Below are 57,671 nucleotides of genomic sequence, written 5' to 3'. Positions count from 1 at the left end.
TAATCTTGCCTATTGAGCTTAATATTTAGTAATTAGCTATCATACTGATGTTCCCATATTATTGATGGCTTCTATTTTAAATGGGGCGCTATATCTGATACGTTGGGTATCAAAATGCAGGATCTATTTTAAGGTAGTTGTCACCGTCAAGCCCAATTAAGCCACCTGTAATCTCGTCTCTTGTGGCACTTTTACAGGATTGAATGTCGTCTTTCCTACAGGCTCACAGTTTCTAATATCTTGACACTCTCAACGTATCGGGTTTGTCTCTTTAGCTTGTTGCATCGTCTGCTTACGCTTTGCCAGTACTTGTTTATCCTCACCCGTATGGCGTTGATGAGGCGTCACAAAGTTAAGTCGGCTATGTTTATGCTCATAATTATACCAGCGCGTGAAGCTTAGTACCCATACTCTTGCTTCCTCTGAGCTTTTAAGACTCTCATTGGGCCAATTAAGGCGATACTTACAGGTTTTAAACAACGGCTCTGCAAACGGATTATCGTTACTTACCCTAGGTCTACTGTATGATGTCACAACCCCAAGCTCATACGCTATCCATTATGACATCGATGTCGCGGGCAAAGCTTAGTGTTATTGATAATAAATAAGCTAATTAACCAAACAGAACACTAGGTCGTTATTTCACGTTCTACAACACCGAGCGAAAGCATCAGGCTCTGAATGACAGGACGCCTAATGATGTTCATTATTAATACGCGGCCAAACTAGCTGCTTAACCGTGGAAGACACTTAGCGATCTGTCCGGTTTCCGGGGTACATTTCTCTGTTCGACAACGCCAAGACCATCATGATTGAGCGTGATGCTTACGGCGAATGCCAAGGCTTATTTGTCCGGCGCCGATCACGTCGATGTTGATAATGCTCATAACGCACTCCTTACTTATTGCGCTCAGAAAACCCTTATAAAAATCGGGCGCAAAGAATTCAGAGGCTCCGGTTGGGGGCCTCTGAGCTCGGGAAGGATTTAAAAGGTCGGCTGAACTGTCGGCCTTGTTACATTGGGTTTAAGGCTTCAGTTCTAGCTCGGCGTTAGCGAGGTAATCCGGATTGGGGTTGAACACCTATTCTTTACCGTCGTCGTATTGGTGTACTACTACTTCTTTGGCGAGAGCGCGTGGAGAGAGTTCGGCGCCAAAGTCACGGTAGGCCGAGCGAATCAAGGACGCAGACATGATAATCAGCACTGGTATCATCGGTAGCGCTACCAGGATAGTAGAGCTCTGAACCGCTTTGAGGCCGCCAACGGATAGCAGCCCTATACCAACTAAGGCAAGTATAAGGGTCCATAAGATACGATTCCATCTGGCGGGCTCCTGATAACCGGTGATTTCCTTGGTGCAGGTCGATGCCAGCATGTAGGCGGAGGAATCTACGGTCGTGGCCAGAAACACAAAGCACAGCAATGTGAACAACGGGATGACTAGCCAGGATACCGGCAAGGTTTTCAAGATCGCTACGACTGTCGCCGGTATGCCATCGCTGCTCAAAATCGCCTGCAGATCGACTTCACCACTAAGCTGCAGGTCAAGAGCATAACCGCCCCAGATTGCGAAGAAGGCCCAACAGCCGATGGTGCCCCAGACTACACCGTTTACGATGATTTCCTTGATGGTTCGACCGCGCGAGATACGGGCTACAAACAATCCCATCATAGGTGCGTAAGCGATCCACCAGGCCCAGTAGAAGATGGTCCAGCTCTCGGGGAAGCCGCCCTTTGCTACCGGATCGGTCCAGAAATTAATGTGGAAAAAATTATCTAAGAACAATCCTACACTGTTAGTCCAGAGGTTCAACAGAAAGATAGTTGGCCCCACAATCAAGACGAAAAACAGCAGCAGAAAACCTAGCGCCGCATTGATATTTGATAGCGTCTGAATTCCCTTGTTCAGACCGTTATAAACACTCCAGGCTATCATCGCGGTCCAGGCGGCCAGAATCCCCATCTGCAATCCAAACGAATCTGCCAGTCCGAACATCTCCTGAAAGAGAGCGGAAACCAAGGGTACGGAAAGTCCCAGAGAGGTTCCTACACCACCGACAATCGAGAAGATCACAATGACGTCGATCAGCTTACCGATAGGGCCGTCCACCGCTTTGCCGAGTATGCCGCGGCAGGCTTCGCTGAGGCGTAATACATTGACCTTGCGTACGTACAGAACATAAGCCATAGGCAGGGCAGGCATCAAGTACAGCGCCCAAGGCACTACACCCCAATGGAACATTGGATACATGGCGGCCCATTCGGTCGCCTCGGTGGTGCCTGCCTCAATGCCTAAAGGTGGGCCTGATAGGAAGTAGAGCGGTTCTACAAAGGCCCAGTTACAGATTGAGATGCCGATTCCTGCACAGAACAGCATGGAAATCCAGGGAACGGTTTTGAACTCGGGCTGCTCGTCGGGTGCGCCCATTTTGATCCGTCCCAGAGGGCCAAATGCAAGCCAGACCATGAAAAGGAAACTGCCGATTCCGGTTAGCAGATAGAGCCAGCCGAAGGTGCCGGTGAACGAACTTAACAGTCCATCAACAGCGGCTTTCCCCGCCTCCGGATATAAAACAAGAGGAATGCTTGCAGCTAAAATAGCAATTAGCGCAGTCCAGAAAATTGCTGGGTCGATCGTTAATTTATTGTTTCTTTGAATGGTATCCATTACCTTTACCTCGCACGTAATCCTTTAGGGAGGGTGCCTCAAGTTTTATTTGTTATTGCTTGAGGTGATTATTACCGGCACTGTCAATTATTGATGCCTTGTATTTTCCTAATGTTCAAAAAAGCGGTTCACTAAAAATGTCTGTGAAGCGGTAGAAAAAAGCTACTGTAGCAATCGGACTAAGGCGTCGGCAGCAACTGCACCTTTACCTTTAGGACGCACCATCAAGGGGTTGATATCCAGTTCGGTAACACTGTCCCAGTGATCCATAGCAAAATCGGCTACAGCCATGATGGCATCCACTACGGCTTCCAAGTCACCTTCCGGGCGGCCTCGGAAACCCTGCAGCAACGCGCTGCCTGTAAGTGATAGAACAGCTGTACTAGCGGCTTCGCGGGTAATTGGCAGCAGCAAGGTTGCACTGTCGTTGAGCAGGTTGACTAAAATGCCGCCAGTACCAACAATCAGTGCGAGTCCAAACTGTTCATCTCGTTTGAGGCCAATGATCAGCTCGCCAACAAAGTCTGAAACCATAGGTTCGATCAGAAAGCGGGCATCGGCGAGCCCCTGTTCGGCTAGGCGGCCTGCCATTACCTCAACGGCGCTGGCCACGGCGCTGCCATCTTTAAGATTGAGCATGACGGCCCCGACCTCGGTCTTGTGTGCCAGCCTGTCGCTGACACCTTTCATCACCACCGGGTAGCCAACTTCGTCCGCTGCTTCTACCACATCCGCTTTGTTTACACAGCGACCGCCGGGTAGTTGCAGGCCATAGCGGCCAATCAGTTGCTTAGAGGCCCACTCATCTAGCATCTTGCTCTCGCCTTCCACCAATAAAGGCCCGCGCAGAAGTAATTGCTCAGGGTCATCCATTACGGCCACTTGACGGCGGCGCTCGGCATAATGCACAAGCCGTGCCAACGCTGCAACACCGTCTTTCAGACTTTGCAATGGTGCAATACCAGCTTTCACTAACCGCTGACGGGCGTTCTCCGGCATTAGCTCACTGAGGTTAGAAATCACGGCGCAGGTCTTAAGGTGGTTGGCGTGAGCGGCAATTAAAGAGTCAACCGCCACTTGCCATTCGTGATCGTTACCAATACCCTGTTTGGGGAAGTCCAACGCTAATACGGTAACGTCATAGTCGCCCTCCATCATAATGCCAAATACCTCGGTACAGGCTTCAATGTTGCCCCAAATGGAGGTGTTGTAGTCTAGGGGGTTGGAAAAACTGGCAAAATCGGGCAACCATTCACCTAGTTTTTGTTCCTGTACCTTGGATAAGCTTGGCAGCTGAAGCTTATAATGATCCAGACTATCGGCTAGCATGGCGCTATCACCGCCAGAGCAAGTCAGCACGCCGATACGATCCCCTTTAGGAAGTTCGCACAGAGAGGCAATTTTTAGGGTTTCAAGCAGTTCAGACAAAGAGTGCACACGAAGGATGCCCAGCCTATCGAACATCGCCTGATACATGTCATCAGAGCCCGCTAAGGAGCTGGTATGACTCATGGTCAGTTGGGTGCCGATCTCTGAAGTACCTGCCTTGAGCACTACCAGAGGAATGCCTTTATCCAAAGCCTTCAGGGCAGCGCGGCTGAATGTTTCAATGTCTTTCAGCCCCTCGATATAAAAACCAATCGCAGTTACACGATCGTCTTCGAGCAGTGGTTCGATATAGTCGCCTACGCCTAACACCGCCTGATTGCCAACGCTTATTACATGGGTGATTGGAAGTGAGCGGTCGTGCATGGTCAGATTCAGCGCTACGTTACCGCTTTGGCTGATGATAGCGACGCCTTTATCGGTACGCTCACCACAAAGGCGGTCCGGCCATAACGCGACGCCGTTTGTAAAATTTAGCAAGCCATAGCAGTTGGGGCCCACTAATGCCATATCTCCAGCCGCTTCTATCAGTGAATCTTGCAGTTTATCGCCATTGTTGCCTACCTCAGCAAAGCCAGCGGCGTAACAAACCACGCCGCCGCATCCCTGTTTGTTCAGGTCGGCGACAGCTTGAACCGTCAGCTTAGCGTTGATGGATACGAAAGCTGCGTCAGGAGCACCCGGTAAATCAGCGATACTGTTGAAACAAGGTATACCAGCGATTTCCTCGTACTTAGGATTAACCACCCACATTTCACCATCAAATCCGATGTCTCGAGTATTTTGGATAGGAAGTGCCAGGTTGGAACCACCAATCAACACAATACTGCGCGGTGAAAGCAGTCGTTTAAGATTTTCTTGTTTTGTCATGATTAGAAACCTTATAAGCCCAAAAAAAGAGTTAGGGCGCGCTCGTGCGCGCCCTAGGGGACTTACCAACCAGTGTAAATATCGAGGCCACGCTTCTTAATTTGGCCGCTGATAATAACACGTTGGATTTCTGAAGTGCCTTCCCAGATTCTGTCGACTCGGGTGTCACGCCACAAGCGTTCAACCGCTTGTTCACGCATATAACCGCGACCACCCAGAATTTGTACAGCCTTGTCGCAAACTCGGCCCACCATTTCGGAACAATACAGCTTCAATGCTGCCGCTTTGGCGTGATTAAGCTTGCGATCGCTGGTCTGGTCGATTTCCCAGCTCAGTCGATAGAGCATAGACTTGGCGGCCATGATTTCGACGCCCATATCAGCCAGCATGAATTCGATCGCTTGAAAGTTATTAATCGGTTGGCCAAATTGAATTCGTTCGGCGGCAAACTTGTTTGCTTCTTCAGCGGCTCGAATGGCGCCACCAACGCAACGGGCTGCTATTCCTAGGCGAGCTTCAACAAACCAATCCTTGGTCATATCATAGCCTTGGCCGATTTCGCCTAGAATTTTGTCTTCTCCAACAATCACGTCGTTGAAGATGTACTCAGGGTGCTTGAACGCAAAATGGTGGGTATAAAGCGGTGTGCGTTTGAGCTCTACACCAGGCAAGTTCTTTTCAACAAAAAATACGGTGGGTTTGGTTGAATCACCATCTACGTGAGCGTGTACTAGAATATAATCGGCAATGTCTCCGATGGTTACGAACCACTTCTCACCGTTGATTTTCCAGCCACCCTCGACCTTGTCTGCACGGGTCATGCACTGAGTCGGGTCAGAGCCGGCATCGGCTTCAGTAATGGCGTAGGCGTCGCGACGTTTGCCCTGACAAGTCGGGATTAAATATTCTTCTTTTTGCGCCTGGGTAGCGAAGCGCATGGGATAAGAGGGATACCAAAGTGCATCCCAGATGGCGCCGGTGGCTTTGCCTAGCTGCTCGTTGAGAAGGGTCTGCTCAAAGATACTAAAGCCTTGGCCGCCATCTTCCTTGCTGTGGTTTGGTGCGTTAAAGCCCCACGCCAATGTGGCATCGATAATCTTTTGGTGGGTTTCACGGCTGATGCCATCATTTTCTTCACACTCCATTTCGTGAGGGAAGAGAACGGTTTCGGTAAATTCTTTGGCTTTTGCCTGCAGTTCAAGATGCTCTTTGGAAAGATTAAAATCCATTGTAAAGTCTCCAGGGAATGTTAGTGTTGCTGATTATGTGCCGTTTGTTTACGGGCCTAAACTATTATTTACTCTACGCAGGAGTGCAAAGGTGTGGTTGACCAAAAACGACGTATTAATCGTAAAATACGACAATGAGCGGTGTCGTTTTGTGGCGTAAAATCTGTTCTGTCGTTTTGGCACATTTTTATGACGATTTTGTGCAATGGATATATCGGGCTTTGCGCTAAGGTGGTGGCAATGGAACAACCAATACAAAAACAACAGAGGGATTACACAACATGTCCATGGCTGTACATATCGAACACAGGGGTTCAGCGTTATTAATCACCTTGGATCGCCCCAAAGCTAACGCGATCGATTGCGCCACAAGTCTTGAGCTTTACGAGGCCTTGGCTGAATTTGAGCAGAACCCTTCTCTTCAAGTCGCGATTATTACTGGAGCCGGCCAGCGCTTCTTTTCAGCGGGCTGGGATCTTAAAGGCGCCGCCGCGGGGGAAGCGGTAGATGCTCACCACGGCCCTGGTGGTTTTGCCGGGCTGACCGAACTTTTCAGTCTGACCAAGCCCGTTATTGCCGCCGTTAACGGCATGGCAGTTGGTGGTGGTTTTGAACTGGTTTTGGCCTGCGACTTAATCGTGGCAGCCGACCATGCCCAGTTCTTCCTGCCCGAAGCTCAGATTGGTATTGCTCCCGATTCAGGGGGCGTGTTTCGTCTGCCCAAGCGGTTGCCTCGAGCGGTTGCCATGGAGATGCTACTGACGGGTAGTCGCCTGAGTGCAGAGGAGGCTCTGCGGTGGGGATTAGTGAACGCTGTTGTTGCCCCGGACGAATTGATAGTGACGGCCCTGGCGCTGGCCGAACGAGTCGCTGCAAGTGCTCCCTTAGCTCAACAGGCAATCATGGAACTAGTATCCGCCGGAGAATCAATTTCCGTGCAGCAAGCGTTTGAACTTCAGCGTAGTAGAACGCTGCCGGCTTACAGACGCATGCTTCAATCACAGGATGCCGAAGAAGGCAGCAATGCTTTTGCGGAAGGCCGCCCCCCAATCTGGAAAGGGTGTTAAAAGGAGATAGGTTATGGAAAATATATTTAGATCTGATTTGTTTGCCGGTAAAACGGTTCTGGTAACCGGTGGCGGAAGTGGCATTGGCTTGGCAATCGCTCGCAATTTCGGCACTTTAGGGGCTCGGGTGGTGATTGCGGCTCGAGACCAGGAGCGATTGATTGAAGCGGGACAGAGCCTGCGTGAGGCTGGTGTCGATGCGATCGAACTGGAAGTCAATATCCGTGATAGCGACTCTGTGGCAGGTCTAATTGAACAGATAGAGCTGCAAGGAATTGGTATTGATATATTGATTAATAACGCTGGTGGACAATTTGCTGCGCCTGCCCTAGAGCTCTCTGCTAATGGCTTTCGGTCGGTTGTTGACCTTAACCTCACCGGCACTTTTCTCATGTGTCAGGCTTTTGCCCGGCACTGTATGAACCGCAAGCTCCCCGGATGTATCATTAATATTGTTTTGTGCCAGGCCAACGGGCTGCCCGGTATGGCGCACGCGGGTGCTGCCAGAGAAGGTGTCGTCAACTTAACCCGAACTCTAGCTTGGGAGTGGTCAAATCTTGGTATTCGAGTAAATGCCGTGGCACCGGGCACTATCAAGACTGAAGCATTGGATCAGTATGACCCAGTTGCGCTGCAGGAGGGCATCAATAAGCTACTGATAAAGCGCATGGGCTTACCCGAAGAAGTTGCTCAATCAGTAGCTTATTTGGCATCACCCGCCGCTGGTTTTATCACCGGCACATGTCTCGCCCTGGATGGTGGTGAACACTTGACAGGCGCGTCTCCGCAACGCTAATCAAAGGATGACTTCTATGCCCTGTTATGAGTTTGAAGGTTTGATTCCAGTGGTGCATCCCAGTGCTTATGTTCACCCCACCGCAGTGCTGATCGGTGATGTGATTGTTGGCCCTAATGTTTACATTGCCCCGCTAGCATCTCTGCGTGGAGACTATGGCCGCTTAATCTTAGAGGATGGTTCCAACCTTCAGGACAGTTGTGTGATGCATGGATATTGCGATACTGACACCGTTGTTGAAGCTAACGGCCATATTGGGCACGGCGCAATTCTTCATGGCTGCATAGTAAAGCGTAATGCGCTAGTGGGTATGAATGCGGTAGTGATGGACGGTGCCATTATTGGTGAGGACAGCATAGTTGCCGCCGGCAGTTTTGTTAAGGCCGGCTTTAAAGGGGCATCCCGCCAGTTGTTGGTAGGTTCGCCTGCCAAAGTAATTCGTGAGGTTAGCGAACAGGACTTGCATTGGAAAGGCCTCAATACAAAAGAATATCAGGCGCTGGTCTGGCGCTCAGCCGCGAGCATGAACGTGGTTTCGCCACTGCTGGAGATGGAAGTGGATCGCCCTAGACTCAAAGGAGTGACCGTCGTACAACCCAAAGTATGAGACAGAATCAAAGTGGTATACTCAAAAATTTTTGATGTATGTCAACGGTCTTCACTTGGGCTGCGAGCGAACTGTTTGCGGTAGCTTCGGGTGAAATGGGGAGCTGAATTGAATCCGCAGATAATTCTGATTTCAGAAATGCTTAAGCTGGACTCTTTCAGTAACTGTCGAGATCGTTCCAGCCGCAACTTCATGTAATAACCAGAAGGTGAATCGTTCAGAAAACTGCGAAACAGGCGTTCCATCTGACGAACGGAAATGTGTGCGTATTTTGCCAGCTCTTTGGTGGACAAGGGCGACTCCAGATTTGCTTCCATCTTCTCCAACACGCGCAGAAGGCGTGGATGGTATATTTTGAGACGTGCGGATAAGTCGATGCGTTGCTTGTCCGATTTCTGACGGATACCACTTTTTATAAACTGTTCACAAACCTTGATTGCGAGACTGTGGCCGAGCTCTTCCTGAATGATATAAAGCATCAGATCGATGGCCGAGGTTCCGCCGGCACAGGTGATCAGATTGTGATCTACTTCAAACAGCTCGTTGGTGAGTTCCAGTTCGGGGTAATCTTCCTGAAAGGAAGGTGCTGCTTCCCAGTGCAGGGCTATTTTGTGCTTTTTCAGAAGCCCGGCTGCAGCCAGAAGATAGCAGCCGGTATCCATGGCACCTATTAAAGAGCCTCCCCGGTTGAGTTTTTTAAGCCAAGCAATGGTGTCATCCCGAATATAGTCTTTCGGATTAAAGCTGGAGCAGACAAAAATATTAAGGGGGGCTGCGGCATCACAGATAGCAACCGTTTGTTGCAATGCCAGTAGGTTGCTCGCTGCCACCGGTGGGCCGTCCTCAGAAAGTAATTGCCAACGAAAAATCTCGCGGCCGGCAAAGCGATTGGCTACTCGCAGCGGCTCAATAGCAGACAGTAGGGCGACCATTGCGTATTCAGGTAAAAGCAGAAAGGAAATGGTAAAGGCGCCATCTTTATCAGGCTTTAGGATCATAGTGATAAACCAAGTTTTTACTGAATACTATAACAGACAACAGAATATGTAAGTATCTACACTAGATAAATTTGTCCCCGAACTCAGGTTTTTAGGCTAAGTCGATTCAGTTATTTCCCATCTAGCTTACTCGCCAGAAAACAGTGAGTATTAGAGTTCAGAAATGAGTACAGTCCTTTGTTCGGAGTGCATAGTCTAAACGGAGTTTGTAGCACAGCCAGCTATCAGTACAGTGGATAGTGGGGGAATGGCCAAGGTAGTTTTCTAGTGACACCCCTATTCTTAGGTGGGCATGACTCTCATGAAGGTCTTTTTAAGGCTACACAAGGGGAAGATAGACATGCATAAAATATACATGTACCAATTTATGCGGATCGTACAGCATCAAGAGATGGATTGCATTGTAGGGGACGACCAGTTTTGGACAAAGGAATTTGACGGTTGTCATCGATTGCGCAAGAACTTTTACTCTGAAATATTTAGGATACACGCCGCCCTTGTCGCTTGTTTGTAGTTTCGAACGTTCCAAACCCCACTAAGTTAACCGTGCGAAGCCTTTCAGCAATAAGTTTTTTTAGAATTACCATCAATCTATGATTTTCAAAGAAGCATTTTTAATCATCTGTTCAGAATAAAAAGCAAAATCATGTTCTTCAACAGCAGCTAGATAAGTATTTTTAGAGGGGTATAACCATTTAATATTGTCACTGACAGCTCTAGGTATGTCTTTTTCAGTAATGATTTTGAGGCCCACATCTTTTTGTTCCCAATATCTACGTTCTAACTCTAACTTCTCTATAGTCCTAGCATCATCTAAATCGTTGCTATATTTAGCTTGTAGCGCCAGTTGAGATGTTATTGATTTAAGATCATCTTTCGATATAACATAAAAGTCAGTAGCCGTTGTTTTAAGCTTACCTTTTTGAGATGAATGCTTAATTCCTACACTATCAGCGATCTGCTTGGTTACATTAATATCTAGAGGAAACTGCTCTTGTATGCCTTCAGTATTACTGTGCCACTCGAAAAGTAAGAATACCGCAAGCTCAAGATCAGATGATGTGTTCGTTTAGTCTTATGACCAAAGACACGGTGAGATCTTCCAAGCGAAGATATATCAGCTACTTTGACAAATGGCTAATAATCTTTTGAAGACTTAGTTGGTATTGGGCCTGTCTTATTTTTTTTATTCACAAAAAAAATCCTTCGCCATCTCTTTAATCTAAGATAGCAAAGGATTTAGTATCACACAATAGTATGATACTTTATTACTCAGTATGATACTTTATTACTCGATCACAATAGATACCAGCTAATTAATAAATATTATTCGACTGTTACTGATTTAGCGAGGTTGCGTGGTTGATCGACATCTGTACCGCGCATCACCGCCACATGATAAGACAACAGCTGCACCGGCACGCTATAGACGATAGGGGCAAGCGTCTCGCACACATCAGGCACATAAACCACGTGCATTCTATCTTCTGCAACCATCTTGCTTTCTTCACTGGCGAATACAAACAGCTCACCGTGGCGCGCGTGTACCTCTTGCATGTTGGCTTTTAGCTTATCAAACATACTGTCTTTGGGTGCCAACACCACGATAGGCATGTCTTTATCGACCAATGCCAATGGGCCATGTTTTAGCTCGCCTGCTGCGTAGCCTTCGGCGTGAATATACGAGATTTCTTTCAGCTTTAGCGCCCCTTCTAAGGCGATTGGGAACTGTAAACCACGACCTAAGAACAAGCAGCTTTTCTTATATTCAAAATGCTCACTCATGACTTTGATAGGCGCATCAAGGTTTAAGCTGGCATGTAGTTGACCGGGTAATTGTTGCAGTTGACCTAGTAAGGTCGTTAGGTTTTCGCCAGTCATACGCTCTTGTACGACACCCACTTTTAAGACGAGTAACATCAAAGCGGCAAGCTGAGTAGTGAACGCTTTGGTAGAAGCAACGCCAATCTCTGGGCCTGCAAGCGTGGGTAAAAAGATATCCGTTTCACGTACCAAAGACGATGTTGGTACATTACATAAGGCTAAGCTGACTAACCCTGCTGGCGTGTGCTTTTGAATATCACGTAGCGCTGATAATGTGTCCGCCGTTTCACCAGATTGAGAAATACAAATAACTAGTGTGTTATCGACGACAACCGGATTGCGGTAGCGGAATTCACTAGCAACCTCAACCGAACACGGCACACGAATCAGGCTCTCAAACCAATATTTAGCCACCAAACCTGAGTGATAACTGGTACCACAAGCGATGACTTGGACGTGTTTAATACCTTTTAATTGCGCTTCATGACGCTGTAAAAAGTCGTCGCGTAATTTAGAGGTTGTACCGTTATCAACTGCCATCTCGACGGTTCTTCTGACAGCATCTGGCTGCTCGTAGATTTCTTTGAGCATATAATGCTTAAACTCGCCTTTATCGGCATTATGCTGCGCGGCATCAATTTCATGTATCTCACGCTTTACTTCGACACCATCGGCGTAAACCTGAATGCTACTACGCGTCAATTTGGCGATATCGCCTTCTTCTAGATACATAAAGCGATTGGTGACCGGTAATAGGGCTAATTGGTCAGAGGCGATAAAGTTCTCGCCGATACCCACACCGATGACCAAAGGCGAGCCTAGACGGACGGTAATTAGCTCTTCTGGGCAATCGATATGTACAATACCAAGGGCAAAAGCGCCATGTAATAAAGGAATAACGGCGCGCACCGCTTCTAGTAAATCAGGCGTTGTTTTGTAGATGTCATTGATTAAATGGGCGACAACTTCGGTATCAGTTTGCGAGGTAAACTCGTAGCCTTTGGCAACCAGCTCTTCTTTTAGCTCGGCATAGTTCTCAACGATACCGTTGTGGACGACAGCGATTTTACCTGATACGTGCGGGTGGGCGTTACGTTGAGCAGGTTCGCCATGCGTCGCCCAACGCGTATGCGCAATACCAATATGACCATCGAAAAATTCAGGATTGACTGCGACAGCATCGACCAGCTCTTGCACTTTACCCACTTGACGCTCGCGATGGAGCTCACCATTACGAATGACAACCAAACCAGCGGAATCATAACCACGGTATTCTAGGCGTTTGAGACCCTCAAGTAAGATATTGGCGATATTACGCTCAGCTACTGCTCCAACGATTCCACACATAACTATTCCTTAAATTCGATGTTTCATGTTTTGATTGTTCAATGCTTAGATGCTTAGATGTTTTACGATTATATTCAGTTATCACATAATAGAACTTTACATTAGGTCAGTGCGAGACTTTTGCGCTAACAATCCTGACGCTATAAATATAAGGAAGCAGCATCACAAAGATTGTCATGCTGCTTATTATTATTTAAATTAAATGGTGTCTAAATTAAATAGTGTCTAAATTAAATAGTGTTTAAATGAACAGTTTTCAACGTGCTTTTGACTGACCATTACTATTTTGATTTTTTAGTCGGACGCTGAAAGTCATCTTTCTGGGTTTGGCGTGCTCGCCCAAAGGCTAATGCTTTACTATCAACGTCTTTAGTAATCACTGAGCCTGCGGCAACCGTAGCCGTATCACCAATGGTTACGGGCGCAACCAAACTGGCATTAGAGCCAATAAACGCATTATCTTCGATAATCGTTTGCGATTTATTTACGCCGTCGTAATTACAGGTAATGACACCCGCGCCGATATTGACATCGGTGCCGACCGTTGCATCACCAACGTAGCTTAAGTGGTTAACCTTGCTGCCATGACCGATAGTCGATTTCTTAATTTCGACGAAATTACCAACTTTACTATTATCAGCCAATACCGTTTCAGGACGCAGATGGGCAAAAGGACCAATATCAACGCCAGCACCAATCTCAGCGCGATCAATCACGCAGTAAGGTTTGATATGACAGGCGTTACCAATACGGGCGTTTTTAATCACGCAGCCTGCTTCGATATAAACGTTATTTCCTAAGACGCAATCGCCCTCGAACACTACGCCAACATCAACAAACACATCTTGACCGGCAGTTAAGGTACCACGAATATCAACGCGACTCGGGTCAGCAAATTGCACACCAGCTTCTTGCAGGTCTGCAACCAGTTTGCCCTGCCACGTGCGCTCTAAGCTGGCAAGCTGCTGGCGGTTATTGACGCCTTCAATCTCAAAGGTATGCTCAGGCTCAATCGCAACGATATTAATGCCTTCAGCGACCGCCATTTTAACGATATCCGTCAGATAGTATTCTTGCTGCGCATTGTCATTAGACAGCTTTGGCAGATATTTATGCAATAACGCGTTATCAACGCAGTAAATACCGCTATTAATCTCTTGAATTTTTTGCTCATCGGCGCTGGCATCTTTTTGCTCGACGATGGCTGCGATATTGCCGTCTTCATCACGTTTGATACGACCAAGGCCAAAAGGATTATCGACTGTCAGCGTCAACATGGACATACCGTCAGTATTGGCAGATTTTAATGCCGTTAACGTCTGGCAGCTGACCAATGGCACATCACCATAGAGAATCAGACTTTGTCCTTCTTTTGGCAAATCAGACAGCGTCACTTTTACCGCATGTCCTGTTCCTAACTGCTCAGTTTGGGCAACCCAAGTAATAGGCAGATGCGCATATTGCTCATTAATATCTGCTTGGACTTGCTCGCCACCAAAACCATGAACGATGATGGTGTCATCAACGGTTAATTGATGACAAGTATCAAGGACATGACCCAGTAACGACTTGCCAGCCAGTGTCTGCAGCACTTTTGGCTTGGCCGATTGCATACGCGTGCCTTTGCCCGCCGCGAGGATAATTACCGAAAGAGGAGATGTCATAATAGCCTACAAATGTAACAAAATATAAGTTTGAATTATAGCGTAAATCGTCATTTAACCAAAATGCTATGTCGTGACATCTTTGTAACCTCGATTGCTTGTGATTGGCTTATAAAGTCCTTAGCAATAGGCTAGCGTCAAAAATGCAGCACTAAAAAAGCGGGCAAGTCAAAAAAGACCATGAGCCGTAAACAACGATGGATTATCAAAGAAAATAAGATTTAACAGCGTGGCTAATTGGTTAATTGAAGAATAGTGGTATAAATAATCACCCAAACAGCTGCTGCCATAATACCGGCGATAATGTCATCGAGCATAATACCTAGACCGCCTGCGACTTTCTTATCTGCCCAGCCAATCGGTGGTGGCTTAATAATGTCAAAAAAGCGGAATAATATAAACGCAATAATAATCGCTACAATAGAAGAGGTTTGGGCGATATTTTGCCAGAAATTTCCGTTGGCGATACCCATATAAGACAGCGGCAGTAGGGTGAGCCACATACCGGCCCATTCATCCCAAACAATGTGCGGGTTGTCATGACCGCCCATCAGCTCTGAGGTACGACCGCATATCGAATTACCAAGCAAACAAGCTAAAATGGTAATAATCAAAAACGGTACAAAACCTAAGCTTAATAATGGTATCGCAACGATTAAACCGCCAACCGTGCCCCAAGTGCCGGGTGCACGGCGGGGCAGACCACTTCCTAAGCCAATACCAAGCCAATAAACCAAACGGTCAGGCAGACTCGCATTGGCGGGTAGAGGCGGGCAATCATTGGCTTTACGGATATCAGGCTTAGATAGGTTGTGATCAATCATGGGCTAACCTGCAAAATGTTGATAACCCGTCAGATTGGGCCAAGTAGAAAAGGGGGCAGGATGAGCCGGTGTGACTGGCTGTCCTTGATAAAAAATCTCTGGTCGTACATTCTTAGCAGCATCTGTTGTGCTTGCTGCGGCTATTACTTCACCGATACAGGTAACATGCGTGTTGCTACTATTATCAATCGGTGGCTCGATATGGGCAGGCAAGGTAAAAGCCAGCTCATAATCATCGCCGCCCGCCAACTGACATAATAAGCGCTCAGTTAACTCGCTGCGTGCCAACGTTTGACTGGTAGGCAGCTGCTCAAGATGTATGCGCATACCAACCTTACTTTGCTGGCAGATATGACCAAGGTCTTGATACAGACCATCAGAGATATCTATCATCGAGGTCGCACCAAGCTTGGCTAGTGTTGAACCTAGTTGAATACGCGGCGTTGGCATATGCAATCGATGGGCAAGCTCAATACCGACCTCATTGTCAGGATGCTGTAGCGCATAAGCGGCATCGCCAAGCGTGCCTGAGACATAGATTTTATCGCCGACTTGCGCGCCTGAGCGATACACAGCCGGCGTGTTTGCAGCAAGTAATCCTTGCGCGCTGACACTGAGTATCAAGCTATCACTGCGCGTGGTATCACCGCCAATAAGGGTTACACCAAATAGCTGGCAGGCGTGAAATAAACCTTTGGCAAACTCAGTCAGCCATGGCTCATTCACCAAACGCTCAGGTAAGGCCAATGCCAATAAAATACTATGCGGGGTTGCGCCCATCGCGGCAATGTCGGAGACGTTGACTGCGACAGCTTTATAACCGATGGCAAAAGCGAGCTTATTCACTTGTTCCCAATCAGCGCTAAAGTGACGACCTTGAACGAGCGTATCGATGCAGCTGACCAAGCGTGTGCCTGCAGGCAAGCTCATTACCGCGGCATCATCACCAATGCCTTTTTCGACACCGCCTTTATCAACATTGACGTTATCGACAGTGCTAGACAGTGATGGCGCAGCTTGCATTTGGGAAAATATGCGCTCAATCAGCTCAAACTCGTTCATGATTAGTCTTTACTTTTTGCATCAGTATCATCTGACGCAATGTTATCTAAGTTGTCTGACGTAGTATTATCTAGCTCAGTATCGTCTAACTCAGTATTATCTAACGAGCTGCTATCTGAGGCTTCTTCTGAGTCAGCGCTAACGATATTAGAATCGTGTAGGGCAATATCGGCGGCGCTATTGTTCTCATTGCTGGCGTCATTGCCATCTGCGCTACTGTCTGCATTACTGCCTTCGTCACTGACCTTATCAGCCGACGTGCTTTCTGCGACAGGATTTTCATTAACAGGATTTTCATTAACAATAGTATCGGCAACAACGACATCTTTAGCCGCTTCGTTTTGCTTACTTATCTTATAATCAATGATATTTGCTAATGCTTTACTCGCGCTATTGCGTTTAACACTGGCATTATTGGCACTGATACGTGGTTTGTTTGAGCCAGTTAACGTGCTGTCGAGATCAGATTCAGCCGTGCTTTCACTAGCTTCTTCAACATTCGCAGATTGAGCTTCAGCCTGCTTAGTCTTAGATTGAGTCGTCGCTTTTTGTGACGTGCGTAGATTGGCTTTGCTATCTGCGTCTACTTCGAGCACACGCAATTCAACCGCCATTTTATCAAGGACAGCATTAATCAATTTATGCGCGTCCGTAGCGCCAAAATGATTATTCAGCTTCATCGCCTCATCCAGCACGACTTTATACGGAATCTCTAAGCGGTTTTGTAGCTCATAAGCACCAATTAATAAAATGGCGTGCTCGACGGTATCAAGCTTATCGATTTCACGATCAAGATGCTGACTGATTAGCGCATCAAGGGCGTCAATTTGCTCTGGAATATCGCGCATCATTTCATGGTAATAGCCGATATGTACGGTATGCATGGCATTGGTCGCACGGGTACGGGCAGCGATATCATGCGGGGCATTGGCTTTCCAGCCAAGCTTGCCATCGATATCAAAACGGCGGTCAGTAACGAGCCATTCGTATAGACCTTGCATGGCAAAGCGACGAGCCTTGCGCACCGCGGTGTGGCTGGTCTTATAAGTGGTTTCACTCATATCGAAGGTTTGATCGCCCGCACTACTGCTTGCGATACGCGTCGCTTCAGCTTGTCCATCAGTGAGTTGTGCGGTTTGCGCAGCGCTAATAGCGCGCTTGAGTTGGTCAGTCATAAGGGGTTTGTACCTAGGTTTTAAACAAATATGTGATAAGCAACTATGGGATAAGCAATAGCATAAAATATGTTAAATAGTAATCGGCTGACAGCTATGACAGTCGAGTGTTGCAGCGGTGCTTGTTAGCGCCGTTTACCATTTTTTTAGAGCACTGTTCTTTGTAGCATTGTTCTGTATAGAATTGACACTGTGGCTATTTATAACAAACAATAGCTTATAAAAACCACAGTGCCCATTAAGCTGCTTAAATAAGCAAAAACACTCAATAAAATGACGGTTTAATTAAGCATCATTATTCAGCATCGTCGCTATTATCTAAGCATTGTCTATCTAAGCATTGTCGCTACTATCATAATCATCATCAATATCTAACTGTGATAATACCGCAATCATCTCTAACACCACCATCGCCGCTTCTGAGCCTTTATTACCGGCTTTCGTGCCAGAGCGCTCAATCGCTTGCTCGATGCTGTCAGTGGTCAATACGCCATTGGCAACAGGGATGTTATAATCGATAGCAACACTGCTTAAACCTTTGGCAGATTCGCTGGCGACAAAATCAAAATGCGGCGTGCTACCACGGATAATCGCGCCTAACGCAATGATAGCGTCAAAGCGGTCAGATTCAGCCGCACGCTGGGCAACCAATGGCAACTCAAAGGCACCCGGTACGCGAATCACGGTAATATTGCTACCTAAAACGCCATGACGTAGTAGCGCATCGATTGCGCCATCTACCAATGATTCAACGACAAAACCGTTAAAACGACCAACGACGATACCGATACGCGCATCTTCATTTTGATGTAAATTACCATCGATATGGGTCACATCATTGCGCTGCTGTTGTAAATTCGACATAAAAATATCCTTTGCTGAATGGGCTTTTAATAAAATATAGGAATCTAAATATAGAGCTGGGTTCAAATCGTTTATTTAAGCGGTTAATTATCCGTTAAATAAGCCATTAAATGAACGAAAATCAAATGATAAGAAGTAGTTAGCGCTATGATAACATTTTTTACCGCTGTATTTGTATTTTACAAAGGCGTTATAAGCGCATTGCTATGCCTTGTGCTGCCATATATTCTTTGGCTTCTTGCACGGTATATTCACCAAAGTGAAAAATACTAGCAGCAAGGACGGCATCAACGCCGCCTTCTAATACGCCTTCTGCTAAATGTTCTAAATTGCCAACGCCGCCTGAAGCAATAACCGGCACATTAACGCGGCTGGTAATCTGCTTCATAAGTGCCAAGTCATAGCCTTTTTTGGTGCCGTCACCATCCATTGAGGTGACCAATAATTCACCAGCGCCAAGCGCCGCCATTTTACTTGCCCAAGCAACGGCATCAATACCGGTTGGCTTACGACCACCGTGGGTGAAAATCTCCCAACGCGGCACACTAACACCATCAACCATTATATCTGCAACGCGTTTGGCATCGATAGCCACAACGATACATTGATTACCAAATTTCTGCGCCGCTTCACCGACGAACTCAGGGGTAAATACCGCTGCTGAATTAATCGCTACTTTATCGGCACCGGCATTGAGTAAGTTGCGGATATCAGCGATTTTACGCACACCGCCGCCAACTGTGAGCGGTACAAACACGGTTTCAGCCATACGCTCAACGGTATGATAAGTGGTATCACGCTCATCATTGGTCGCCGTAATGTCTAAAAAAGTAATCTCATCGGCACCTTGCTCGTTGTAGCGCTTGGCGACTTCAACAGGGTCGCCGGCGTCTTTAATATCAACAAATTGCACGCCTTTGACCACACGGCCATTATCCACATCCAAACAAGGGATGATACGCTTTGCTAACATAGGGTCTTTCACCTTATAATCAATTTATCCGTAAGCGCTAGTCTAGCAAAATCGCCGCCATATCAGGCAGCTTTTCGCAAGATTATTATGCTTTTAACCAAAGTTTGCCTATGCGCGGTACAATCACTGTCATTACCGTAGCCATTTACCTTCTTATTCCATTGCCATAAGTGAGATGTCATGTCCGTCTATACCCAGTTAACCGATGACCAGTTTGCTACTTTTTGCCAGCGTTTTGGCGTGTCATTTGCGCGTGCCATTCCGATTACCCAAGGTATCAAAAACTCTAACTGGTTTATTCAGACGACTGACGATGTAGATGGCTCGCACTCTTATGTATTTACTTTATTTGAAGAGCGTCCACCAGAAGACATCGAAAAAATGGCGGTTATCCTTAATCAATTGGATGGTAAATTACCGGTCGCCGCGCCGTTAGCATTGCTTGATTTAGGCGCTGATAGCGCAGAAAAATGCTATGTCATACGCTATGATAATAAAGCGATTACGCTAGTGCCTTGTTTGGCTGGCGCGCACCCACAGCAGACTACACAAGCCATGTGTCATGAAATTGGCGCCGCTTTAGCCATGCTGCATGAGACTTTGCAAGCATTACAGCCTGCGGAAGAATATGGCGTACCTTTATATCCATGGGCGGAAGTACGCGACCGTGAAATGCAGTTTATGCCCGGTGACGAAGCAAAACTCATGAGCGATATTTGGCGCGTTTACTCAGATTTGCCGCTTGCGACTTTGCCAAAAGGCTTATGTCATTTAGACATGTTTGCGGATAATACCTTATGGGACTTATCGTTAAATAATAGCCAAAAAGGCGCAGAGCGTTTAACGGGATTGCTAGACTTTACCGAAGTCAGCGTTGAGCATTATGTGATGGATATTGCCATTACCATTAATGATTTTTGTACCACTTGGGGCGATGCCGAGCAGGGCGAAACCGTCAATTTTGACCGCAGTAAAATGGCGGCATTTTTGCAAGGCTATGAGTCAAAACGTCAGCTTGGCGAAGATGAAAAACGCGCCTTACCAGTGATGCTCGCCAAAGCGGCGGTGATTTTTTGGCTATTGCGTTTAAACGTTATTCATTACAACCGTACCGAAGGCCGTACTGGCGATAACATCATGGTCAAAAATCCTGACCTCATGAAACGCCTTGCTGCTTATCATTGGTCACATGTTGAAAAAGCGCAAAATACGGTTTTTGTATTGTTAGATAATCAATCAGCGGCGCAAAAAAACACTCAGATAATCGGTATTTTTAGCAATATCACCCAAGCTGAGCAAGCACGTGATAAATTAAGTAATAGCTGTGATTTTGCAATTAAAGAATATACGCTCGACCAATTGGCATAGATTGTTATTGTTCGACCATTCCTGTATCAAAACCATAAAGGCGGATCCCATGACCGATCAAGTTGATAACTGGCACAAACTGGCACGCTACGATACCAATATGCAAGGCGAGCTACATGCCAATCTGCTGCGTAATAACGGTATTACGGTGTCTCTGCAACCGCTGAGCGCCATGCCCGGTATGAATTCTGGGATTGTGCTGTGGATACAGGATACGGATTTGGCGCATGCGCAGCGTATCTTGGCGAATATTGACACCGATGGGGCCACGCCTTATGAGATGTTTGATGAAGCATCAGAAGCTACTCTAAACCCTACTTTAAATCCTGCAAAAGACGACAACAACGGCGGTGAAGTATAAATGTGTCAACTCTTAGGAATGAACTGTAATACCCCAACCGATATAGGTTTTAGCTTTGCAGGCTTTCGTCGTCGCGGCGGCATGACTGACAGTCATGAAGATGGCTTTGGCATTGCGTTTTTCGAGCGCAGTGAATGCGCCAATAGTGACAGCTCTAATAGTGAAAAGTCGGACAATGCCTCGACTGGTCTGCGTCTATTTCATGACAATCGACCAAGTCATTTGTCGCCCGTTGCTGATTTGGTTAATAATTATCCAATTAAAGCGATGAACGTGATTGCCCATATCCGTAAGGCGACCCAAGGGCAGAATTGCTTGGCGAATACCCATCCTTTCGTCCGTGAAGTGTGGGGCGAGCAGTGGGTATTTGCCCATAACGGACAGATGAATAGCGAATTTATTAAACGCTGTCAGCGCTTGCAAGACAATGGCAATGCCTCACATTGCCAGCCAGTCGGTAATACCGATTCTGAAATGGCGTTTTGCTATTTGGTCAATCGCCTAAAAAGCAGCTTTAAAACTCGCCCAGATGATCAAACGCTGTTTAATTTTTTAACCACCCAATGTCGCTATTTATCAGCTAATGGCTTATTTAATTGCCTAATCTCAAACGGTCGATGGCAATTGGCTTATGCTGGTAGCTTATTGTTTTATCTCACGCGTCAAGCGCCATTTGGTGAAGCAAAATTAGCAGATGACGATTTGGCCATTAACTTTAGCGATGTGACTACCGACAGCGACAAAGTAACAATTCTAGTCACCGTGCCATTGACTGAAAATGAAAAATGGCAACAGTTGGCAGCCAATGAATGCTTAATATTCCAAGATGGTGATGTCATTTATAAAGACAGTCCAAGTCAGCGTAAGTTTTTAACCATTGAGGAAGGCATTGCGGTGGCACGCGCGGTTGGAGCGAGTGTTTAGAATTGGCAAGTATTTAACGTTGATTAAATATCAGTTAGATATAAGTGCCACAACAACGCTTAAACTTCTCACCTGAGCCACAAATACATAGCTGTTTTTGGGTGACAGTCATTTCTACTGTTGGGTCGAGGAAGTACCAACGCACATCATTGTTCGCTTTGTCTGTTACTTTTACAAAGGCAGACAATTCATGATGCGCCTGTAACTCATTAGACGTCTTAAAGTAAGCCTTAAACTCAACTTGCGCATGGCGTTTACCCAGTTTTGGCGTATGCGTAATGATCTCTAATCCTGCCCAAACCGTCTCTTTTGCCCAAGACTCAATAGCCTGAATATCTAGCAATTTTTGCTGCGCGGGGAGCGTCGTCTTGACGATGTATTCTGGTTTAATCAAGACAAAGGCACTATAACGCGTGCGCATCAATCGTTCAGCAGAGTCTGGCTTTGCACCGTCAATTTTATCAGCTTCGTTATTTAAAAGCCCGTCATGATAAGGCTGACAGCAGTCTTGATAAAGTAACGGTGCGCTAATGTCATCCGATGATGGATTAATTTGGCAAGGGCAGATTGGTAGGGAAATTGACATTATTTACTCGAGTTATTATTCATTTTTTAGTGGTGTAGATTTCAATTGAGCCAGTTTTTTATCAATTCTGGCCATAGGCCGAGTTTAAGCTTTGCCCAAGGCGTGGGGTCACGTAGCTGCTGCCAAAACTCAGCAAATGGCGGCGCAAAATACACCAAGAGCGCAAGCATGACGTACAGTAGCAGATACCACCATTTGTCTTTATGCTGATAGAACTTCATCGCTGTACCCGATGAGCGCTTCATTTTCATATTGGATAAATTCACACTATATAGCTCATCCAATGCCAAATGTACCATCGCGCCGCCGAATAAAAACAAGCCGTAAAACCAGCTAACCGTTAACGGTAAGTCTAAAATATCGTAGCTGACATAGGTCATTCCAAGCCCCATTATCGCCATATAGGGCACCGAATGTATGACACCGCGATGCACGGTCATATTAGTAAAAATCGAAAATACCACATAACGCATAAAGCCGTAGCCGGCCAACCATAACGCTATCAGCGCCAGTAAACTCAGCTCACTACGCCAATGCATCACCAGACCAAAGGCAAAAATAAACGAGGTAATATTAAAACCAAGCTTAATCGGCGTTGAATTATCAGAATCCAAGTCAGGCAGCAACCCACCGATGGTACCGAGCGCCACGCACATTAAGAACCCTGAATCATCAATCAATCCGGCTTTATAAACTGTTAGACTCATCGTACCACTGACCATGAATGCAACATTTAAGTGGGTGTTAAAATTTGCCATAAAAACTCATCAATAAGTAGCGCGAAAACGTTATTTCGAGCGGCTTGTCTAGCCGTAAAAAAGCGCTCCATGATACCATAGCAAAGCCAGTCGTCTAATAGAGATAGTGAACATGATCGCTACTGATTTACCTGCTAAGACTTATCCAACTGCTTCTTCTGACGCTTCTATTAATAACCCGTCTGTATGCGCCAGCACGCTTGATGACAGCTTTGCTGCTATTGACTGGCAAGCGCCATGGCTCTGTCACTTAAATCAGTTAGGCTATATAAGTAAAGCCATCACAAAGCTAAGTGGCTTAAAAAATGAGCCTGCTCAGACAGATAGAATTGAAAATACGCCTGATATTATTGCTAAAGTTTTAAATACAGCGTTGCAGCAACAGGCTGATGACCTACTTCAGTCACTACCGCAAACCAAACCTGCACTAAACAATCAAGCCCAAACCTTACGATTTGTCTCACAAAATGCGTTGCCAGAAGGTGAGGCGTACGAGAGTTTGATCGGCACGACTGGTAATATTCCAACCCGCGATAATTTGCATGATTTATTTAACGGTAGCATTTGGCTAACCTTTCCCAAGACCAAAGCCTTGCTGAATTATTATCATATGCTTGAAATTAATCAACAAGGTATTGGTGCCAGTCGCGGGCGTGTCCGCGATACCATTACCGTATTTGATGAAAATGGCGCAATATTAGTCACCGCTGATGCAAGTATCGGTAAGGCATTGGTTGATTTCGATTGGCAGGCAAGTTTGGTTGCACCGCGTGACAAGTGGGATAAACCACAAGCGCTAAATAGCGACTCTCAGGCGGCAGTTTATATCTTTGGTCATGCACTGTTAGAGAAGCTACTTCAGCCACGCAAAAAATCATGCGCCCATAGTATCGTGATAAATGTCACGCAAGATTTTTTTGCCTTATCGCTATCTGAGCGCATTAGTCATTTGGATAAAAGAGTAGCTGATTATATGGAGGTATTATTATCACAGCCGGATGTGACACCGCGCAAACTGTCTCCATTACCCATTTTGGGTGTGCCGCACTATTGGGCAGAAAATGCCAATTCGAGCTTTTATGATGACAGCCAAGTCTTTCGTAGCGGTCGTCGCCGTCAAAAATAAAAGATAAGTTCATACCTTGCCAGTTAACTGTTAAACCTTATCCGCTAAAGCATTGCCGCGTTTACGATTGTGCCACGATTCAACACCATCTAGACGTTAACAAAGGGCGGGTTATTTGTTATGGTAAAAGAGCGTTACTGTTAAACGCTAAACAGATACTTATAACTTTTGTTAACGTCGCTGTATTAATAAAATCGTTATTAACACAGGGTTTGTTAAAGAAAAAGCACAGTTGGCTATTGTTAAACATTTAGCGCTTGTTAGTAATTAAATATAGCCATTCAATTTAACAAAGCCATTTAATTTAAGAACAACTAAACCACCATCTATTTAGCCACCAGTTATCAGCATAAATGCTTATTGATTGATAGTCATATTAGTTCAAGAGTCATTTATGTTCAGGATCTATAACAACGATAAGGAAGCTACCATGAGTGATATTTTTAATGTAAAAGACACCATTTCGGTCGATGGCAAGGAGCACGCTTATTACAGCCTGCCAAAGCTGACCAACACTTACGAGAACATCAGTAAGCTGCCATTTTGTATGAAAATCGTCTTAGAAAACCTATTACGTAATGAAGATGATGGCCAATCTGTCGGCAAAAATCACATCGAAGCGGTTGCCAATTGGGACGCAGGTGCAGAAGCGTCAAAAGAAATTGCCTTTATGCCAGCGCGTGTGGTCCTGCAAGATTTTACCGGTGTACCATCGGTGGTCGATTTGGCAGCGATGCGTGATGCAGTCGTTGAGCTTGGCGGTAACGCTGAGCAAATTAACCCGTTTATCCCAAGTGAATTGGTCGTTGACCACTCTGTACAAGTCGATGCCTATGGCCGCGAAGATGCACTGGATTTAAACGAAAAGATTGAATTTAAACGTAACAATGAACGTTATGAGTTTTTACATTGGGGCAAAAATGCCTTTAAAAACTTTGTCGTCGTGCCACCAGCAACGGGTATTGTGCATCAGGTTAACCTTGAATATCTAGCCCGCGTGGTAATGGCTGCTGATGTCGACGGTGAGCTGACTGCGTATCCTGATACCGTGTTTGGTACGGACAGTCACACCACGATGATTAATGGTATTGGCGTCCTTGGTTGGGGTGTTGGCGGTATTGAAGCGGAAGCCGCAATGCTTGGTCAACCATCATCGATGCTGATTCCACAAGTCGTTGGCTTTGAGCTGACGGGTAAATTAACCGAAGGCGTCACCGCGACGGATTTGGTATTACGTGTGGTTGAAATGCTACGTGCGCATGGTGTGGTTGGTAAGTTCGTCGAATTTTACGGCGAAGGTCTACACAGTATGCCACTTGCTGATCGTGCAACCATTGCCAACATGGCACCAGAGTATGGCGCGACTTGTGGTATTTTCCCGATTGACCAAATGGCGATTGATTATCTACGTCTGTCAGGTCGTGAAGAAAACCAGATTGAGCTGGTTGAAAAATATGCCAAAGCGCAAGGCTTATGGCACGATGCCGATACGCCAGCAGCGACTTACTCAAGTAAGTTAGAGTTGGATTTATCATCCGTACAGCCAGCACTTGCCGGTCCGAACTTGCCACAGCAGCGTATCAATCTATCTGATATGCATGAAAAATTTGGTGAAACCTTAACGGCGATGACCAAAGACCGTAAAAAAGAAGTTGAAGCCAAGGTACGCTTTGATGAAGAAGGCGGTAAGCAAGATCAAGCAAAAACGCTCGCGGCAAAACCCAATCCTTTCTGCGCGGAAGGCAGTACTTATTGCACGGTCAAAATCGAAGATGAAGAGTATAGATTGCGTGATGGTTCTGTCGTTATCGCGGCGATTACTTCTTGTACCAATACCTCAAACCCAGCAGTTATGATAGGTGCAGGTCTGGTGGCGAAAAAAGCCGCTGCAAAAGGTCTAACGGCTAAGCCATGGGTTAAGACTTCACTGGCTCCCGGCTCAAAAGTGGTGACTGATTATCTTGAAAAATCTCAGCTAATGGATGAGCTCGAGAAAATCGGCTTCTACCTAGTTGGTTATGGTTGTACCACTTGTATCGGTAACTCAGGTCCGCTATTAGGGGCGATTGAAGAGGCTATCGAAGAAGGCGATTTGGTTGCCGCAGCTGTACTCTCAGGTAACCGTAACTTTGAAGGTCGTATTCACTCACACGTCAAAGCCAGTTATTTGGCGTCACCACCGCTCGTTGTTGCGTATGCGCTGGCAGGTACTGTCGATATTGACTTAACCACGCATCCACTAGGTCAGGATAACGACGGTAATGATGTCTTCCTAAAAGACATCTGGCCAACGTCAGAAGAAATTAATGAGCTGATTGCCAATAATATCGACGCCGATATGTTCCGTAAAAACTATGGTGAAGTGTTTGACGGTAGTGCAGCATGGAACGCCATTAGCTCAGCCGATAGCCAGCTGTACCCATGGAGTGAAGAGTCGACTTACATTAAGAACCCACCGTTCTTTGATGGTATGACCATGGAGCCAGAAGGTATCCTCGATATCGAAGGCGCGCGTATCTTGGGTCTATTCGGTGATTCAATCACCACTGACCATATCTCACCAGCCGGTAATATCGATGCTAATTCTCCTGCGGGTAAGTACCTGCAAGAGCGCGGTGTAATGGAAGCCGACTTCAATAGCTATGGCTCACGCCGTGGTAATGATGCGGTCATGACGCGCGGTACTTTTGCCAATATCCGCATCAAAAATACTATGATGGGCGGTAAAGAGGGCGGCTACACTTATTACTTCAACGGCGATAGCGCTACGCTACAAGACGGTCAAGAAATGGCTATCTATGATGCGGCGATGAAGTATAAAGAAGAAAAGCGTCCGCTCGTGGTACTTGGCGGGGCAGAATATGGTTCTGGCTCTAGTCGTGACTGGGCCGCGAAGGGTACGATTTTGCTCGGCGTAAAAGCGGTATTGACCAGCTCATTTGAGCGTATTCACCGCTCAAACTTAGTCGGTATGGGTGTGTTGCCATTAACCTTTAAAGACGGTGAAAATGCTGCGACCTATAATTTAGACGGTTCTGAGGTGCTTAGTATCACAGGTCTTAATAATGGCGAAAGCAAAACCGCCAAGGTTACGGCCACACGTGCCGATGGTTCAACTGAGAGCTTTGATGTCAATGTCATGCTACAGACGCCAAAAGAGCGCGAATACGTGCGTCACGGCGGTGTATTGCACTATGTATTGCGTCAACTAGCTGCAGACAGTAAAAACACTGCGTAATGGTTAATTAGGTTTAATATGACAAAAAGCCCAACCCCCATTGAAATGGGGGTTGGGCTTTTCTATTATGTGCTTCTTGCTTTTGATAGATTAACGGATGGACTCTACTGATTTTGAATCGATTGTCTTACGGTTATCAGGTTTTGAACCATCGACTGTTGAGATTTCTTTGTGATAAATCCTTTCTACTATGCCATCTTGACTACCGCTTATGCCTTTACGGCCGCAGTGAGACCCGCCCTCAATCCATACATCGCAGTGAGGTTGAGGAACACCTTTACCTTCTTTATAGCATAGACGCCCGCTCCCATCTTTTTTCATACAAGTGCCGTTACCGTTCTGATAACCACTAACAGCCTGTGCAGGGACACTGATTAATAAGCCAGATAGACCTAAGAAAAATACTTTCATAAAAAACGCTTTCATGAGTGCTCTCCTTAATTTCATGGTATCAAGATTGATAACCACTGCTATCCTTTAATATTGACTCAATATATCTATATCGTCAACTATGAATATAATCCTAAGTTTTTGTATTCAAAGCCTTTATAGTTAAAAATATGGACGTCAATCAATATATAGTGGAGTGTTTTATGTCTGTAAAAGCCTATTGAGTGGATAGTGTGTCTTTTTAATGATTAACCCCTCTCAGTCAACAGTTTAATCCCCAAGCCAATAAATACCACACCGCTTATTTTATTTAAAATGACTTCGATAGAGGGGTTCTTTCTTAGGTTTTCACTAAACTTCGACGCTAGTAATGCTAAGCAGGAGCACCATATAAAGCCAGTAACAGCAAAGGTCAATCCTAAAATGATAAACGACACCATGCTATAAGCATAACTGGCATCGATAAACTGCGGGAAGAATGCCAAAAAGAATAATGCGACTTTTGGATTAAAGGTATTGGTGAGTATACCTTGTTTATATATTTGCCAATGATCTAGAGTCTTAGCGGACGAAGATTTTTCGTTTTCTTGTAAACTCTCGGCTATCAAAGGCTGCTGCTTGCTCATAAGCATTTTTACGCCCAAATAACATAAGTAGCTAGCACCAATATATTTGACGATCATAAAAGCCAGTGGGGAATTGGCCAAAATGATGGACAAGCCCAGCGCTGCTAACAACGTATGGACTAAAATGCCTGAGATGATACCTAACACAGAATAAAACCCTGCTTGGCTGCCCTGTGAAATGCTACGGGTGATGATATACATGCTATCGCTACCAGGGGTTAGGTTTAGCAAAATGGCTGCCATGACAAACCCTAGATAATTCTCAATACCAAACATAGCCAATACATCCTTGTGATAGCTTCAAATATCTATAGTTTATAGAGCGCCATTAGATTGCATTCTATCAATATTCCCAAGGACTTATACAGCCTTGATAGCCATTTTTAAAAACCACAGACATAAAAAAGCCCAGTCACCATATGATGACTGGGCTTTTTTATTGTTCGCTTATTAGTCTAACCTGATGCTTAAAAGGTGCTAAGCAAAAGTGCTAATAAGTGACGCCGAATAGTGGCGTCCCCAGGGGGATTCGAACCCCCGTTACCGCCGTGAAAGGGCGGTGTCCTAGGCCTCTAGACGATGGGGACGCATAGAGTGTTATAACCAATGGTTACAACGGTACTTCACAATATCAGAGAGCTTATCTATTAATAACAGAGCAAGCTGTGCCTAGGTGCTGATATCGTCCTACTAGCGAGTATTTATATCAAGTTTCAGTCATACTGAGCGTTGCGATAAATAGTATGGTGGAGCTAAACGGAGTCGAACCGTTGACCCCTTGCATGCCATGCAAGTGCTCTACCAACTGAGCTATAGCCCCTCGCTAAGAGTGTGCGTATTTTATGTAAGACCGGCAGTCTTGTCAACTGCTATTTGAAAAATAATGCATAAATATGCAAAAAAAAGCGTTTAAAGCCATTTTAGCGGCTGAATAAGCTTAAATTAACGTGGATTTTGCTTGATGGCAATCTCTTTTAGGGCTTTATCGGTAAAGAATTCTTCTTCCGTACAATTAGAGCTGCTGTCAGAAAAAATGATGGCACAGCATTCCGTTGGGATATATTGACCGCCTTTTTCTCGTACAGTACTTATGCCCTTAAAACCAACAATGTCAGAATTGCTTAACTTATCTAAATTCTGCTTGGTGTACTTACAGTAGGTGCTGTATATCCATTTTAAATCTTCAAAGTCTTGACCGGTTGTCAGGGTAAGTTTTGCGTCGTATAGCTCTTTTACGATGGCATCATAGTAGTTCTGCGCTTCTTTGAGGGTATTAAAGACATAATCTTTGCTTTCTATCGTGACGGTTTTGGCGGCCATATTTATATCCAATGAAGGTGTTAAATTTTAAATGCTGAGATTAACGTAAAAAAGGGTCAGTTCAGCCTGACCCCTTTTTATTATTTATTAATCCAATTTTTAATTAACAAGTAAAAAACTATTCAGCTGCCAAACTATTTATCAGCTAAGAAGTCGGGCAATTCTGCTGCTTGTTTCTCAAGTTTCTTCAGTTTCTTTTTACCAAGGCCACCCAGTACATCAACCGCATGGCGCAAGCGCGTCAGGGTCATATCAGCGCCGATAATTGCCATAGAATTCATGACAGGCGTCGATGAGGTGCTACCAGCGATAGCGATAAAGAATGGCGCCATAAAGTCACGCATCTTAATATCAAGATGGGCGGCAAGACCTTTTAGGGTGGCGTAGATGTTTTCTTCTGACCACGTTGGCAAGGTTTCTAGCTGCCAAAGCGCCAGTTGCAGCATCTCTGTAATTTGCTCGGGCGTCAGAGATTTATGGGTAAAGCTCTCAGCATTGATAGCAGGTAAGTTTTGGAAATAGAAACCGCCCCAATTGACCGCATCAGACAGTAACTCGATGCGAGGCTGAATAGCAGCGGCGATAGCGGTTAGCTTGTCACTGTTGCTTGCCCAGTCGAGGATTTTGTTTTTGAGTTCTTCCGGCGTTAGCGCACGTAGCCATTCGGCGTTAAGCCAGTTGAGCTTTTCGATATCGAAAATAGGACCGCCAAGGGACACACGTTGAATATCAAAGCTGGCAATCATTTCCTCTAAGGTAAATTTCTCCGCTTCGTCAGGCATAGAGTAGCCCATACGACCAAGATAATTGAGCAGCGCTTCAGGTAGCACGCCGGCATCACGGTAGTAAGTGATAGAGGTTGGGTTTTTACGTTTAGACAGCTTTGATTTATCAGGGTTACGTAGCAGTGGCATATGGCAAAGAACCGGCATCTCCCAACCAAAATACTCATAAAGCAGCTGATGCTTAGGCGCAGAGTTGAGCCACTCTTCACCGCGCAACACATGGCTGATGTCCATTAAATGGTCATCGACAACGTTGGCTAGATGGTAAGTTGGCATGCCGTCAGTTTTTAGCAGCACTTGCATATCGACTTGTGTCCAAGGAATCTCAACCGTACCGCGTAGCATGTCATGTACTTGACAGACGCCTTCGGTTGGCACACGCATACGAATGACGTTTGGTTTGCCCTCAGCAACCAATTGCGCGGTTTTCTCTGGTGCTAAATGGGCACAGCGACCGTCGTAACGCGGCGTTTCACCATTGGCCATTTGCGCAGCACGCATGGCATCAAGCTCTTCACTGCTACAAAAGCAGCGAAACGCATGGTCGTTTTCTATAAGCTGCTCGGCGTGTTTTTTATAAATATTGCTACGCTCGCTCTGACGATAAGGCGCATGCGGACCGCCGATATCTGGACCTTCGCTCCAGTCAAGACCAACCCAACGTAGCGCATCCAAAATCATTTTTTCAGATTGTTCGGTCGAGCGCGTTTGGTCGGTGTCTTCAATACGTAAAATAAATTCGCCGCCGTGGGCTTTGGCAAAGGCTAAATTAAATAGCGCAATATAAGCGGTGCCGACATGCGGAAAGCCAGTCGGTGAAGGCGCGATACGAGTACGGACAGGGCGCGTGCTGTTGGTTGAAGTCGATGATTGCATCATAAAATTCTCAGAATAGGGTGGTTAATGAATATGGCTGTGAAAAATGGCGATTAAAAGCATTAATAATAAATGTGAATGACAAGTTTGAACAAAAAATACGGCACAAACAATAGCCGTCAAGGTAGAAAAATAGCGTAAAATATAGCGCTAGTATAACAGAGAGATGGGATATTTTTAACGAAAAGCCCGTCTAGCGCTTGACTACCAGTGTATCCTTGCGATAATAATGTTAGACAAGTCATAACTTGTTTATTTTCATCTGATTTTTTACTATTACTGACCAAAATGGTCGTCATCTACTGAGTCGTTTGTGTCCATATCGAATAATAAGCCAAAAAGTAAGCAAAATCTTAAAACAACCGCTTCGTCAGCCACTGATAACGCTAAGTCGGTGGCTCATCTGCCTGCTATCGAAAACGATGTTGCTAATTCACCCGCTCAAGAGTCTGTAGCTGCTGCAACAGAGCAAACCACTTCTGATGAATTAAGTTTCGTTCATGATGCGGTGCTATTGCAAGAAACGGTCGCCGCGGTATTGGGTGTCAAATCACTGCCCAAGCAAACAGACGACGCAGGACAGAATAGCTTACAAATGAGTGGCATCTACGTCGATGCAACCTTTGGGCGTGGCGGCCATAGTCGACTGTTATTAAGTCAGCTGGCCGATGACGCAACCTTGATTGTTTTTGATAAAGATCCAACGGCCATTAGCGTTGCTCATGAATTGGCAAGTAGCGACAGTCGCGTAAAAGTGGTGCATGACAGCTTTGCGACCTTGACTGATAGCCTAGCGGCAATGGGTATCACGCAAGTTGATGGATTAATGGCGGATTTGGGTATCTCATCGCCACAAATTGACGATGGCAGTCGCGGTTTTAGTTTTATGCGTGATGGTGCAGTCGATATGCGTATGGATACCAGCCGCGGGCAGTCGGTTGCTGAATGGCTAGAAAAAGTCGATGATGAGACTCTGGCTAATGTGCTGTATGAGTTCGGCGAAGAGCGCCATAGCCGCCGTATTGCCCGTGCGATCAAGCAAATGGACAGTTATGAATCGACGCTTGAGCTGGCAGAAGTGATAAAAGTCGCGCACCCAAACTGGCAACGCGGTAAGCATCCGGCGACGCAAAGTTTTCAGGCGATGCGTATCTTCATTAATAATGAGCTTGGCGATGTTGACGACTTTTTAGAGCAAAGCATTCCGATTTTAAAGTCGGGCGGACAGTTGGCGGTGATTAGTTTTCATTCCTTAGAAGATCGCCGTATTAAGCAGTTTTTGCAGCGTCATAGTAAAGGTCAGTATCCAGAAGATGAGAATTTGCCGATGCCGCCGAAGCGTCCGCGTTATTTTAGCAAGCCCAAACGCGTCGGCCCTAGTAAAGCAGAAATCAGCAAAAATCCGCGCTCGCGTAGTGCATGGTTACGACTGGCAACCCGTACCGATACTGATTATGTAGCAGACGTTCAGCCATAGATATTCCTATTAAATTATGTGGTTAGAATATGACTGAATGTTTTAATGATTACGCGGCTGTTAAAAAGCTGTAAACATTCTCTGCTAGGCTCAGCAGTTACTTTTTTGCTTGGTTTTGTTTTATTTCTACTCTTATTTGTTTTTATTGATGGTGCTGATGGCTCATGAGGGTGTGATCACTCGCAAATGGTTAGCGCTTTTTATATTTTGAAGTTCACTTTTTTGAGATCGTCATGGCAATATCTGACAAACCTGTAAACCGCCGCGCCGCAATGCCTCCTAATACCGATGTTGGCGAATTATTTGTGCGCCGATTTAATATGGTCAGTATTTACGTGGCCATATTATTGCTATTGGCGGCAGCAATTATCTGGAGCGGTATCAAAACTGCCGAAGGCGTGCAGCAATATCATCAGGATTATAAAACCTTGCAAGACATGAAAAAACAAGAGCGCAAACTGCAAGTAGAACATCAGCGTTTGCTTATCGAGCAGCAAACCTTTAGTGCGACCCCGCAAATTGCCAGTCGTGCCGTTGCTGAACTGGGTATGTTTTCGCCAACCCTCAAAGACAAGCTAATTATCCAACCGGGCGCGGCAGTTGCAGTAGCGCCAGTCGTTGAGTCTGATGGCGCAGATGAAAATAAAGCTGAGACTGAAGTCATCGAGCCACGGGCTTCTACGGATTTATCTCCTGAGATTCCTACAAACGATGCTGATGCAGCGGAGGCTGGACGATGAGTGATAAAAAATCCAATGCCAATAGTGATAAAGCTGCCGCTAAGAATAACAACAAAAAACCAGCCAGCGGCAAAGTCACCAAGCCGTTACGCCGTGCCAGTGCTGCCAAATCTGGGCAAACGAGTAGCAAGCCTGACAATAAAACCAGTGATGGCCGTAAAGCCAAGCTCTTTGGTCGCCTCAAAAAGAACGAAGAGCAGGGCGCTTATACCAGTGTTAAAAACCTAAAAAGTAAAAGAGCCTTTTTGGGTAAAGCGTCTGGTGCCTCCTCTCGTGGCGGTGTCGAGCAAGATAAAAACCGTTTTCGTATGATTTGGGCACTGGCGCTGCTGATTTTGGTAGGGCTTATCGGCCGTGCTTATTATTTACAAGTGGCCAACGCTCAATTTTACCAAGATAAAGGTAACGAGCTTATCACCAGCGTGCGCACGCAAAAATCCTATCGCGGTATGATTACCGACCGTAATGATTTGCCATTAGCAGTCAGTGCGCCTCTAGCGACGGTTTCTTTTAGCCCGCATGATTATGCGCGCGAATATTACGAGCTTAAACGCATTATTTTGACCAATCCCGATAGTCCAAAGCTGGTCGCGCGTATGCAAAAGCGCTTGGATAATATGGATTTGACCACCCTTGCAGCAGCGGCCAATATCTCAGTCACTGAGCTTAAAAAAGTCACGGCTATCGATGACAGTATTGATGTAACCGATGAGGAAGCCGTTAAAGCGGCGCTACCATCGGGTGCAGGCTCGCATTATCTGCCACTACTTAATAAAGTCACCCCTGAGATTGCTCAAAGCGTCAGCTCGCTTGATTTTCCGGGCGTCTATGAGAAAAACTTCTTCCAGCGCTATTATCCGCAGCCGCAACCGAACTCGCAGCTGTTAGGTTTTATGGGCCAAAACGCCGATGATCCTGAAGGCGGTTATGAAGGCCGCGCTGGTATCGAACGTCAGTATGAAACTGAGCTGGCGGGCGATGATGGTAAAGTATTGGTACTCAAAGATGCCAAGCAAAACAGTTTGAAAGAAATTAAGCAGATTGAACCAGAGATACCCGGTAAAGACGTGGCGTTAACGATTGATTCGCGCTTGCAGTACTTGCTTTATAAAGAGCTGGAAAAAGCCGGCCGCTTGCAAAAAGCGCGCTGGTCAACGGGTATGATCGTCGATGTGCAAACCGGTGAAGTGCTTGCTCTATCGACGTGGCCATCATTTAACTCCAACAATCTCAATGAGATGACCGGTGAAAACCAACGTAACCGGGCGCTGCTTGATGTCTTTGAGCCCGGTTCGGTAATGAAACCATTTACTGTTGCCGCCGCTTTAGATTCAGGCAAGTATACGACGACGTCATTGATTGATACCAATCCTGGTTCTATCCGTGTGCGTGGTTATACGATTCGCGATCATAATAATCTAGGTCGCATTACTCTGGGTACGTTGCTACAGAAGTCTAGTAACGTGGCCTCGACCAAGATTGCGTTATCACTGCCGCCTGATGCCATTACCAATATGCAAAAACAGTTTGGCTTTGGGTCAAAAACACCGCTGCAATTCCCCGGTGAGGGCAGTGGACTTGTCGTGACGCCAAAAGAGAAAGAAACCTCAAGACGGGCGACGGTCAGTTATGGTTACGGTCTGCAAGTGACATTGGCGCAGGTAGCACAGGCCTATTCGGCGCTGGCAGCAGGCGGGGTTATGCATCCATTAACGCTGACCAAAGATGGCGAGCGGCCGCCCAGTAAGCGTATCATGGCACATGAGCAAGCCATGTCTATCGTACAAATGATGGAAAGTGTCACCGAACCGGGTGGTACGGCTAAGGGTGCTGCTATCGATGGTTATCGCGTTGCTGGTAAAACAGGAACGTCGCGCCGTATCAATCCAAAAGGTGGCTACTATACCGACCAATATCGTAACGTCTTTGCCGGTATGGCCCCAGCGTCTAATCCTAAGCTGGTCGGTGTGATACTTATCGAAGACCCGCGTGGTCAGATATATGCGGGCTTAACCGTCGCTCCTGTCTTTCATAACGTCATGAAAGAGGCGCTGCGTTTGTATAATGTGCCGTTAGATAAGCCGTTAAAAACCGAAGAACAGTAGGTAAAAAAGTAATCTTTTTAAATATTCAGCTATTAACCATTTGATGCGTTTTAACCGTTTAGGATTTGCCAATGACCCCGTCTATCTCGTCGCCAAGCAGCACCACAGTCACCTTGCAACAGCTGATTGAAGCCAGCGACAGTTATAGGCAGAACCATAAAGACAAACAAAGCCTAGCACAAGCATTGACAACGCTGATAACTACATCTAACAGTCAGTTGCCCAATCTAAAAACATCGCTTGCCAATATCCCATTTGAGCAGTTTTGCTTAGATAGCCGTCAGTTGGCAGCCAACGACGTCTTTGTGTTATTAAAAAGTCATGCGCCAAACTGTCAAAAAAGTCGTGATTACCTCTATCAAGCCGCGCAAAATGCGGCGTTTATCCTAACAGAAATTGACCCGCGCGCTTTACTTACTAAAGCTAATTTACCGCCGCATGCCAATCTTGCTTTGACTGATGATAATGCTGAATCTATCGCACAGCAGCAATTGGACCGCCTGCCTTGCCCCGTATTATATGTGGCCAATATCCGTGATTTTTTAGGTGACTTGATTCAGGCGCGTTTGCAATATCAGCAGCCTGTGAGTTTGCCAACGGTCGTCGCAGTAACGGGCACCAATGGCAAAACCACTATCAGCCAATTGGTGGCGCAATTGACGCAGTTAACTGGCATGAGTAGCGCCGTGATGGGAACAGCAGGTAACGGCAGATTAGGCGCCTTAGTGCAAGCCAGCCATACCACCGGTGATGCCTTAGCGGTACAGAAGTTCTTATATCAAATGGGTACAGAGAATGCTGAATTATTGGCATTGGAAGCCAGCTCGCACGGTTTGGATCAGCAACGTTTACAAGGTATGCCAGTATCGGTGGCGATTTATACCAATTTGAGCCGTGATCATCTAGATTATCATGCCGATATGGCAGAGTATGCTGCGGCAAAAGCCAAGCTGTTTGATCAAGCGCACTTTCCCGACTTAACCCACGCCATTATCAATATCGATGACGAGCATGCACAGATTATGCTCGATACCGCACAAGCAAGCCAATTAACGGTTTGGACCTATAGTTTAGACCCAGCAAAATCTGCGACCTTTGTTGCCGCTGAAATCAAGCCAAGTTTGCAAGGTGTTGAGATTGCGCTGCGTACTGATTTTGGTAACAGTGACTTTGATAATGCTGATTTTAAAAACAAAGAAACCAATAGCATTAATATCGTCAGCCCATTACTCGGGCGTTTTAACGTTGCCAATTTGCTGGCTGCTATCGCCGCTGCCGTAGCCTTAGGAATTAGCCTTGAGCGCATTGCGGCCGTTATCCCGCAGCTACAAGGTGCCGTTGGACGTATGCAGCGTGTGCCCTCCAATGATGGTTGTTTTATTGTTGATTATGCGCATACGCCTGATGCGTTAAGCCAAGTGCTTGCCAGCCTAAAAACCCATTGCAAAGGTCAGCTATGGGCAGTATTTGGTTGTGGCGGCGACCGTGATGCTGGCAAGCGCCCATTGATGGCACAAGCGGGATTGGCAGGCGCCGATAACGTTGTATTGACGGCGGATAATCCACGTACCGAAGACCCAAATGTAATCTTGCAAGATATGCAAGCGGGCATGACAAACGAGCAATATCAGCGAGCCCATATCGAACCGGCGCGCCAAACCGCCATTGAATATGCAGTCAATCAAGCAGCGCCTGATGATATTGTCGTTATCGCGGGCAAGGGTCATGAAACCTATCAAGAAATTAACCATGTTCGTTATGATTTTGACGACAGTGTTATTTTGCAAAATGCTTTAAAGCAAGCAGGGCGCGTATAGCCTTTATAGATAAATAATAGCGCCTGCGCCTCATTTTTTGTACTTTTTAAAAAACAGATATCATTAAATATCAAAGATAAGTAGTCATCATATATAAGGTAATCATTATGACAGCCGACAACGATAACAGCATTCAGTCGCAAGGGCTGTATGTTTGGCAAGTAGACAATCTGCTTGCGGCAACCGCAACACTGGGTGGACATTGGCAATTTGCTGACGGTCAAGTAACATCAAGCAATAACAGCACGGACACACACAGCACAAACAAACCCATTAGCAGCACTCGTATCGCTACCGATACCCGTACCATAAAAGCCGGCGATATCTTTTTAGCGCTCAGCGGTGATAATTTTGACGGTCACGATTATATCGCTACTGCCATCGAACAAGGTGCGGTTGCAGCTATCGTTTCACGTCCTATTTCTGCTGATATTGCACAATTAGTTGTTGATGACACGCGTTTAGCGTTAGGACAATTGGCAGCTTATCGTCGTCAGCAGCATAAAAATTTGACCGTGATTGCCATCACTGGTTCTAGCGGCAAGACCACTTGCAAAGAGATGCTCGGTAGTATCTTTGGACGCTTGGCGCCGACGCTGATTACCCGTGGCAACCTAAATAATGACTTGGGTGTGCCGATGATGTTGCTCGAATTATCCGATCATCATCGCTATGCGATTTTGGAGCTGGGCGCTAACCATATTGGTGAGATTGCTTATACTACTGAGATTGTAAAGCCAGATGTCGCTTGTGTTCTCAATATTGGCACCGCGCATTTAGGGGAATTTGGCAGCCGTGAAGGCATTTGCCAAACCAAGGCTGAGATTTACCATACTTTGAATGACACGCAGTACGCTATCGTTCCTGATAAAGATGACTTTACCAATAAGCTGCGCCGTATCGCTGAAAAGCATACCTCTCACGTGATTGGCTTTGGTAATACCGATGTCAGTGCCAGCCATTTAGATGTTGAACCTGAACGCAGCGAGTTTAAGCTGCATATTGGCAGCCAAGTCCATGATATCAATCTGCCGTTAGCGGGCGAGCATAATGTCAATAATGCCTTGGCCGCTGCTGCTTGTGCCCATGCGTTAAATATCGATATCAGTGATATCGTCGTCGGACTTGAAAATGCCCGTCCTGCTAAGGGGCGCTTAAACAGCCAACTACTCGGTATGCATCGTTTGATTGATGATACTTATAATGCCAATCCGCATTCGGTGCGAGCGGCAGCTAAGGTGCTTGCGGCGCAGACAGGTACGCAAGTGATGGTACTCGGTGATATTGCCGAGCTTGGAGAAGCGGCGGTCAGCGAGCATCAAAGCTTGGGTCGTACGATTGCGACCACTGGCATCAATGTGCTGCTGTGTGTTGGTGAATATGCTCCTTATACGGTGGCAGGCGCAAAAGAGATTTCTGCTATCAACGCCCATGCCTTTGCTGATAAAGACAGTTTATTGGCCTATTTACAGCCTTATTTACAAGCACAGCAAGCGCAGCCTTGTACGGTGCTGTTTAAAGGCTCACGTTCCATGGAAATGGAAACTCTTATCAATGCGCTAGTCGAGGAGTAGGCGGTGTTAGTTTGGTTGTTTGGCTGGCTTGGTCAGTATTATACGCCGTTTTCTGCGGTTTCTTCGTTGACGCTGCGCGCGTTACTAGCGGTCATTACCGCGCTTGCCTTTAGCATGATTTTTGGGGGGCGCGTCATTCGCCGTCTGCGTGCGCTGAAGTACGGTCAGGCGATTCGTAATGATGGTCCGCAGTCGCATTTGGCCAAAACCGGTACGCCGACCATGGGTGGGGTGCTGATTTTGAGCGCGATTGGGGTTTCAACCTTATTGTGGGCGCGATTAAACAATCCCTATGTATGGATTTTGCTCATTGTCATGGTTATCTTTGGCGCAGTCGGTTGGGCAGATGATTGGCTTAAAATTAAATATAAAGACCCCAAAGGTCTGATTGCCCGCAAAAAATACTTTTGGCTCTCGATGGGCGCGTTATTCGTCGGTATATCTTTATATTATATTGCTACCTTACAGCCGGATATGGCGACCACGCGTGAGATGCAAGATTTGCTGCTACCGATTTTTAAAGATTGGATAATTCCCTTCTCCGCCGTGCCGTTTGGTATTGGTTTTATTATCTTTACCTACTTTGTGATTAATGGTGCTTCTAACTCCGTCAACTTAACCGATGGCTTGGACGGTTTGGCTATTTTGCCGGTGGTTTTGGTCGCAGCAGGTTTAGGCGCTATGGCTTATGTGTCAGGTGACGTGCGCTTTGCGGATTATTTGCATGTACCTTATATTGCCTATAACTCGGAAGTGATTATTGTCTGTGGCTCGATGATTGGCGCGGGGCTTGGTTTCTTATGGTTTAACGCTCATCCAGCGCAAGTATTTATGGGTGATGTTGGGGCGTTAGCATTGGGCGCGATGCTCGGTACGATTGCGGTTATGACCCGTCAAGAGATTGCCTTTGCCATTATGGGTGGTTTATTTGTCGCTGAAGCATTGTCGGTTATGCTACAGGTTGGCTCGTATAAACTGCGTAAAAAGCGCGTCTTTCGCATGGCACCATTGCATCATCACTTTGAAGAGATTGGCTGGAAAGAGACGCAAGTGGTGGCAAGGTTTTGGATTATTGCCATTATCCTTGTGATTCTTGGATTGATGACCTTAAAACTGCGTTAAGTCATCAAATAGATTTAAATCAAAAAATTTTCAAATCAAAAGCCATCTTAAAATCTAAGATGGCTTTTTTAGGTCTTATGCGAACTTCTTTTTTGTTGCGGCATTTATCCCTTGTTGAGCCTGAATTTTGTTAAAATGGCAGCCATATTGCGATGACGTTGAGATACTTGTGAGCTTATTTATTTGTCCCCTTTGCCAATCACCCCTGCAACCCGCTGATGATACATGGCGCTGTGATGGCAGCTTACACCCAAATCAAACGGCTCATCCGTTTGATGTGGCGCGTCAGGGTTATGTTAATCTATTACCCGTACAACAAAAAAAATCCAAAGCGCCGGGCGACAGTCAGCAATCAATTGATGCGCGCAAACGGTTTTTAAATGCAGAGCATTATCAGCCATTAAATGACTTGATTTGCCAAAAGATGGCGGCATTATTGACGGCACAAAAAGCCATTCCTGACCAAAAAGATAAGCTCATTAATTGGCTAGATATTGGCTGCGGTGAAGGCTATTACACGCAGGCAATGGCACAAACCGGCATGGATGTACTGATTGCAGCGGATATCAGTAAACCTGCCGTTGTGGAGCTGGCAAAAACCAGTAAGGCTTTAGGTCGTCTTTGGTATCAGCAAGCTAAAGACAGTGCTAGTAAGGAAACAATTAAGGCAGCAGCTATTTACCCACTGGTCACTAGCGCGGCACATTTACCGCTACGCGCGCATAGCATCAATGGCATTAGCAGTATTTTTAGCCCCATCTTGCCAGCAGCGTTTAATGAGGTATTAAGCGATGCAGGCTATCTAATCATTGCCAAGCCCGATATAGGGCATTTAGCGACGATGCGTGAGGCGTTATTTGATGACGTCCGTGAGCATGATTCTGATAAGTTTTTGCAGGAATTAGCGCCTTATTTCCAGCTGCTAGAAACCCATCATATCAGCAGTAGTTTAAATTTATCGGCAGAGGGTTTGGCGGACTTAATGACCATGACCCCTTATGCGTATCGTGCGCGTAGCGACAAAAGACAGGCGCTACTAGCAGAGGTGGCAGCACAACCTTTTGCGACAGAAGCCAAGTTTGTCATCTATATTTTGCAAAAAACAGCTGCTCAATAGAATTAATAAAGCACATTTAATAAAAATTGTTTCATGTTAATCATTTTTCTTTAACAAGTACTCATTAACAAGGATTCATTTATAAAACGGGTCCCATAGTGGCAACGATATTATTCCAAATCCGATAAGACAGCGGCCAGTCGTTAACCTCTTCAAGCGTCACTTCATCAGAATCAGCGATATACTGATATTGGCGCTCCATGATATCGGCGGTCAGTTTGTTATCACTAAAGACGATATTGTTTTCATAATTCAAATGAAAACTGCGCAAATCCAAATTGGTTGAACCAATCAAGCTGATTTCACCATCGACAGTCAGAGTTTTGGCGTGTAGCAGCCCAGGTTTATACTCATAGATTTTCACCCCTGCTTCAAGTAATTGCCAATAGTAGCTATGACTGGTCGCGGCGACGATAAAGGAGTCGTTTTTCTTCGGGAAAACCATCGTCACCTCAACCCCGCGATAGGCGGTCGCACATAGAATGCTCACCAGTGAATAATCGGGTACGAAATAAGGCGTAGAAATCATTAGCGTGTGTTGAGCTTGGCTAATCAAAGCGCCCAAAAACTGCGGCGTGGTGCCATGGCGCTGGGTAGGACCATCAGAGAAAACTTGCGCAGCAAAATCATTGGTCGGCAGATTTGGCTGCAAATCCGTCGCATACGGAAAGTTATCGAGCGGCGTATCAGGGTTTTCAGTCAGCCAATCACTGGCAAATAACATCTGAGTTTGCGCAACGATGGGGCCTTCGATGCGCAGCATAATATCGACCCAAGGGGCATATTTGGGTTTTACCATAAACTCAGGGTCGGCACAATTTCGGCTGCCAGCGTAGCCAATCTTGCCATCAATCACGGTAATTTTACGGTGATTACGCAAGTCAATACGGCTGAATAGCAGCACTTTGAATATATTGGTCAAGGGTAGGGGCGACACTAAGCTGTACACCCGCGTCCTTCATTTCTTGCCATAGCGTTGAGCCGACCATCTTGCGCGAGCCCATACCATCGACCATTGCTCGGCAGGTAACGCCGCGCTTTGCGGCGCGAATCAGTGCTTGGGCGGTAGCAGTGCCCATACCATCGACCAGCCAAATATAATACAGCACATGGATATGGTCGTTTGCCGCATCAAAATCGGCAATCATACGACTGCGGGTCTCAGCGGCATCAGCCATCAGCTCGGCGCGATTGCCCACCGTGGTCTGAAAGCCGGTGGCTTTTGCTGAATAAGCAAAGGCTGCTTGATATTCAGGTTTGACGGCCAGTGTTAAGGCCACATCGCTACCGAGCACTGCAGGACGGTGTTGACGTAATTTATTGATAATGTCTTCACGTTCGCGCGCGAAGTTGCGCCCTAAATGCACCTCACCGAACATCCAATAAACCAATACGCCAAAATAAGGTAAGACGAATAAGATAACAATCCAAGCCAAGCGTGCGGGTGCGGTTAAGTCATCGCGCGATAGGACGCGCAAGGATATCAGCACCAGTAGGATAAAGTGAATGGTTAATAAGATGTCGATGAGCATAGGGCTGCCGTCCATTATTATTCTGGTTAATTATGGTTATTATTTTTATTAAAAAACGGTTTTATTTATCGTACTAATTTATGAACCGCTTTATTAAATTCTATCAATATTCGCCAAATAGCCAACCACTGACAAAGGCAAAATACTCGCGAAACCATGCATTGTAGCGAATGGATAACGGTGTTGGGCTGGCGAGCAGAATAGGCTGCTGGTAGCCTTGATGCTTGGCAATGGCAGCGGCGCGAATGGTATGAAAGTCGCTGGTCACAATGGCAATAGGCGCTGAAATAGAGATACCTTTTGCCGCCAAAATTACTTGGCTATAGATTAAGTTTTCGGCGGTACTGGTGCTTTTGCCCTCTTGTAAGATGTGCTCAAAGGCAATGCCATGTGTCTCATGTAAATAAGTCGCCATAATACTGGCTTCACTGCGTGTCTGCCCCATACCTATACCGCCACTGGTCAGCGCTAGCGCCTCTGGCTGTGCTTTAATCAGCGGCGCGGCCGTATCTAAGCGCTGAGCAAGCGTCGGTGTTGGCTTGCCTGCGATAGTACCTGAACCTAATACAATAATCGCCGCGACCTCAGGTACAGGCTGTGCGCTGCGTTTAATCTGCTGCTGCAACGAGAAAATAAATAACCCGAAGCTAATAAGCCAAATAAAAAACAGCAGCCATAGCGCATACCAAAGACGATTGCGGAAAGGGTTTTGCCTAGTAAATTTGCGGATGGCATGCCAAAATATCCCATGGGTGACAAAAACGCTGCCCAATAAAAACGGTACGACAGTGCCAAAGTTGATTTTGCCGACCGTCATTAACACGGCACAATCAACCATGATAACGGCACCGATAGCCACCAATCCAACTCGCGCTATAATGAGTAATTTTTTTGCCATAGTTTTGCTTTTATTAGGTAAAGATACTTCTCTTTAGTTTACTGTTGATTTAATCAAATGTTGCTTTATCTATTTCATCAAACGTTGTTTTAATTACCTGGCTGTTTGGTAATATTCATATATATAATCGATTCAATTTAAAAAGAAGACAGTACTGCTGGGATAAATTCTTCGAAGCCTCTGGAGTGAGAAGCACACAGCAAGCGAGGAAAATTCATACCAGCAAAACACTATTCTTAACATACTTCTTTTATATTGGATTCAATATATACCAAATCCAATCCTTTTAACGTTAAGAGGAAAACCTTATGACGCCAATGATTTTTCATAATCCAAAATGCGGCACCTCTCGTAATACACTTGCTATTATGCAGGCTTCAGGTGAGACGCCAGACGTGGTGGAATACCTAAAAACACCGCCGTCTCGTGAGTACTTAGTTGAGCTATTGGCATTGATGCACATCACGCCGCGCGAGCTCATACGCAGTAAAGAAAACGTCTATAGCGAGATTGGCTTAGACAATCCAACATTGACCGATGCGCAATTGATTGATGCCATGATAGCGCACCCTATTTTAATCAATCGTCCTATTGTTGTTACCAATAAAGGCGCGGCGCTGTGCCGACCGTCAGAGCGAGTGTTTGAATTACTGGAAAATCCAGTCAGTAGTTTTACCAAAGAAGATGGGGAAATCGTCAAACATGTCAAAGGTTAAAGATACCGCAACCCTAGCAGCAGAAGACAATCTTGATAGCGAGTGTGATAGCAATATTGGCGCTACTGATTTACCCGCTGCTGATTTACTTAAAAACGATTTGCCCAATATTGATTTCAGCCAAATACACGCTATTGATATTGAGTCTTTGATAGGTAAAGATGACCCACGCCATGCACCAAGAATATTGGTGTTATATGGCTCTTTACGTGCGCGCTCATTTTCCAGATTGGCGGCAGAAGAAGCAAGCCGTCTATTGCGTTGGTACGGCTGCGAGGTGCGAATGTTTAATCCATCAGGCTTGCCACTGCCAGATGACGCCGATAGCGACCACCCAAAGGTACAACAGTTACGCGAGCTGGCACAGTGGTCAGAAGGCATGCTGTGGGTCAGTCCAGAACGCCATGGCAGCATTACCAGTATTATGAAAGCGCAAATTGACTGGATTCCGTTGGCGCTAGGCGGCGTACGCCCGACCCAAGGTAAAACGCTGGCTATTATGCAAGTCAGTGGCGGCAGCCAAAGTTTTAATACCGTCAATCAGTTGCGTATTCTTGGGCGCTGGATGCGCATGATTACCATCCCCAATCAATCCTCTATCCCAAAAGCATTTTTGGAATTCGATGATAATGATCGCATGAAAATGTCGCCACTCTATCTGCGCGTCGTCGATGTTTGCGAAGAGTTGGTCAAATTTACGTGGCTTACCCGTGGGCGCTCGGCGTATCTGACCGATCGCTATTCAGAACGGGTCGAAAGCGCTGCAGAAGTATCGCAACGCGTCAATCAAAAATCGCTCTAACTTCTTTGTTTTATTATTGGTTTTATTATTGCCCTTATTAATATTTCATTGCTTCAATTGCCCCATTAAGGTTACTTCATGCTCGCATTCGCTATTTTTATCGTAACTTTGGTCTTAGTCATCTGGCAGCCTAAAGGGCTTGGCATTGGTTGGAGTGCGATGGGCGGCGCTTTGGTTGCCTTAGTATTTGGTGTGGTGCAATGGTCTGACGTTGGTATCGTTTGGGATATCGTTTGGGACGCCACTTTTACCTTTGTCGCCCTGATTATCATCTCTCTTATTTTAGATGAAGCGGGATTTTTTGGCTGGGCGGCCTTACACGTTGCTCGGCTTGGCAATGGGCGCGGGCGTTTGCTATTTCCGATGATTGTACTATTAGGAGCGTTTATCTCCGCTTTCTTTGCCAATGATGGCGCGGCCTTACTATTGACGCCAATTGTGATTGCTATTCTACTGCGCCTTGATTTTGCCCCCAAATCCGCTTTAGCCTTTATTATTGCCACTGGTTTTATTGCTGATACCGCAAGTTTGCCGTTGGTGACATCTAATCTGGTCAATATCGTCAGTGCCAATTATTTTGATATTGGTTTTGGTCGCTATGCGGCGGTGATGGTACCGGTAAATATCGTCTCTGTCCTAGCAACGCTATTGGTATTGTGGATTGCTTATGCGCGGCATATTCCTACACACTACTCAACGGCAAATCTTAGCTCACCACAATCCGCTATCAAAGACCCGCTGGTGTTTCGAGCGGCTTTTCCACTGCTGGCATTATTATTAATCGCTTATTTCGCGACTGAATCGCTCGGGCTGGTTATCTCCGTAGTGACGAGTGCCGCGGCGCTTATACTCATGGCGATTGCTGGACGCTGGTGGCAAGGCGGACGTGATGCCAAGTTTTCTATGACTAATATTCTTAAGAAAGCCCCGTGGCAAATTGTGTTGTTTTCAATTGGTATGTATTTGGTGGTTTATGGTTTGGGCAATGCAGGACTTACTGCTTATGGCGCGCAAATATTCAATTGGTTAGGTCAACAAGGCGCGCTCGTTGCGACGGTTAGCACAGGATTCTTATCCGCCATCGTAGCGTCTGTGATGAACAATATGCCGTCGACGCTGATAGGCGCGCTGGCAATTGATAGCGCTCGAGTGCCCGCTGCTACTCGAGAGTTGATGATTTATGCCAATGTCATTGGCAATGACTTGGGACCAAAATTCACGCCTATTGGTAGTTTGGCGACGCTATTGTGGTTACACGTATTGGCAGAAAAGGATTATAAGATAAGCTGGGGACAATATATGAAGGTCGGTCTGCTGATAACGCCGCCCGTATTATTAGCAACGTTATTGGCATTGGTGTTTTGGTTGCCTCAATTGCCGAGCGTTTAAGGGTGGGTCTTGAAGGTTAAATATAAGCTTTAGGCTTTGTGTTTTAAAGGAATTAATGGTTCCTTAACCAAGATGTCTGCATGATTCTCATTGTATACTCGTAAGATAATTTTTTCACTTTTTATCAATATTATGATGGTGAAGCATTTTGTTACCAGTGCAGTGACAATTTTTTTGCAGCAAGCTGTCAGCGAGTGATCAATTATTAGAGTAGTATTGGGATAGATGCTGGTATAAATCATACTGCCAACTTTTATGTTAATCAGATAGAACGATGCCTTGCAAAGATGACTTTAGATATAGAAATAGATGATTGAAAAATCTGAGCGCAGGTAAGAATCAGAGGACGATGATTGTCGTGAAGTTTTGAGATAAGTGGTTAGGATGGTAATGAAGCTTCCTATTTGTCTTGCTTTTCAGTAATGCTACCCTACAAGTTAGATAAGATTTTTAACTCATTTAAATAAAGGTCCACTCCCTACGTTCGACGATAGTAACAGACCACTAACCTTTGATGAAAAAGTCGGTTAGGTCATAAGAATAATTAGACTCTAGGAGTATGTATGTCTGCAACCAAAGAAGAAATAGCTGCCTTTTTAGCGTTAGAGTTTCCTCAAACCAAATGTATTGTTGAAGCAGTAGGTAATAGTGGTTCGACCTTATCACATGATATCGGTAGAGACGAGCTGCGTCCTGGTGGCACTGTCTCAGGTCCTGTATTGATGAGTATTGCTGATGTCGCACTCTATGTAGCTATACTTGGCAAGATTGGAATTATACCGTTGACAGTGACGACAAGCCTGACCATTAATTTTTTGCGTAAACCCTCAGCAGAAGCACGTATTATTGCTGAGTGTAGCTTGCTAAAAGTAGGTCGCACGCTTATCGTAGGCGAAGTTTCTTTATATTCAGAGGGCTCTAGTGACTTGGTCGCACATGTTGTTGGTACCTATTCCGTACCGCCTAAGCATGATTAAATGACTTATACATATACCCTGTTAAACATATCTTCTCAGTACCCATAATATTCATATTGTTATCGAGCATTTTTGGCGCTTACTAACTCAAGTAATGCCGAACTGGAAAGAGGTGAAGGCTAGGCTCGACGGGATGGCTGAGCTTTACTTGAATGAGTGGAATTTGGAGCTAGGTAGTTTAAGATGATTTTTTGGAAAAGTATCAGCCTCCGATATACCCGAGGCGCTTCACTTAATTACTCTATGTAATGGTTGAGTTAAAAAGGTGGTATTCACAAAAATTCGAGGTTTTCAATGCTTAAACAACATCGACAAGCACTAGTAGTTGAAGGTGGTGGAATGCGTGGTGCATTTACCAGTGGTGTCTTAGACGCATTTTTACAACAACAATTTAATCCTTTTGATCTTTGTGTGGGGGTGTCCTCAGGCTCAACGAACGTTGCTAACTATTTAGCTGCACAACGAGGTCGCACCCTGCAGATTTACTTAGATCATTCACTTCGACCTGAATTTATCCATTATGGTCGTTTCCTTAAAGGCGGGGACTTACTGGATCTAAAGTGGATGTGGGATGTGGTGGAACAAGAGCATCCACTAAATCAGGCACAATTATTTGCCAGTCATGCTGAGTTTTACATGGTGCTAACACATGCTATTTCAGGTGAAGCTAACTATATTAAAGCCTGTAAAGACAATATTTTGGATGGATTAAGAGCATCAAGTTCTATTCCAGTGCTAACTCGACAAGCGGTCGAGATATTTGGCGAACCTTATTTCGATGGTGGTGTAGCTGATGCTTTGCCTGTGCATTGGGCCGCTCAACAAGATCGTGTTGCTAAGCTAATGGTAATACGTACTCGCCCTCAAAATTACTATAAAGCAGGTCGCAAAGGCGATCAGCTGTTGGCTAAATATTTTTCTAAGCAACGATATGGTTTTGCCCAAAGCTTATTGACACGAACCCAACGTTATAATGATGCGGTGCAATTTTTACATTCTGCATCACCACAGAAGTTTTTAGAAGTTTGCCCACCCGACTTGAAAAATATGGCGAGTCGATTATCTAAAGATAAAGCTAAAATCCGTTATAGCTATGATGTAGGACTAGAAACTGGGTACAAAGCGATTGAAGATTGGCATAAACTTTAATGATAATTCCGTTAATAAATCAGAACGCTTAAATCTAGACATTAACTGTTAAATAATGCAGCTTAATTCTATTGGATAAGTATCTTATGGTTGAGATATTTGCCGTTCAGTCATTAGCCCATGCTATATCTAACAGTGATATAGACTATACCACTGTTGGCACCTCTTGTTGTTTTAAGCCAATCGTTCTCAGTCTTCCTTGGTCATCAACTTCTTTAATAACCAACAACCATTCCTCATTAATCGCAACCGTATCGCCTGCTACGGGTGCCATCTTTAAGCTATCCTTAATGAATTCAGCAACCGTTTGTTCCCACATGTTTTTCGTGTTCAGGGTATCTTCTAGAGATTCGGATTTCATCCTATCGGTAAAGAATGGCACATCTTTAAGTTTGACACTCGGCGATAGCATCCAATCGCCATAAAAATCATCGATGGCTCTACGGTCTAACGTCGTGTCATTAAAAACATCCGCAATCTGACCGGCATAATCGCCACTCATGGCATACCAAACGCTGTCGCCAAATTTAAGCTTGGTGTCTTCATTAATCGCTAAAATTTGCTGACCACGCACCAAGGCAAAAACACGGATTTCCTCAGGGCTGATGCGCGTAGAGATGTCCCTTGGATGACGACCAATCGCAAAGGCGCCTGACTTTACTTCAAATTCATATAGCGTAATACTTGCTCTATCTGACACCCAAACCTCATGCTCTTCTTTTGGGTCTTTATTGTTAGGAATACGCACCTTAAACAGATTGGCCATAAAAGGAATGGTCGTCCCTTGTAATACTAATGATAAAACTACCACACCAAAAGCAATATCAAATAGCATAAAGGCATTATCTACCCCTGCAATCACTGGCAACATGGCAAGGGTAATGGGTACCGCACCGCGTAAGCCAACCCAAGAGATGAAACCGATCTCTTTGTTTTTAAACTTAAAAGGTAAAACACTGGTATAGACTGCAATAGGACGAGCCACTAAAATCATAAAGGCAGCAATGGCCACTGAATAAGGCCAAACTTCAAGAACGTTCGATGGTGTGACCAGTAGACCCAGCACCACGAACAAGACCGCTTGTGATAACCAAGCAAAGCTATCCATCACCCGCATGACATGCTCAGTTGAGCGTACCTTGTGGTTGCCAATCAGAATACCCGTGACAAAGACGGCTAAAAAGCCACTTCCGCCTAGTAAGTTGGTGGCAGCAAACACTGCTAAGCCAGCCGATAATATCAAGATGGCATACATGCCTTCTGCCAAGTGTATTTTGGGTAATAACCGAGAGAGGAAGTACCCGAAGAACAAGCCCATTCCTAGACCAAAGCTAAGCTGCTGTAATAGCAGCCCTAAAAAGCCTAGCGCTGTCTGCCCAGCGGGGTCGACATTTAAAGCAATTAATCCAGTTACTAACAGAATTGCTAAAGGGTCGTTGGCGCCCGACTCTAATTCAAGCGTGGCTTGGACACGATCATTTAATTTAACACCGCCATTACGCAGCAGTGAAAACACCGCTGCCGCATCAGTAGAACCAACGATTGCCGCTAGCAATAGCCCAAAGCGCCAATCGACATCAAGCAGCCACGTGACGAATACACCCAGTATCATTACGGTCGCAAGTACGCCCCAAGTAGCTAGCGTAATTGCTGGTTTTAGTCCAACTCGAAACGATTTAAAAGAAGTACGCAGTCCACCGTCTAGCAAAATACAAGCCAATGCCGCCTGCCCGACAAAATTGGCGATCGCATACTGAGAAAACTCAATACCCAAAATACCTTCTTCACCAGCGAGCATCCCAACCACTAAGAACAATAGCAAAAGAGGAACGCCCAAACGCGCTGATAAAGTGCTCGCCATAATACTGGCAAAAATTAACACTGCTCCTACGAGATACACGATATTTAAGGTATCCATCTTTTATTAAGCCCTATTTTATAAGTTATGATGAGTTGGGAGTTGGGAGTTGGGTTGTTGCGATAGCGGTAGTTTAGTTTTGCTGGGGACAGCGCATAGTGTTCTAATACCAAAGCTTATAATACTAAGCTGATTTAATTAGAACGGAAACATTATTTATCCCTTGCTTTCAAGCAGTTAGTTATGGTTTTAAAGCATTCCTTAAGAATAACATCTAGAATCAAATCTAGAGTACTTATTTTTGAGTAGATCTCTTAAAAAGGCCATTACGAATGAACTGTCCTGAGATGGTCGGAGACTTAACATTCTGAGTCAGGCAGCTAAGCCTGATAGATTTTTATTGAATAACCTGCCTATTCAAATGAGCCACCCCGATATTGATATTGAGCTATGCTGAAAAGACCGTAGAGATGAACTTGGTAGACTAAGCATCATAACAGGCGTTTATCATGCATAAAAAAATCAGGGCCTACAGAAACTACTTTAAAGTTCAAGCAGTTAAACAGATAGTAGACAATAATGGCAATATCTCAGCAGCTGCAAAGCCGCTTGGCAGAACACTCTCTTCATATAGTAAGCTCATCGTCACCTATCCAATCAGGTCCTATTTCAACCTTAATATCCCGTGCATTAATTGGTTCATGGCATTCTGAACATACCGTTACGGAATGCATTATTTGGCCGCACTTATTGTGTCTATGTAGCAGCGGCGCACCCCGTTCATCAGCCATGTGTTTGTCTCCCCAGCTAACCAGTGCCAAAACGATTGAATGCAAATCTAAACCACGCTCTGTCAATCGATATTCCTCACGCAGTGGTTGCTGTTGATAGGCTACTTTTTTTAGAACGTCATATTCAACGAGCTTACGAAGCCGGTCAGACAAGACATGACGTGTGATGCCTAAGCGTTGCTCAAATATATCAAAACGTCTAACGCCTAAAAAACAGTCACGTAAAATCATTAGCGTCCAACGATCACCAATGACTGCCAAAGTGCGAGCTACTGAGCAAGGCTGTTTATCAAGTTCATCCCAACGCATATGTTACCTCCTACATGTGTGAGTAATAGATTAGCTTGACAGTCTCTGAAAAGAAAGCTATATTTTTGTTAGTTCCAAAAAGGAACCTATAAGGAAATAGATATGTCTAGAGCACCCGTAGCGGTTGTAATTGGCGCAGGCGATGCCACCGGCAGCGCTGTTGCGAGACGTTTTGCAAGAGAAGGTTTTACTTTATGCATGACCAGAAGGAGTGTCGAAAAACTTAGCTCGTTAGTCAGTGCTATTGAAGCCGCTGGTGGAATAGCAAAGCCATTTGGTTGTGATGCGCGTGTAGAGCAAGAGATGGTTGAGCTTTTCGCCCATATTGAACAAGACATTGGACCGATTGAAGTTGTGGTATTTAATATTGGTGCGAACGTCCATTTTTCCATTGTAGACACCACAGAAAGAGTCTACCGAAAAGTATGGGAAATGGCAGCGCTATCTGGATTTCTCACAGGTAGAGAGGCGGCAAAAGCAATGCTTCCCCGTGGAAAGGGTACGATTATTTTCACTGGCGCTACGGCTTCTTTGCGAGGTAGTAAAGGCTTTTCTGCTTTTGCTGGTGCTAAATTTGCTTTACGTGCTTTGGCGCAAAGTATGGCTCGAGAGTTAGGGCCAAAAGGTATACATGTGGCGCACCCTATCATTGATGGTGCCATTGATACCGCCTTTATTCGCGACAATTTTCCTGAGTGCTATGCACTTAAAGACCAAGACGGCATTTTAAATCCTGAGCATATCGCTGAGCAGTATTGGCAATTGCATTGTCAACCGAGAGACAGCTGGACGCATGAGCTTGATCTACGCCCATGGTTAGAGACTTTTTAGAAACTTTTTAATATATTTTGTTAGGAGTACTTTGAGATGAGTAAAAAAGTAGAGTTTTTCTTTGATGTAGGCAGCCCAGCCAGTTATTTGGCATGGACACAATTAGAGAGTATTGCACAGCGCACCAACGCTAAAATCATTTGGCGGCCTATGCTGCTTGGTGCTGTCTTTCAAGCCACTGGTAATGCGTCACCAGCTGTGGTTCCTGCTAAAGGCGCTTATATGCTCAAAGACCTTAAGCGTTTTTCAAATATTTATGGGGTGCCGTTTAACTTCAATCCATTTTTCCCGTTGAATACGATGCATTTAATGAGAGGTGCGACCGCTTACTTGGAAGAACCTGAGTTCCAGACTTATTTAGCAGCCATTTTTAACGCTTTATGGTCTGAACAGCTAAACATGGAATCACCAGAAGTAGTGGCTGAGGTTTTGAGCAAAGCAGGCATTGACGTGACTGATTTTATGGCTCGTATTAGTGAGACTGAGGTCAAAGAGCGTTTGAAAGCAACTACTGAGGAAGCTGTAGCACGAGGTGTATTTGGTGCGCCTAGTTTCTTCGTGAAGGGTGAGATGTTTTTTGGTCAAGATCGCTTAAGTTTCGTTGAGATTGCTTTAAAAGAGTGGCCTTAATTAGCAGCGGTATAGTATGAGTTGAAAGCGTTTAGACTGAGCTTTTTTCTAATAATGACAGAGACCAATAAGAATATTAGTTATAATTGTAAATTGATTGAATAAACACTTTTGTGGTGTACTGTATGGGTTAATGAACTATGATTGTATATCGGTAAATATCTTCATCTGTTACTAATAAACGGGTCATATCATGAAAAAAGAAACGCTGACAGGTTTGTCTATTATTACATTTGCAGCACTTTATATTTGGATTCAAAGCGACAGTAACTCATTTTATGAAGAAAAAGACACTGAACTCGAACAAGCTCGCAAAACATCAAAGATTGCACTGCTAACGAAGTGCCAAGAAACGACAAAATCTATGCTTAAAAACCTTAAGTCTATGGAGATTAACCGCAAAAATACAGACTACAGACTATTAAATAACGGTAATTTCAAAGTTACAACGCATTACTACGCTAAAAATAGCGTGGATACTACTCCTCTGGTTGTGGTCGATTGCCTATTCGATAAAGATGGTAATTTACTAGAGACCATTCCAGATTCTGTGTAACTGTCATTTAGCTTATAGCAATACTTACACACTTTTCAGGAAAGTCTCATACGTGGCAATAAACTATCTTCTACACATTAAGAATAACGATTATTCTTGTTCATTTAACATTATTTTAAAGAGCGTAATAAGCCATGTTTGAATTCGATTTAAGCTTAAAACTAATGGTGTATCACCTTACTCAATTAGGCATTGCTTTTATACTTTCGCTGCCGATTGCGCTTAATCGTGAGATGAAAGATAAGGGTGCAGGACTCAGAACCTTTCCACTAGTGAGTATTGCATCCTGTGCTTTCATGCTAGTTGCTGTAGATATCTATCATGGCTCACAGCCTGAAGCGAGAATCATGTACGCGATTATTACGGGCATGGGCTTTATCGGTGGTGGTGCTATTTTTAAAGGAAATGATAGTGTAAAGGGGACGGCGACGGCTGCAAGTTTATGGAATACTGCTGCTATTGGCATCTCCGTTGCTTATGGTCGTTATGAGATAGCGATCATATTATCGGTTGTCAATTTCTTAATACTGCAATTCTCAGAGCCGTTCAAGGTAAAGGATAAGCTGGATTAGTTATTCTTCTTGGTTTCAATCGGTATATCTAAAAGAATATGTTCAGCAAAGTCTAAGGATGTGGTGAACCGCCCCGAGTTTATCAGAGGCCGATTTACTTGAGTCAGGTAGCAATGCCTGACAGGATCAAACTATAATAATACCGCTCTCAAACTCAAAAGGCGATACATAGCCCAATGCACTGTGTATACGCTTTTTATTGAACCGATCTACCCAATTCAATGTCGCAAGTTGTACATTCGCTAAACCTTGCCAATCTGCTTTTAAATATTCAATTACCTCTGTTTTGTATAACCTATTCCCTGTTTCAGCCAAAGCATTATCAAGGCCTGGTTATATATTTTTTCTTATGTTATCAAGCCAAGCTCGCATACTTGGTGTAAGCAAGCGATGACGACGCCAAGCCATGACAAGCTCCCATTTTAACTGAGGTTGGGTTAGTGGCAAGCAGACTAATCCTGTTAAATCCAACTTTTGAGTATAATATTGAGGCAAAAGAGTCACGCCCATATCCTGTTTTACCATGTCAAGAAGCAAGTGCCACTGATTGGTTTGGCAAATAATATTAGGTTCAAAACCTAGTGATTGACAGTTTTCTATAATCATTGGAGTAAATGATGAATTGGAGGTAAATAAAATTAGGGGTGCATTTGATAGTGACTTAAGTGTTACCTTGGTTTTTCGCTTACCCATACGGTTTTTATTTGCTACGACCACCACTGGATAGCAACATATCGACGAGTAGTCAAAATCATCGTCAATCGGCTTCATCAATGTTGCCACATCAAGTTGCCCCTCTAGAAGGGCCTGCTTAAGTGACTCAGCACCATCTTCGATAAGTGAGGTTTCTATACTAGGATGCATTTGGTAAAAGTTAAAAATAGCTTTGCTTAGTATTTCACTGCCTAACGGTGAAATCCCCAGACGCAACTTACCACCTATTAATTGCTGATAATCTACTACTGTTTGTTCAAGATTATCTGCCTTTTGTAAGATATCAACTGCTTGAATATAGAGGTATTCGCCAATTTCCGTTAAATTAACTAGCCGCTTTTTTCTATGAGTCAACGGCTTATCAAACAGAGCTACACCTAAATATTCTTCAAGATTACTAATGGATTTGGTAACGGTGGGTTGGGTTAAATTGAGTTGAATACTGGCTTGAAGAAACCCACCTGTTTTTACAACTGTCACAAAGCAGCGTAATTGTTTCAAAGTTATCATAAATAATAAACCACAGTTAGGAATGAGAACGAAATTTATTATAGAAATTAGGAATAAAAATAAAAATATAATTCATAATTTATGACTGTAGTGTTCTTATAATAAGTGGTCTCTAATTAACAAACAACAACTATTATGCGTAATCTTAATATTCGCTTACTCCTCTCTTTTGTAGCTGAAAACAAACTTACACTTCAACAGTTTTATCGCCAATCATGGCTTCATGTGCTTATGGAATGCGCTATTATCGCAGCTGTCTGGTATTGTGCTGCGATATTGGTTGAATTATTGCATTTACCCGTATCCTCAGGCGTATTAGGAGTGTTTTTAATGCTGGTATTATTAATGAGTGGTGCTATTAAGGTTAACTGGGTCAGACTAGGGGCAAAATTTGTTTTGGGTGAATTAGTATTAATGTTTATCCCACTTATGATGTCAATACTTCAATACAAGGCGCTATTTATCAGTAAGGGCTGGCAATTAATGCTGACGATTATCTTAAGTACCGCGATGGTGATGTTAAGCTCAGCATTAACTTTTATTATGGTGCACCGTTTGCAACGTAGATTGTATCGACATCAGATTCATAAAGCCCAATTAAACCTAAAAAATAATGATAATGCGTGAGGATTTACAATGAATGTCTGGTCAATCCTTTGTCTCATTTGGACATTAGCTGCTTATTATATGGCTAAAGTAATCTATGTGCGCTATCGAAAATCTTGGCTAAACCCAGCTATCACGGTTCCAGTAATAACGCTTTCATTAATGATTATCTTTAATATCTCTTATGATACTTATTGGAAGGATACAGCTTGGATTGTGCAGTTACTTGCCCCCGCAACGGTTGCGTTTGCTATACCTATTTATGAATATCGTCGTTTAATACGTCAACATGCTTTGGCTTTGACCGCTTCTATAACTGTTGGGATGGTGGTGGGAGTCTTAAGCATATACCTATTCACTGGTTTGTTCCATTTTGATAAGACCTTGACCTATAGTTTGATGGCCCGTTCAATATCGACACCATTTGCGTTAGACTTATCTGAAAAGATTCACGGATCTCCCTCTTTAGTTTCATTGTTTACTTTGATTACAGGGATGGTGGGAATGATTTTAGGGGATATGATCTTGACTTTTTTTCGTATTCGCTCCCATCTTGCAAATGGAATCGCATTTGGTAATGCATCACACGGTTTTGGTACAGCCCGGGCAAGTCAGCGCAATGAGGATGAGGGCGTTATAGCCAGTTTAACAATGATTTTAGCGGGATTGTTTATGGTATTCTTAGGCCCTTCATTAATACATGGCGTAATGTTATTCGGGCAAGTTTAAGCAAATATATATAGAGACCCTAATCCATATTAAGAATAGATATGATAACAGCCATTATCACTAACAGATAAACAATAAAAAAACGTATAAATTTCCGTTTTTATTCTAAAGTTAATTCGACTTTAACTAAATGTAATGAGCTTTATTCCTTTTAAATTTCAACCTATTAACTTATATTATTCGAATATCAGATAAAATGAATGACTATTTTTTGAGGATACGAGTGTTTATGAGTTATTGAATCGGGATTTTCTAAATCATCATCTTAAACCCCTTAACAAATCATTATTTTCCTTGTAACAACAAATAAGATAGAGGATTGACCCCTGCCGTCAAATCCGTACAGTTAAACTTGGGAGATTTTAATTACGCAGCTTGACGATAATAGTCAAACCACACCTGTCTTGGCGATCTATAGCCTAAACTCTTTTGAATCC

The 57,671-nt window shown here is 44.9% G+C and carries 50 protein-coding genes, 2 tRNA genes and 2 pseudogenes; 26 read left to right on the top strand and 28 right to left on the bottom strand.

Annotated elements, in window-relative coordinates:
- Positions 1–351 precede the first annotated feature (351 nt).
- The 4 genes and pseudogenes from ACP7AA_RS11930 to ACP7AA_RS11915 all read right to left on the bottom strand — a co-directional run.
- Positions 352–534, bottom strand: a pseudogene (locus ACP7AA_RS11930) (integrase core domain-containing protein); the annotation flags it as partial.
- Positions 535–1,082: 548 nt separating this feature from the next.
- On the bottom strand, positions 1,083–2,669 hold the full coding sequence (locus tag ACP7AA_RS11925; protein WP_426223691.1) for a BCCT family transporter: 1,587 nt from the start codon (positions 2,667–2,669) through the stop codon (positions 1,083–1,085).
- 162 nt (positions 2,670–2,831) lie between these two features.
- A complete protein-coding gene (locus ACP7AA_RS11920) occupies positions 2,832–4,925 on the bottom strand; it encodes an acetate--CoA ligase family protein (protein ID WP_426223690.1) in 2,094 nt (697 codons plus the stop codon).
- 62 nt (positions 4,926–4,987) lie between these two features.
- The gene (locus tag ACP7AA_RS11915; RefSeq protein WP_426223689.1) at positions 4,988–6,154 is read right to left on the bottom strand and encodes an acyl-CoA dehydrogenase family protein; all 1,167 of its coding nucleotides are present in this window, start codon (positions 6,152–6,154) and stop codon (positions 4,988–4,990) included.
- Between the two features lie 281 nt (positions 6,155–6,435).
- Between ACP7AA_RS11915 and ACP7AA_RS11910 the strand changes: the two genes are divergently transcribed.
- The 3 genes from ACP7AA_RS11910 to caiE are packed head-to-tail and all read left to right on the top strand — an operon-like array spanning position 6,436 to position 8,624.
- Entirely contained in the window at positions 6,436–7,221 is a 786-nt protein-coding gene (locus tag ACP7AA_RS11910) for an enoyl-CoA hydratase-related protein (RefSeq protein WP_426223688.1), read from the top strand.
- A gap of 13 nt (positions 7,222–7,234) precedes the next feature.
- Positions 7,235–8,017 (top strand): SDR family oxidoreductase, encoded by a 783-nt coding sequence (locus ACP7AA_RS11905; RefSeq protein ID WP_426223687.1) that lies wholly within the window; start codon positions 7,235–7,237, stop codon positions 8,015–8,017.
- Between the two features lie 16 nt (positions 8,018–8,033).
- Complete coding sequence (gene caiE, locus ACP7AA_RS11900) at positions 8,034–8,624, top strand: carnitine operon protein CaiE (RefSeq protein WP_426223686.1); 591 nt, start codon at positions 8,034–8,036, stop codon at positions 8,622–8,624.
- 41 nt (positions 8,625–8,665) lie between these two features.
- On the opposite strand, the gene ACP7AA_RS11895 is transcribed toward caiE, so the two are convergent.
- The 9 genes from ACP7AA_RS11895 to hisF form a co-directional block, all read right to left on the bottom strand.
- Positions 8,666–9,622: a GlxA family transcriptional regulator gene (locus ACP7AA_RS11895; RefSeq protein WP_426223685.1), complete on the bottom strand. Its 957-nt coding sequence runs from the start codon at positions 9,620–9,622 to the stop codon at positions 8,666–8,668.
- A 586-nt stretch (positions 9,623–10,208) separates the two neighbouring features.
- Entirely contained in the window at positions 10,209–10,622 is a 414-nt protein-coding gene (locus ACP7AA_RS11890) for a TnsA endonuclease N-terminal domain-containing protein (protein WP_426223707.1), read from the bottom strand.
- A gap of 326 nt (positions 10,623–10,948) precedes the next feature.
- On the bottom strand, positions 10,949–12,793 hold the full coding sequence (gene glmS / locus ACP7AA_RS11885; RefSeq protein ID WP_298871074.1) for a glutamine--fructose-6-phosphate transaminase (isomerizing): 1,845 nt from the start codon (positions 12,791–12,793) through the stop codon (positions 10,949–10,951).
- Positions 12,794–13,074: 281 nt separating this feature from the next.
- The gene (gene glmU, locus ACP7AA_RS11880; protein WP_426223684.1) at positions 13,075–14,457 is read right to left on the bottom strand and encodes a bifunctional UDP-N-acetylglucosamine diphosphorylase/glucosamine-1-phosphate N-acetyltransferase GlmU; all 1,383 of its coding nucleotides are present in this window, start codon (positions 14,455–14,457) and stop codon (positions 13,075–13,077) included.
- A gap of 233 nt (positions 14,458–14,690) precedes the next feature.
- A complete protein-coding gene (locus ACP7AA_RS11875) occupies positions 14,691–15,281 on the bottom strand; it encodes a phosphatidylglycerophosphatase A family protein (protein ID WP_426223683.1) in 591 nt (196 codons plus the stop codon).
- Positions 15,282–15,284: 3 nt separating this feature from the next.
- Positions 15,285–16,343: a thiamine-phosphate kinase gene (gene thiL, locus ACP7AA_RS11870; RefSeq protein WP_426223682.1), complete on the bottom strand. Its 1,059-nt coding sequence runs from the start codon at positions 16,341–16,343 to the stop codon at positions 15,285–15,287.
- A 2-nt stretch (positions 16,344–16,345) separates the two neighbouring features.
- A complete protein-coding gene (gene nusB / locus ACP7AA_RS11865; protein WP_426223681.1) occupies positions 16,346–17,518 on the bottom strand; it encodes a transcription antitermination factor NusB in 1,173 nt (390 codons plus the stop codon).
- Between the two features lie 333 nt (positions 17,519–17,851).
- A complete protein-coding gene (gene ribH / locus ACP7AA_RS11860) occupies positions 17,852–18,382 on the bottom strand; it encodes a 6,7-dimethyl-8-ribityllumazine synthase (protein ID WP_183621061.1) in 531 nt (176 codons plus the stop codon).
- Positions 18,383–18,572: 190 nt separating this feature from the next.
- Positions 18,573–19,355 carry an imidazole glycerol phosphate synthase subunit HisF gene (gene hisF / locus ACP7AA_RS11855; protein ID WP_426223680.1) on the bottom strand — a complete coding sequence of 261 codons (783 nt, stop codon included), beginning with the start codon at positions 19,353–19,355 and terminating at the stop codon, positions 18,573–18,575.
- Between the two features lie 180 nt (positions 19,356–19,535).
- Here hisF and ACP7AA_RS11850 point away from each other — a divergent pair, with 180 nt between their 5' ends.
- The 3 genes from ACP7AA_RS11850 to ACP7AA_RS11840 are packed head-to-tail and all read left to right on the top strand — an operon-like array spanning position 19,536 to position 22,008.
- Positions 19,536–20,723 carry a homoserine kinase gene (locus tag ACP7AA_RS11850; protein ID WP_426223679.1) on the top strand — a complete coding sequence of 396 codons (1,188 nt, stop codon included), beginning with the start codon at positions 19,536–19,538 and terminating at the stop codon, positions 20,721–20,723.
- Positions 20,724–20,772: 49 nt separating this feature from the next.
- On the top strand, positions 20,773–21,084 hold the full coding sequence (locus ACP7AA_RS11845; RefSeq protein ID WP_227671010.1) for a hypothetical protein: 312 nt from the start codon (positions 20,773–20,775) through the stop codon (positions 21,082–21,084).
- Complete coding sequence (locus ACP7AA_RS11840; protein WP_426223678.1) at positions 21,085–22,008, top strand: class II glutamine amidotransferase; 924 nt, start codon at positions 21,085–21,087, stop codon at positions 22,006–22,008.
- Positions 22,009–22,042: 34 nt separating this feature from the next.
- Here the strand turns inward: ACP7AA_RS11840 and ACP7AA_RS11835 are convergent, their stop codons facing one another.
- Complete coding sequence (locus ACP7AA_RS11835; protein ID WP_426223677.1) at positions 22,043–22,594, bottom strand: YchJ family protein; 552 nt, start codon at positions 22,592–22,594, stop codon at positions 22,043–22,045.
- A gap of 41 nt (positions 22,595–22,635) precedes the next feature.
- A complete protein-coding gene (locus tag ACP7AA_RS11830; protein ID WP_426223676.1) occupies positions 22,636–23,352 on the bottom strand; it encodes a metal-dependent hydrolase in 717 nt (238 codons plus the stop codon).
- Between the two features lie 112 nt (positions 23,353–23,464).
- On the opposite strand from ACP7AA_RS11830, the gene ACP7AA_RS11825 reads away from it, so the two are divergent.
- Positions 23,465–24,478 (top strand): DUF3025 domain-containing protein, encoded by a 1,014-nt coding sequence (locus ACP7AA_RS11825; RefSeq protein ID WP_426223675.1) that lies wholly within the window; start codon positions 23,465–23,467, stop codon positions 24,476–24,478.
- Between the two features lie 430 nt (positions 24,479–24,908).
- Positions 24,909–27,716 carry an aconitate hydratase AcnA gene (gene acnA / locus ACP7AA_RS11820; RefSeq protein WP_426223674.1) on the top strand — a complete coding sequence of 936 codons (2,808 nt, stop codon included), beginning with the start codon at positions 24,909–24,911 and terminating at the stop codon, positions 27,714–27,716.
- 90 nt (positions 27,717–27,806) lie between these two features.
- On the opposite strand, the gene ACP7AA_RS11815 is transcribed toward acnA, so the two are convergent.
- The 6 genes from ACP7AA_RS11815 to gltX form a co-directional block, all read right to left on the bottom strand.
- Positions 27,807–28,142: a hypothetical protein gene (locus ACP7AA_RS11815; RefSeq protein WP_413500914.1), complete on the bottom strand. Its 336-nt coding sequence runs from the start codon at positions 28,140–28,142 to the stop codon at positions 27,807–27,809.
- Positions 28,143–28,354: 212 nt separating this feature from the next.
- A complete protein-coding gene (locus ACP7AA_RS11810; RefSeq protein WP_426223673.1) occupies positions 28,355–29,008 on the bottom strand; it encodes a LysE family translocator in 654 nt (217 codons plus the stop codon).
- Between the two features lie 235 nt (positions 29,009–29,243).
- Positions 29,244–29,319 (bottom strand) — tRNA-Glu (locus ACP7AA_RS11805).
- Between the two features lie 157 nt (positions 29,320–29,476).
- A tRNA-Ala gene (locus ACP7AA_RS11800) sits at positions 29,477–29,552 on the bottom strand.
- Positions 29,553–29,674: 122 nt separating this feature from the next.
- On the bottom strand, positions 29,675–30,052 hold the full coding sequence (locus ACP7AA_RS11795; RefSeq protein ID WP_413500916.1) for a hypothetical protein: 378 nt from the start codon (positions 30,050–30,052) through the stop codon (positions 29,675–29,677).
- Positions 30,053–30,186: 134 nt separating this feature from the next.
- Positions 30,187–31,716, bottom strand: coding sequence for a glutamate--tRNA ligase (gene gltX / locus ACP7AA_RS11790; protein WP_426223672.1), 1,530 nt, complete (start codon positions 31,714–31,716; stop codon positions 30,187–30,189).
- 409 nt (positions 31,717–32,125) lie between these two features.
- On the opposite strand from gltX, the gene rsmH reads away from it, so the two are divergent.
- The 7 genes from rsmH to ACP7AA_RS11755 all read left to right on the top strand — a co-directional run bounded on the left by rsmH (position 32,126) and on the right by ACP7AA_RS11755 (position 41,665).
- The gene (gene rsmH, locus ACP7AA_RS11785) at positions 32,126–33,190 is read left to right on the top strand and encodes a 16S rRNA (cytosine(1402)-N(4))-methyltransferase RsmH (RefSeq protein ID WP_426223706.1); all 1,065 of its coding nucleotides are present in this window, start codon (positions 32,126–32,128) and stop codon (positions 33,188–33,190) included.
- 233 nt (positions 33,191–33,423) lie between these two features.
- On the top strand, positions 33,424–33,930 hold the full coding sequence (gene ftsL / locus ACP7AA_RS11780) for a cell division protein FtsL (RefSeq protein ID WP_426223671.1): 507 nt from the start codon (positions 33,424–33,426) through the stop codon (positions 33,928–33,930).
- Positions 33,927–36,035: a peptidoglycan D,D-transpeptidase FtsI family protein gene (locus ACP7AA_RS11775; protein ID WP_271134443.1), complete on the top strand. Its 2,109-nt coding sequence runs from the start codon at positions 33,927–33,929 to the stop codon at positions 36,033–36,035. The genes ftsL and ACP7AA_RS11775 overlap by 4 nt, the downstream gene beginning before the upstream one ends.
- A 71-nt stretch (positions 36,036–36,106) precedes the next feature.
- Positions 36,107–37,852: a UDP-N-acetylmuramoyl-L-alanyl-D-glutamate--2,6-diaminopimelate ligase gene (locus ACP7AA_RS11770; protein ID WP_426223670.1), complete on the top strand. Its 1,746-nt coding sequence runs from the start codon at positions 36,107–36,109 to the stop codon at positions 37,850–37,852.
- 107 nt (positions 37,853–37,959) lie between these two features.
- The gene (locus ACP7AA_RS11765; protein WP_426223669.1) at positions 37,960–39,426 is read left to right on the top strand and encodes a UDP-N-acetylmuramoyl-tripeptide--D-alanyl-D-alanine ligase; all 1,467 of its coding nucleotides are present in this window, start codon (positions 37,960–37,962) and stop codon (positions 39,424–39,426) included.
- 3 nt (positions 39,427–39,429) lie between these two features.
- Positions 39,430–40,548 carry a phospho-N-acetylmuramoyl-pentapeptide-transferase gene (gene mraY / locus ACP7AA_RS11760; RefSeq protein ID WP_426223668.1) on the top strand — a complete coding sequence of 373 codons (1,119 nt, stop codon included), beginning with the start codon at positions 39,430–39,432 and terminating at the stop codon, positions 40,546–40,548.
- A 169-nt stretch (positions 40,549–40,717) separates the two neighbouring features.
- Positions 40,718–41,665 carry a putative RNA methyltransferase gene (locus ACP7AA_RS11755; RefSeq protein WP_426223667.1) on the top strand — a complete coding sequence of 316 codons (948 nt, stop codon included), beginning with the start codon at positions 40,718–40,720 and terminating at the stop codon, positions 41,663–41,665.
- Between the two features lie 79 nt (positions 41,666–41,744).
- Here the strand turns inward: ACP7AA_RS11755 and ACP7AA_RS11750 are convergent, their stop codons facing one another.
- From ACP7AA_RS11750 to ACP7AA_RS11740, 3 genes are all read right to left on the bottom strand, one after another.
- Positions 41,745–42,614 carry a phospholipase D-like domain-containing protein gene (locus ACP7AA_RS11750; RefSeq protein ID WP_426223666.1) on the bottom strand — a complete coding sequence of 290 codons (870 nt, stop codon included), beginning with the start codon at positions 42,612–42,614 and terminating at the stop codon, positions 41,745–41,747.
- Positions 42,547–43,197 (bottom strand): PLDc N-terminal domain-containing protein, encoded by a 651-nt coding sequence (locus ACP7AA_RS11745; protein ID WP_426223665.1) that lies wholly within the window; start codon positions 43,195–43,197, stop codon positions 42,547–42,549. The genes ACP7AA_RS11750 and ACP7AA_RS11745 overlap by 68 nt, the downstream gene beginning before the upstream one ends.
- Before the next feature lie 103 nt (positions 43,198–43,300).
- Complete coding sequence (locus tag ACP7AA_RS11740) at positions 43,301–44,095, bottom strand: YdcF family protein (protein ID WP_201619565.1); 795 nt, start codon at positions 44,093–44,095, stop codon at positions 43,301–43,303.
- A gap of 308 nt (positions 44,096–44,403) precedes the next feature.
- Between ACP7AA_RS11740 and arsC the strand changes: the two genes are divergently transcribed.
- The 5 genes from arsC to ACP7AA_RS11715 all read left to right on the top strand — a co-directional run bounded on the left by arsC (position 44,404) and on the right by ACP7AA_RS11715 (position 49,128).
- Positions 44,404–44,811, top strand: a complete 408-nt coding sequence (gene arsC / locus ACP7AA_RS11735) for an arsenate reductase (glutaredoxin) (RefSeq protein WP_201629380.1) — start codon at positions 44,404–44,406, stop codon at positions 44,809–44,811.
- Positions 44,798–45,613: an arsenical resistance protein ArsH gene (arsH, locus tag ACP7AA_RS11730; protein ID WP_426223664.1), complete on the top strand. Its 816-nt coding sequence runs from the start codon at positions 44,798–44,800 to the stop codon at positions 45,611–45,613. The genes arsC and arsH overlap by 14 nt, the downstream gene beginning before the upstream one ends.
- Positions 45,614–45,691: 78 nt before the next feature.
- Complete coding sequence (locus ACP7AA_RS11725) at positions 45,692–47,002, top strand: arsenic transporter (RefSeq protein ID WP_426223663.1); 1,311 nt, start codon at positions 45,692–45,694, stop codon at positions 47,000–47,002.
- Positions 47,003–47,565: 563 nt separating this feature from the next.
- A complete protein-coding gene (locus tag ACP7AA_RS11720; protein WP_426223662.1) occupies positions 47,566–47,979 on the top strand; it encodes a PaaI family thioesterase in 414 nt (137 codons plus the stop codon).
- Between the two features lie 294 nt (positions 47,980–48,273).
- Positions 48,274–49,128, top strand: coding sequence for a patatin-like phospholipase family protein (locus ACP7AA_RS11715; protein WP_426223661.1), 855 nt, complete (start codon positions 48,274–48,276; stop codon positions 49,126–49,128).
- Positions 49,129–49,273: 145 nt separating this feature from the next.
- On the opposite strand, the gene ACP7AA_RS11710 is transcribed toward ACP7AA_RS11715, so the two are convergent.
- Positions 49,274–51,046, bottom strand: a complete 1,773-nt coding sequence (locus tag ACP7AA_RS11710; RefSeq protein WP_426223660.1) for a potassium/proton antiporter — start codon at positions 51,044–51,046, stop codon at positions 49,274–49,276.
- 566 nt (positions 51,047–51,612) lie between these two features.
- The gene (locus tag ACP7AA_RS11705) at positions 51,613–52,086 is read right to left on the bottom strand and encodes a winged helix-turn-helix transcriptional regulator (RefSeq protein WP_426223659.1); all 474 of its coding nucleotides are present in this window, start codon (positions 52,084–52,086) and stop codon (positions 51,613–51,615) included.
- A gap of 102 nt (positions 52,087–52,188) precedes the next feature.
- On the opposite strand from ACP7AA_RS11705, the gene ACP7AA_RS11700 reads away from it, so the two are divergent.
- From ACP7AA_RS11700 to ACP7AA_RS11685, 4 genes are all read left to right on the top strand, one after another.
- Positions 52,189–52,917 carry an SDR family oxidoreductase gene (locus tag ACP7AA_RS11700; RefSeq protein WP_426223658.1) on the top strand — a complete coding sequence of 243 codons (729 nt, stop codon included), beginning with the start codon at positions 52,189–52,191 and terminating at the stop codon, positions 52,915–52,917.
- A 36-nt stretch (positions 52,918–52,953) separates the two neighbouring features.
- Positions 52,954–53,547 carry a 2-hydroxychromene-2-carboxylate isomerase gene (locus ACP7AA_RS11695; RefSeq protein ID WP_426223657.1) on the top strand — a complete coding sequence of 198 codons (594 nt, stop codon included), beginning with the start codon at positions 52,954–52,956 and terminating at the stop codon, positions 53,545–53,547.
- A 193-nt stretch (positions 53,548–53,740) separates the two neighbouring features.
- On the top strand, positions 53,741–54,103 hold the full coding sequence (locus ACP7AA_RS11690; RefSeq protein WP_426223656.1) for a hypothetical protein: 363 nt from the start codon (positions 53,741–53,743) through the stop codon (positions 54,101–54,103).
- A 134-nt stretch (positions 54,104–54,237) separates the two neighbouring features.
- On the top strand, positions 54,238–54,675 hold the full coding sequence (locus ACP7AA_RS11685; protein WP_201591980.1) for an MgtC/SapB family protein: 438 nt from the start codon (positions 54,238–54,240) through the stop codon (positions 54,673–54,675).
- Positions 54,676–54,801: 126 nt separating this feature from the next.
- On the opposite strand, the pseudogene ACP7AA_RS11680 reads toward ACP7AA_RS11685, so the two are convergent.
- Positions 54,802–54,999 (bottom strand): annotated as a pseudogene (locus ACP7AA_RS11680) (integrase core domain-containing protein); the annotation flags it as partial.
- A 9-nt stretch (positions 55,000–55,008) separates the two neighbouring features.
- A complete protein-coding gene (locus tag ACP7AA_RS11675) occupies positions 55,009–55,899 on the bottom strand; it encodes a LysR family transcriptional regulator (protein ID WP_298871249.1) in 891 nt (296 codons plus the stop codon).
- Between the two features lie 135 nt (positions 55,900–56,034).
- On the opposite strand from ACP7AA_RS11675, the gene ACP7AA_RS11670 reads away from it, so the two are divergent.
- Both ACP7AA_RS11670 and ACP7AA_RS11665 read left to right on the top strand, forming a co-directional pair.
- Positions 56,035–56,526: a CidA/LrgA family protein gene (locus ACP7AA_RS11670; protein WP_426223655.1), complete on the top strand. Its 492-nt coding sequence runs from the start codon at positions 56,035–56,037 to the stop codon at positions 56,524–56,526.
- 9 nt (positions 56,527–56,535) lie between these two features.
- Positions 56,536–57,234, top strand: coding sequence for an LrgB family protein (locus tag ACP7AA_RS11665; protein ID WP_281490761.1), 699 nt, complete (start codon positions 56,536–56,538; stop codon positions 57,232–57,234).
- Positions 57,235–57,671: the final 437 nt, after the last annotated feature.

Source organism: Psychrobacter sp. DWR1-2-3 (genome assembly GCF_049896465.1).
Taxonomy (GTDB): Bacteria; Pseudomonadota; Gammaproteobacteria; order Pseudomonadales; family Moraxellaceae; genus Psychrobacter; species Psychrobacter maritimus.
Note: the sequence above shows the minus strand (reverse complement) of the source record. Positions and strands in the feature narration are given on the sequence as shown.

Bases quoted from the DNA above. Each gene is read 5' to 3' on its own strand.
- ftsL (WP_426223671.1), top strand. From the start codon at position 33,424: ATGGCAATATCTGACAAACCTGTAAACCGCCGCGCCGCAATGCCTCCT.
- gltX (WP_426223672.1), bottom strand. From the start codon at position 31,716: ATGATGCAATCATCGACTTCAACCAACAGCACGCGCCCTGTCCGTACT.
- glmU (WP_426223684.1), bottom strand. From the start codon at position 14,457: ATGACATCTCCTCTTTCGGTAATTATCCTCGCGGCGGGCAAAGGCACG.
- ACP7AA_RS11915 (WP_426223689.1), bottom strand. From the start codon at position 6,154: ATGGATTTTAATCTTTCCAAAGAGCATCTTGAACTGCAGGCAAAAGCC.
- ACP7AA_RS11815 (WP_413500914.1), bottom strand. From the start codon at position 28,142: ATGAAAGCGTTTTTTATGAAAGTATTTTTCTTAGGTCTATCTGGCTTA.
- arsC (WP_201629380.1), top strand. From the start codon at position 44,404: ATGACGCCAATGATTTTTCATAATCCAAAATGCGGCACCTCTCGTAAT.
- ACP7AA_RS11765 (WP_426223669.1), top strand. From the start codon at position 37,960: ATGACAGCCGACAACGATAACAGCATTCAGTCGCAAGGGCTGTATGTT.
- ACP7AA_RS11690 (WP_426223656.1), top strand. From the start codon at position 53,741: ATGAAAAAAGAAACGCTGACAGGTTTGTCTATTATTACATTTGCAGCA.
- ACP7AA_RS11710 (WP_426223660.1), bottom strand. From the start codon at position 51,046: ATGGATACCTTAAATATCGTGTATCTCGTAGGAGCAGTGTTAATTTTT.
- ACP7AA_RS11905 (WP_426223687.1), top strand. From the start codon at position 7,235: ATGGAAAATATATTTAGATCTGATTTGTTTGCCGGTAAAACGGTTCTG.
- ACP7AA_RS11670 (WP_426223655.1), top strand. From the start codon at position 56,035: ATGCGTAATCTTAATATTCGCTTACTCCTCTCTTTTGTAGCTGAAAAC.
- ACP7AA_RS11910 (WP_426223688.1), top strand. From the start codon at position 6,436: ATGTCCATGGCTGTACATATCGAACACAGGGGTTCAGCGTTATTAATC.
- ACP7AA_RS11770 (WP_426223670.1), top strand. From the start codon at position 36,107: ATGACCCCGTCTATCTCGTCGCCAAGCAGCACCACAGTCACCTTGCAA.
- caiE (WP_426223686.1), top strand. From the start codon at position 8,034: ATGCCCTGTTATGAGTTTGAAGGTTTGATTCCAGTGGTGCATCCCAGT.
- ACP7AA_RS11720 (WP_426223662.1), top strand. From the start codon at position 47,566: ATGTCTGCAACCAAAGAAGAAATAGCTGCCTTTTTAGCGTTAGAGTTT.
- glmS (WP_298871074.1), bottom strand. From the start codon at position 12,793: ATGTGTGGAATCGTTGGAGCAGTAGCTGAGCGTAATATCGCCAATATC.
- ACP7AA_RS11665 (WP_281490761.1), top strand. From the start codon at position 56,536: ATGAATGTCTGGTCAATCCTTTGTCTCATTTGGACATTAGCTGCTTAT.
- ACP7AA_RS11850 (WP_426223679.1), top strand. From the start codon at position 19,536: ATGTCCGTCTATACCCAGTTAACCGATGACCAGTTTGCTACTTTTTGC.
- ACP7AA_RS11875 (WP_426223683.1), bottom strand. From the start codon at position 15,281: ATGATTGATCACAACCTATCTAAGCCTGATATCCGTAAAGCCAATGAT.
- ACP7AA_RS11700 (WP_426223658.1), top strand. From the start codon at position 52,189: ATGTCTAGAGCACCCGTAGCGGTTGTAATTGGCGCAGGCGATGCCACC.
- ribH (WP_183621061.1), bottom strand. From the start codon at position 18,382: ATGTCGAATTTACAACAGCAGCGCAATGATGTGACCCATATCGATGGT.
- ACP7AA_RS11775 (WP_271134443.1), top strand. From the start codon at position 33,927: ATGAGTGATAAAAAATCCAATGCCAATAGTGATAAAGCTGCCGCTAAG.
- ACP7AA_RS11830 (WP_426223676.1), bottom strand. From the start codon at position 23,352: ATGGCAAATTTTAACACCCACTTAAATGTTGCATTCATGGTCAGTGGT.
- ACP7AA_RS11825 (WP_426223675.1), top strand. From the start codon at position 23,465: ATGATCGCTACTGATTTACCTGCTAAGACTTATCCAACTGCTTCTTCT.
- ACP7AA_RS11740 (WP_201619565.1), bottom strand. From the start codon at position 44,095: ATGGCAAAAAAATTACTCATTATAGCGCGAGTTGGATTGGTGGCTATC.
- ACP7AA_RS11795 (WP_413500916.1), bottom strand. From the start codon at position 30,052: ATGGCCGCCAAAACCGTCACGATAGAAAGCAAAGATTATGTCTTTAAT.
- ACP7AA_RS11920 (WP_426223690.1), bottom strand. From the start codon at position 4,925: ATGACAAAACAAGAAAATCTTAAACGACTGCTTTCACCGCGCAGTATT.
- ACP7AA_RS11715 (WP_426223661.1), top strand. From the start codon at position 48,274: ATGCTTAAACAACATCGACAAGCACTAGTAGTTGAAGGTGGTGGAATG.
- ACP7AA_RS11840 (WP_426223678.1), top strand. From the start codon at position 21,085: ATGTGTCAACTCTTAGGAATGAACTGTAATACCCCAACCGATATAGGT.
- ACP7AA_RS11685 (WP_201591980.1), top strand. From the start codon at position 54,238: ATGTTTGAATTCGATTTAAGCTTAAAACTAATGGTGTATCACCTTACT.
- acnA (WP_426223674.1), top strand. From the start codon at position 24,909: ATGAGTGATATTTTTAATGTAAAAGACACCATTTCGGTCGATGGCAAG.
- ACP7AA_RS11745 (WP_426223665.1), bottom strand. From the start codon at position 43,197: ATGCTCATCGACATCTTATTAACCATTCACTTTATCCTACTGGTGCTG.
- ACP7AA_RS11845 (WP_227671010.1), top strand. From the start codon at position 20,773: ATGACCGATCAAGTTGATAACTGGCACAAACTGGCACGCTACGATACC.
- ACP7AA_RS11925 (WP_426223691.1), bottom strand. From the start codon at position 2,669: ATGGATACCATTCAAAGAAACAATAAATTAACGATCGACCCAGCAATT.
- ACP7AA_RS11675 (WP_298871249.1), bottom strand. From the start codon at position 55,899: ATGATAACTTTGAAACAATTACGCTGCTTTGTGACAGTTGTAAAAACA.
- ACP7AA_RS11835 (WP_426223677.1), bottom strand. From the start codon at position 22,594: ATGTCAATTTCCCTACCAATCTGCCCTTGCCAAATTAATCCATCATCG.
- ACP7AA_RS11705 (WP_426223659.1), bottom strand. From the start codon at position 52,086: ATGCGTTGGGATGAACTTGATAAACAGCCTTGCTCAGTAGCTCGCACT.
- ACP7AA_RS11810 (WP_426223673.1), bottom strand. From the start codon at position 29,008: ATGTTTGGTATTGAGAATTATCTAGGGTTTGTCATGGCAGCCATTTTG.
- arsH (WP_426223664.1), top strand. From the start codon at position 44,798: ATGTCAAAGGTTAAAGATACCGCAACCCTAGCAGCAGAAGACAATCTT.
- ACP7AA_RS11725 (WP_426223663.1), top strand. From the start codon at position 45,692: ATGCTCGCATTCGCTATTTTTATCGTAACTTTGGTCTTAGTCATCTGG.
- nusB (WP_426223681.1), bottom strand. From the start codon at position 17,518: ATGACTGACCAACTCAAGCGCGCTATTAGCGCTGCGCAAACCGCACAA.
- ACP7AA_RS11895 (WP_426223685.1), bottom strand. From the start codon at position 9,622: ATGATCCTAAAGCCTGATAAAGATGGCGCCTTTACCATTTCCTTTCTG.
- thiL (WP_426223682.1), bottom strand. From the start codon at position 16,343: ATGAACGAGTTTGAGCTGATTGAGCGCATATTTTCCCAAATGCAAGCT.
- ACP7AA_RS11695 (WP_426223657.1), top strand. From the start codon at position 52,954: ATGAGTAAAAAAGTAGAGTTTTTCTTTGATGTAGGCAGCCCAGCCAGT.
- hisF (WP_426223680.1), bottom strand. From the start codon at position 19,355: ATGTTAGCAAAGCGTATCATCCCTTGTTTGGATGTGGATAATGGCCGT.